The sequence below is a fragment of the Lysinibacillus sp. EB271-A1-10B genome, assembly GCF_058791335.1.
The window spans coordinates 1-44,306 of sequence record NZ_JBYTDL010000033.1 but is presented as its reverse complement, the minus strand read 5'-3'; the positions used below and the strand labels follow the sequence as shown (position 1 = coordinate 44,306).

General features: G+C 36.5%; 45 protein-coding genes. 35 read left to right on the top strand and 10 right to left on the bottom strand.

Annotated features, from left to right (window positions below; translation table 11 throughout):
• Positions 1 to 155 precede the first annotated feature (155 nt).
• The gene (locus AC3WSK_RS24605) at positions 156 to 635 is read left to right on the top strand and encodes a hypothetical protein (protein WP_079561960.1); all 480 of its coding nucleotides are present in this window, start codon (positions 156 to 158) and stop codon (positions 633 to 635) included.
• Between the two features lie 210 nt (positions 636 to 845).
• Here AC3WSK_RS24605 and AC3WSK_RS24600 read toward each other — a convergent pair whose 3' ends face one another.
• On the bottom strand, positions 846 to 1,289 hold the full coding sequence (locus tag AC3WSK_RS24600; RefSeq protein ID WP_492414855.1) for a hypothetical protein: 444 nt from the start codon (positions 1,287 to 1,289) through the stop codon (positions 846 to 848).
• 306 nt (positions 1,290 to 1,595) lie between these two features.
• Complete coding sequence (locus AC3WSK_RS24595; protein WP_079561959.1) at positions 1,596 to 2,198, bottom strand: LysE/ArgO family amino acid transporter; 603 nt, start codon at positions 2,196 to 2,198, stop codon at positions 1,596 to 1,598.
• 102 nt (positions 2,199 to 2,300) lie between these two features.
• Between AC3WSK_RS24595 and AC3WSK_RS24590 the strand changes: the two genes are divergently transcribed.
• The 7 genes from AC3WSK_RS24590 (at position 2,301) to AC3WSK_RS24560 (ending at position 7,724) form a co-directional block, all read left to right on the top strand.
• A complete protein-coding gene (locus AC3WSK_RS24590; protein ID WP_427483618.1) occupies positions 2,301 to 3,722 on the top strand; it encodes an aminotransferase-like domain-containing protein in 1,422 nt (473 codons plus the stop codon).
• Between the two features lie 465 nt (positions 3,723 to 4,187).
• Positions 4,188 to 4,934: a hypothetical protein gene (locus AC3WSK_RS24585; protein WP_492414854.1), complete on the top strand. Its 747-nt coding sequence runs from the start codon at positions 4,188 to 4,190 to the stop codon at positions 4,932 to 4,934.
• 92 nt (positions 4,935 to 5,026) lie between these two features.
• On the top strand, positions 5,027 to 5,242 hold the full coding sequence (locus AC3WSK_RS24580) for a hypothetical protein (RefSeq protein WP_492414853.1): 216 nt from the start codon (positions 5,027 to 5,029) through the stop codon (positions 5,240 to 5,242).
• 45 nt (positions 5,243 to 5,287) lie between these two features.
• A complete protein-coding gene (locus AC3WSK_RS24575) occupies positions 5,288 to 5,653 on the top strand; it encodes a DUF2089 domain-containing protein (RefSeq protein ID WP_492414852.1) in 366 nt (121 codons plus the stop codon).
• A gap of 13 nt (positions 5,654 to 5,666) precedes the next feature.
• Positions 5,667 to 6,047, top strand: a complete 381-nt coding sequence (locus AC3WSK_RS24570) for an SHOCT-like domain-containing protein (RefSeq protein WP_079561953.1) — start codon at positions 5,667 to 5,669, stop codon at positions 6,045 to 6,047.
• Positions 6,048 to 6,057: 10 nt separating this feature from the next.
• Positions 6,058 to 6,339 carry a hypothetical protein gene (locus AC3WSK_RS24565; RefSeq protein ID WP_492414851.1) on the top strand — a complete coding sequence of 94 codons (282 nt, stop codon included), beginning with the start codon at positions 6,058 to 6,060 and terminating at the stop codon, positions 6,337 to 6,339.
• Positions 6,340 to 6,539: 200 nt separating this feature from the next.
• Entirely contained in the window at positions 6,540 to 7,724 is a 1,185-nt protein-coding gene (locus AC3WSK_RS24560; RefSeq protein WP_492414850.1) for an oxalate decarboxylase family bicupin, read from the top strand.
• A gap of 42 nt (positions 7,725 to 7,766) precedes the next feature.
• Here the strand turns inward: AC3WSK_RS24560 and AC3WSK_RS24555 are convergent, their stop codons facing one another.
• Positions 7,767 to 8,918, bottom strand: a complete 1,152-nt coding sequence (locus AC3WSK_RS24555; protein ID WP_079561950.1) for an MFS transporter — start codon at positions 8,916 to 8,918, stop codon at positions 7,767 to 7,769.
• Positions 8,919 to 9,014: 96 nt separating this feature from the next.
• Here AC3WSK_RS24555 and yeiL point away from each other — a divergent pair, with 96 nt between their 5' ends.
• Positions 9,015 to 9,677, top strand: a complete 663-nt coding sequence (gene yeiL / locus AC3WSK_RS24550) for a transcriptional regulator YeiL (protein WP_079561949.1) — start codon at positions 9,015 to 9,017, stop codon at positions 9,675 to 9,677.
• 9 nt (positions 9,678 to 9,686) lie between these two features.
• On the opposite strand, the gene AC3WSK_RS24545 is transcribed toward yeiL, so the two are convergent.
• Positions 9,687 to 9,974 (bottom strand): hypothetical protein, encoded by a 288-nt coding sequence (locus AC3WSK_RS24545; protein WP_079561948.1) that lies wholly within the window; start codon positions 9,972 to 9,974, stop codon positions 9,687 to 9,689.
• Between the two features lie 409 nt (positions 9,975 to 10,383).
• Between AC3WSK_RS24545 and AC3WSK_RS24540 the strand changes: the two genes are divergently transcribed.
• From AC3WSK_RS24540 to AC3WSK_RS24520, 5 genes are all read left to right on the top strand, one after another.
• On the top strand, positions 10,384 to 11,364 hold the full coding sequence (locus AC3WSK_RS24540; protein WP_079561947.1) for a diaminopimelate dehydrogenase: 981 nt from the start codon (positions 10,384 to 10,386) through the stop codon (positions 11,362 to 11,364).
• Positions 11,365 to 11,678: 314 nt separating this feature from the next.
• A complete protein-coding gene (locus tag AC3WSK_RS24535) occupies positions 11,679 to 12,197 on the top strand; it encodes a GrpB family protein (RefSeq protein WP_240518297.1) in 519 nt (172 codons plus the stop codon).
• A gap of 267 nt (positions 12,198 to 12,464) precedes the next feature.
• Entirely contained in the window at positions 12,465 to 15,656 is a 3,192-nt protein-coding gene (locus AC3WSK_RS24530) for an AfsR/SARP family transcriptional regulator (RefSeq protein ID WP_492414849.1), read from the top strand.
• Between the two features lie 204 nt (positions 15,657 to 15,860).
• Complete coding sequence (locus AC3WSK_RS24525; protein WP_492414848.1) at positions 15,861 to 16,679, top strand: alpha/beta fold hydrolase; 819 nt, start codon at positions 15,861 to 15,863, stop codon at positions 16,677 to 16,679.
• A gap of 212 nt (positions 16,680 to 16,891) precedes the next feature.
• On the top strand, positions 16,892 to 17,791 hold the full coding sequence (locus tag AC3WSK_RS24520) for a LysR substrate-binding domain-containing protein (protein WP_427483624.1): 900 nt from the start codon (positions 16,892 to 16,894) through the stop codon (positions 17,789 to 17,791).
• Between the two features lie 36 nt (positions 17,792 to 17,827).
• On the opposite strand, the gene AC3WSK_RS24515 is transcribed toward AC3WSK_RS24520, so the two are convergent.
• Positions 17,828 to 18,817: an aldo/keto reductase family protein gene (locus AC3WSK_RS24515; protein ID WP_492414847.1), complete on the bottom strand. Its 990-nt coding sequence runs from the start codon at positions 18,815 to 18,817 to the stop codon at positions 17,828 to 17,830.
• Positions 18,818 to 19,186: 369 nt separating this feature from the next.
• On the opposite strand from AC3WSK_RS24515, the gene AC3WSK_RS24510 reads away from it, so the two are divergent.
• The 13 genes from AC3WSK_RS24510 to AC3WSK_RS24450 all read left to right on the top strand — a co-directional run bounded on the left by AC3WSK_RS24510 (position 19,187) and on the right by AC3WSK_RS24450 (position 31,035).
• The gene (locus tag AC3WSK_RS24510; protein ID WP_492414846.1) at positions 19,187 to 20,425 is read left to right on the top strand and encodes a substrate-binding domain-containing protein; all 1,239 of its coding nucleotides are present in this window, start codon (positions 19,187 to 19,189) and stop codon (positions 20,423 to 20,425) included.
• 99 nt (positions 20,426 to 20,524) lie between these two features.
• Entirely contained in the window at positions 20,525 to 21,301 is a 777-nt protein-coding gene (locus AC3WSK_RS24505; protein WP_492414845.1) for an ABC transporter ATP-binding protein, read from the top strand.
• Positions 21,276 to 21,983: an ABC transporter ATP-binding protein gene (locus tag AC3WSK_RS24500; protein WP_079561940.1), complete on the top strand. Its 708-nt coding sequence runs from the start codon at positions 21,276 to 21,278 to the stop codon at positions 21,981 to 21,983. The genes AC3WSK_RS24505 and AC3WSK_RS24500 overlap by 26 nt, the downstream gene beginning before the upstream one ends.
• 14 nt (positions 21,984 to 21,997) lie before the next feature.
• A complete protein-coding gene (locus AC3WSK_RS24495; protein ID WP_079561939.1) occupies positions 21,998 to 22,870 on the top strand; it encodes a branched-chain amino acid ABC transporter permease in 873 nt (290 codons plus the stop codon).
• Positions 22,867 to 23,880, top strand: coding sequence for a branched-chain amino acid ABC transporter permease (locus AC3WSK_RS24490; RefSeq protein ID WP_492414844.1), 1,014 nt, complete (start codon positions 22,867 to 22,869; stop codon positions 23,878 to 23,880). The genes AC3WSK_RS24495 and AC3WSK_RS24490 overlap by 4 nt, the downstream gene beginning before the upstream one ends.
• Positions 23,877 to 24,881 (top strand): 3-oxoacyl-ACP synthase, encoded by a 1,005-nt coding sequence (locus AC3WSK_RS24485; protein ID WP_492414843.1) that lies wholly within the window; start codon positions 23,877 to 23,879, stop codon positions 24,879 to 24,881. Before AC3WSK_RS24490 ends, AC3WSK_RS24485 begins: the two co-directional genes overlap by 4 nt.
• Positions 24,882 to 24,893: 12 nt before the next feature.
• Positions 24,894 to 25,805 carry an intracellular short-chain-length polyhydroxyalkanoate depolymerase gene (phaZ, locus tag AC3WSK_RS24480; RefSeq protein ID WP_492414842.1) on the top strand — a complete coding sequence of 304 codons (912 nt, stop codon included), beginning with the start codon at positions 24,894 to 24,896 and terminating at the stop codon, positions 25,803 to 25,805.
• A complete protein-coding gene (gene fabG, locus AC3WSK_RS24475) occupies positions 25,789 to 26,520 on the top strand; it encodes a 3-oxoacyl-ACP reductase FabG (protein ID WP_492414841.1) in 732 nt (243 codons plus the stop codon). The genes phaZ and fabG overlap by 17 nt, the downstream gene beginning before the upstream one ends.
• Positions 26,521 to 26,536: 16 nt before the next feature.
• On the top strand, positions 26,537 to 28,003 hold the full coding sequence (locus tag AC3WSK_RS24470; protein ID WP_492414840.1) for a class I adenylate-forming enzyme family protein: 1,467 nt from the start codon (positions 26,537 to 26,539) through the stop codon (positions 28,001 to 28,003).
• A gap of 212 nt (positions 28,004 to 28,215) precedes the next feature.
• A complete protein-coding gene (locus tag AC3WSK_RS24465; protein ID WP_492414839.1) occupies positions 28,216 to 28,581 on the top strand; it encodes a hypothetical protein in 366 nt (121 codons plus the stop codon).
• Between the two features lie 186 nt (positions 28,582 to 28,767).
• Positions 28,768 to 29,229, top strand: coding sequence for a DUF2975 domain-containing protein (locus AC3WSK_RS24460; RefSeq protein WP_492414838.1), 462 nt, complete (start codon positions 28,768 to 28,770; stop codon positions 29,227 to 29,229).
• Positions 29,230 to 29,723: 494 nt separating this feature from the next.
• Complete coding sequence (locus AC3WSK_RS24455) at positions 29,724 to 30,173, top strand: MarR family winged helix-turn-helix transcriptional regulator (protein WP_427483635.1); 450 nt, start codon at positions 29,724 to 29,726, stop codon at positions 30,171 to 30,173.
• A gap of 4 nt (positions 30,174 to 30,177) precedes the next feature.
• Positions 30,178 to 31,035 (top strand): MBL fold metallo-hydrolase, encoded by an 858-nt coding sequence (locus AC3WSK_RS24450; protein WP_170938980.1) that lies wholly within the window; start codon positions 30,178 to 30,180, stop codon positions 31,033 to 31,035.
• 74 nt (positions 31,036 to 31,109) lie between these two features.
• On the opposite strand, the gene AC3WSK_RS24445 is transcribed toward AC3WSK_RS24450, so the two are convergent.
• Positions 31,110 to 31,670: an AAA family ATPase gene (locus AC3WSK_RS24445; protein ID WP_079561929.1), complete on the bottom strand. Its 561-nt coding sequence runs from the start codon at positions 31,668 to 31,670 to the stop codon at positions 31,110 to 31,112.
• A 495-nt stretch (positions 31,671 to 32,165) separates the two neighbouring features.
• Between AC3WSK_RS24445 and AC3WSK_RS24440 the strand changes: the two genes are divergently transcribed.
• The 6 genes from AC3WSK_RS24440 to panF all read left to right on the top strand — a co-directional run bounded on the left by AC3WSK_RS24440 (position 32,166) and on the right by panF (position 37,517).
• Complete coding sequence (locus AC3WSK_RS24440) at positions 32,166 to 33,860, top strand: methyl-accepting chemotaxis protein (protein ID WP_079561928.1); 1,695 nt, start codon at positions 32,166 to 32,168, stop codon at positions 33,858 to 33,860.
• A gap of 383 nt (positions 33,861 to 34,243) precedes the next feature.
• Entirely contained in the window at positions 34,244 to 34,486 is a 243-nt protein-coding gene (locus tag AC3WSK_RS24435) for a hypothetical protein (protein WP_079561927.1), read from the top strand.
• 23 nt (positions 34,487 to 34,509) lie between these two features.
• A complete protein-coding gene (locus tag AC3WSK_RS24430; RefSeq protein ID WP_427483638.1) occupies positions 34,510 to 34,980 on the top strand; it encodes a GNAT family N-acetyltransferase in 471 nt (156 codons plus the stop codon).
• Between the two features lie 191 nt (positions 34,981 to 35,171).
• Entirely contained in the window at positions 35,172 to 35,537 is a 366-nt protein-coding gene (locus AC3WSK_RS24425) for a GyrI-like domain-containing protein (protein WP_492414836.1), read from the top strand.
• A gap of 271 nt (positions 35,538 to 35,808) precedes the next feature.
• Positions 35,809 to 36,072: a YhdT family protein gene (locus tag AC3WSK_RS24420; RefSeq protein ID WP_079561925.1), complete on the top strand. Its 264-nt coding sequence runs from the start codon at positions 35,809 to 35,811 to the stop codon at positions 36,070 to 36,072.
• Entirely contained in the window at positions 36,072 to 37,517 is a 1,446-nt protein-coding gene (gene panF, locus AC3WSK_RS24415; RefSeq protein WP_492414835.1) for a sodium/pantothenate symporter, read from the top strand. The genes AC3WSK_RS24420 and panF overlap by 1 nt, the downstream gene beginning before the upstream one ends.
• 316 nt (positions 37,518 to 37,833) lie before the next feature.
• Here the strand turns inward: panF and AC3WSK_RS24410 are convergent, their stop codons facing one another.
• Complete coding sequence (locus AC3WSK_RS24410) at positions 37,834 to 38,604, bottom strand: TSUP family transporter (protein ID WP_079561922.1); 771 nt, start codon at positions 38,602 to 38,604, stop codon at positions 37,834 to 37,836.
• A 125-nt stretch (positions 38,605 to 38,729) separates the two neighbouring features.
• Here AC3WSK_RS24410 and AC3WSK_RS24405 point away from each other — a divergent pair, with 125 nt between their 5' ends.
• Positions 38,730 to 39,515, top strand: a complete 786-nt coding sequence (locus AC3WSK_RS24405; RefSeq protein ID WP_492414834.1) for a TrmB family transcriptional regulator — start codon at positions 38,730 to 38,732, stop codon at positions 39,513 to 39,515.
• 71 nt (positions 39,516 to 39,586) lie between these two features.
• Here AC3WSK_RS24405 and AC3WSK_RS24400 read toward each other — a convergent pair whose 3' ends face one another.
• A complete protein-coding gene (locus tag AC3WSK_RS24400; RefSeq protein ID WP_079561920.1) occupies positions 39,587 to 39,958 on the bottom strand; it encodes a nucleotide excision repair endonuclease in 372 nt (123 codons plus the stop codon).
• 351 nt (positions 39,959 to 40,309) lie between these two features.
• Here AC3WSK_RS24400 and AC3WSK_RS24395 point away from each other — a divergent pair, with 351 nt between their 5' ends.
• Positions 40,310 to 41,221 (top strand): tyrosine-type recombinase/integrase, encoded by a 912-nt coding sequence (locus tag AC3WSK_RS24395; RefSeq protein ID WP_492414833.1) that lies wholly within the window; start codon positions 40,310 to 40,312, stop codon positions 41,219 to 41,221.
• Between the two features lie 854 nt (positions 41,222 to 42,075).
• On the opposite strand, the gene AC3WSK_RS24390 is transcribed toward AC3WSK_RS24395, so the two are convergent.
• Together AC3WSK_RS24390 and AC3WSK_RS24385 are read right to left on the bottom strand one after the other, a co-directional pair.
• Positions 42,076 to 42,585: a DUF3231 family protein gene (locus AC3WSK_RS24390; protein WP_492414832.1), complete on the bottom strand. Its 510-nt coding sequence runs from the start codon at positions 42,583 to 42,585 to the stop codon at positions 42,076 to 42,078.
• Positions 42,586 to 43,739: 1,154 nt separating this feature from the next.
• Positions 43,740 to 43,859 (bottom strand): YjcZ family sporulation protein, encoded by a 120-nt coding sequence (locus AC3WSK_RS24385; RefSeq protein ID WP_492414831.1) that lies wholly within the window; start codon positions 43,857 to 43,859, stop codon positions 43,740 to 43,742.
• Positions 43,860 to 44,306 lie beyond the last annotated feature (447 nt).

Here is a 44,306-nt window from a genome sequence, read left to right as displayed (position 1 = left end):
TCACCTCTACTATATAAAAAAATAGTAGTACGAACCAATGCCTTGGTCTGCACTACTAATCTTAGTATGTTTTTCTTATTGTACTACTGAAGTAGGTTGGTTAATCGTAGTAAAATTAATTGTAAGATTTAAATTTCGCTAAATTTGGAGGTTTTATGAAAAACAAGAATTTGATTTGTCGTACCTCAGGTGTATACTCTGATGAATTAACAAGAGGTAAATTATACAAAGTGATTGATATGAAACAGGATAAAGAAATGGTTCGTATTAAATGTGACAATGGACGACTAAGATGGTTTTCATTATTCCACTTTAATGTGAATAGTGAGGATCTCGTAGATTTAATAAGCTGGACGTTTGATGACGAAGTATCAAATGACCCTAATGAGACAAATTGGATAGAAGTAAGTTTGAAAATGAGTGACGGGAGTGAGAGATGGTGTATTCTTTATACTCCAGAACGGTTAAAAAACTGTTTACAACAATCAAACATTTATCCAAAAGGACTCCATATAAAGCATATGATAGTTGTCAAAAGTTATAATGTGGAGGATATACAGAGTGTTTTGGATTATCTTAATCAGGAAGACGAGTTGATTGGTGCAACATTACCACTTAATAGAAGTTCTTCTTGAACATAGAGCAGTCGCTGGAAAAGATATTGAAATAAGAAAAATATGTATGTGAAGGTGATATTAAGGACCAGATAAAAAGGCGGTTCCTAGGTGTGACTGTTGTACTAATTATTTTTGCTAGTGACAAGCTCCCACCTGAGATTATAGACCTTTTAATTCACTTGAATTTGACCCTCGTAAAGAGGGAGAGGTTTATGAATCCTACAAAATTTACGAGATGAAAAATCCAACTATATAATGACTAACAAAAATTGCAACATAAATTAAAGTAATATAAGGTTGATAATCAATATAAAATTCTTTATGTGTTAACCTAAATTTATGGGGAATTAAAACCCAACTAATATAGTCAATTATTATTGAAAGTGTTGTCCATTGGATAACGGTATAAAGCATAAATTCTTTTACATGATCCGTATCAATTCCTTTACTATATAACCAAAGGAAAATTGGAAATATTAAAACATTGTAAAGAACCTGATAGGGTCTAGACTTAACATAAACGGGTGATTTTAAAAAAGTTGTACCTGCCTGTTTCGCATTTTGAACACCAAAAAATTTATTGGTGATTAACATATGTATAAAAACTACTAAAGTTGCGACTGAATAAGCAAGTAACATCCATAAAAAAGACATACCTAAATTATTAAACAAATAACTTCACCTAACTTTCATAATATAACAATTTATACCAATTCATTGCATTATCCTATAAAATCAAGTGATTGTAAATAAAATATTTCGAAAAATATATCTATAACTTCGATGGCTTAATAGAGTGGTGCAAACTTTATTAAGTGTAAAACAAACAAAAGCTGAACTAATATCAAAAATTAGTTCAGCTTAAAAATTGCATATTATTATGTTGTACATTAAATATAGGATCCATAAAAATTAACTGCATTTCTTTAACTCTTGATCTTAATAATAACCAGTATCTTGAGTGTTTTTGTGCATAGGTTACAGTATTCCACTAAAAAGATAGAGAGCGGTTGCCCAAATAAAAATCGCTGAGCATTTATTGAAAATATTCATAAGCTTCCCAGAGCTATCAAGTCTTTTCAACGATGCTCCGGCAATGATAAGACCTAAAAACCATAACCAAGAAATCAAAACACAAGCTGCCGTGAACAATATTTGCTCTGTGCCGCTATATTTTAAAGCACTTGTACCAATAACACCTATTGTATCTAAAATGGCATGTGGATTTAAGAGCGAAACAGATAGTGCGAATAAAATTTGCTTTTTTATAGGTAGTGCTTCATTGTTATCGGCAGTTGCTGGATTCGAACGCCAAATTGTATAGCCCATATAAAGTAAAAAAAGTATACCAACAGTCATTAAGGCGATCCGTAACCATTCAAATTGCAATACGATTAATGATAAACCAAATACTGCAAGTAGGATTAGAAGTGTATCACAAATTGCGGCTGTTATACTGGCTGGTAAGGCCCGAACTAAACGAGGCTGTGTTGCACCTTGAGAAAAGACAAAGACATTTTGTACGCCTAAAGGCAAAATAAGTCCAAACGCTAAAATCATTCCATGAAGAAATGCTTCCAATAACATTCCCTCCTTTCACTAACTATTCTAGATGTGTTATAACTAAAAGAAAACGACCAATTGGATGGTTTTTTATCCACCCAATTTCGAGGGGTGATACGAATGAACTGGCAGCCAAATAGACGGAGTGAAATGACATTACAGCAACAAATTGTGACATGGGTTATTGAGCATATCGAACGGGGCGATTGGGTGGCAGGGACAAAGCTACCAACACAAAGACAGCTAGCGATACAGTTTGGGGTAAACCGGAGTACTGTTCAGCAGGCGTTAGAGGAATTAAAAGCAGCAGGAATATTGGAATCGAAAGTAGGCTCAGGTATATTTGTAGCTCATAATTCTTGGCATTCCTTAATTACACAATCACAGCCAAATTGGCAATCCTTTATTGACACAAGCTTACATAAGCCAAATTATCATACCATTCAATTAATCAATGAATACGAGCAGCGCGATGATGTCATTCGATTAGGTACTGGGGAGCTAGCACCAAGTTTATTACCGACAGCTGAAATTGAAGCGTCATTGAAAGAGCTCTCTTTGCAACCGAAAGCTTTAGGTTATTCATCACCACAAGGTAGCGATGAACTTCGAGAAGCGATTTGCGAATACGTGATAAAAAGGGGCATTCATGCAAACCCCAGAAATGTGTGCATTGTCTCCGGTGCACTACAGGCTTTACAGCTCATTGCAGTTGGACTACTAGAACAGGGGTCTATCGTATTTCAAGAACAAACATCTTATTTAAATTCAGTGCATCCATTCCAGTCTGTAGGTATGCAAATGTTGGCTATCCATCGAGATGAACAGCTTGTACAAACTTTAGCTCAACGAAAAAGAAAAAGGCAGGCTGTATTTTATGCTGTTCCTACATTAAACAATCCGACTGGAGGGGTGTGGACTACGCATGAAAAAAAGCAGCTTTATGAAGCATGTCAACAATCTCGAATTCCTATTATTGAGGATGACGTCTATCACGAATTGCTCTTTGAAGCGGCAACGCCCCCAATTAAATCAATGGATGATAACGGGCAAGTCCTTTACATTGGAAGTGTTTCGAAAACATTAAGCCCTGGACTTAGAATTGGTTGGTTAATTGGTCCAACAACTGTTATAGAGCGGTTAGCGGATATAAAAATGCAAACGGATTACGGTTCAAGCGCCATCTCGCAGGAAATTGTGCTGCATTGGCTACAGTCCGGAAAGTATGAAAAGCATATCGTCGACTTACGCCAAAAATTACAGCAAAGAGCAGATTATGTAGAGACTATTTTACAAGAAAAATTTTATGATATTGCAGAGTGGAATAAGCCAAAAGGTGGCTTTTATATTTGGCTAAAGTTTCATGAGCCCATTGTTGATAAAGAGTTGTTTACCAAGCTATTGCAGCGCGAAGTACTCATTAATCCCGGTTATATTTACGATCCGCAAGATGCTCAACATATTCGATTATCATATGCTTATGCGACAGAGGAAGAGTTGGAAAAAGGATTAAATATCCTATTTGAGATTACAAAAAAGTAGAGATGTATAAACTTAAAGAAAATCACCCATTGTATACATGATTACATACAATGGGTGATTTCTTTTAAGTATCGGTATGTTTGATTTGTTTCAGCAAATTATGTCGACGATATATAAAAATAAGAAAATATATGTATTTAATGTAGAATTTACCATACTTGTGTACTAAAATAGTCTTGCAAGACTAAATATAAAATAAGGAGAAACGCTTTGAGGAATCTAACTAAAATTATTTTTTTACTTATTTTTTTTCTAGTGGCTACTGTCACATTCAATAGTCTGTCCACCGATGCGACTAATGAAAAAGTCTCTAAAATACATAGAGTATCAAATCCAGAATTTTGTAAGAACAAAAATTTCCCATATGAACTGTCTAACGGATTGACAATTGGAGTGAAAAAAAACTTATGCGTTCCAGTAATCTTAAAAGGAAAGAATGAAGTATATTCTTTCGGTGGCCCATTTATGGAAGGAGAAATGCAGTTCACTGTCACTGGAAATAAAGATACATTTATGTATTATAAAGATTCTGGGCGTGGTGGTGACAGTCTTGAATTAGTGGGCGTTCGCCCAAATGGAGAAATTTTCTTAGAGAAAGAGATTGATAATGGTGTAGGTATCAACGCCGAATTCCTTTCGCCTAGTATTATTGAAATAGGTATTGAGAGGTATAATGAAGACTACGTAGCTATGGGCGATAGATTTACTGGCTTATTCGATACAAAATACTATCAACTTACTAAAGATGGAGAGATGATAGAGATAGATTATATCGATCAGGAATTTGCCAACCTAGCGAAGAAGGGGCAATTAAAATGGGTGCCAGGGAATATAGGCATGAACTATAAATCTTTAAAAGCCAATAATAAAGGTACGCTTGAGTATGGCGATATTCCTTTCTATATGACACTTAAGGCATCATACGCTTTCCCTCCTAAAAATAAGCTTGAAGGAACGGAAGCAGTTAATGCTATCGGCAAAAATACAATGATAACGGGCTCGAAAAAAGAGCTAACTGAAAAACTACAGAAATATTTCGGTAAGCCTGTAGCAGAAAAGATAAATGGTAATAGCTATGTATATGCTTACAAAGCTGGTCAATATTATGTAGTAATAGATGGAGACGGCATTAACAAAGAAGCTTATCTTTATATCGGTACAAAGAATGGTATAAATATTTTATTTTGGCCTTTTGATGGAGGCATTAAATAATCTGCATTTCATAATAAATAATGTACTTTAAGAACACATCTTATTGTGTTCTTTTTTTATTGTCGAAAAACATTATTGAGGTGAACAATCAAATGTTGGAATATTTGCTGGCGTCTAAACATCCGCCGCGGCCGCTTCTCTTTACACAAAAGCCATTTGTTGGCCTAATGCTGGACGGGGTTAAAATATATAGTCATAAGTTAATTCACATTAAAAGTGAAAATGAAGAATTAATGATTTTAAACAAAGAATTAATAATATTTATTTTTTTGATTAAAAAGTTTAATTTTAATCACTTGCATTTTTAATTCCTTGTTGTATAATCAAATCAACTAGAAGGAAGGGATTTCACTATGGCTTATCAAGTTATCACAAATTGTCCTGTTTGCAGTAAAACATTGAAAATTACTAAGTTGCAGTGCTCTCATTGTCACACAACGATTGAAAATGAGTTTGAATTATCTAAGTTGGCATCTTTATCAAAGGATCAGCTTCATTTTGTAGAAGTATTTTTAACTTGCAGAGGGAATATCAAAGAAGTGGAAAAGGAACTGGGGATTTCGTATCCAACGGTTCGAGGCAAGCTAACAGACATTATCTCATCTCTTGGATATGAGCAAAAGAAGAAAAATGAAGTAGACGAGAAAAAAGTTGTCACTATGCTGGAAAATGGCGAGATTACACCAGAAGAAGCTATTAAGCTTTTAAAAGAAGAATAGGGAGGAATTTATCATGAAAGAGGAAATTGCAAGAGTATTAACAATGGTTCAAGAAGGAAAGATTGATGCAGAACAAGGATCAGAACTGATTCAAGTATTAAAGGAAAAAGAAGAAACAAGTAATGATAAGCCGACTAAATATTTAGATAAAACTTTAAAAGTCCGTGTTGTATCAGCCGAAAATGATAACGTCATGGTTAATTTACCTATAAAACTTGTCAAGGTAGTATTACTGGCTGGACACAGTATCGCAGCGAGTGTTCCTCAAGCGGAAAAATACGTTAAAGATATTGATATAAACCTTATTATTGAAGCAATTGAAAACGAATTAGATGGCCAAATTGTTGATATTAAATCGGCAAACGGGGATACCGTTTCGGTCATCATTGAGTAGTGATTTGCTTATGATGCATGTAAAAGTGAAAACAAAAGGCTTTCGGCTTAATATCCCAATGCCATATGCTATGTTAAACATTGTTATTTCAATTTTGTCCTCGAAACTTTTGCAACGAAATTTAAACAAATGGACAAAAGAGCCTTTCGAAAGAAAAAAAATAGACTTTACTTTTCCATTAATAGATAAAAACACGCTAAAGCCGATCGTCAAGGAACTGAAAAATTATAAGGGAATCGTGATAGTGGATGTCAAAGCTAAGGACGGCACAGAGGTTAAAGTTAGACTATAATTGATGATTACTAGCATTTTTAAGAAAAAGCCTAATTTCTTGATTGAAAAAAACTATTATAGCTCAAGTACGTAACCCCGTTCTTTAATCTAGGACGGGGTTAAATATGTACTAGAATCGCAAAACCTTTTGATAAAAGAATAATTCTAGTTAAGAATCATACATATTTAAATAATGATTATTTATGAAGAGGTGAACCATTGGAGAACATACCAGAGGGCTATTCTTATGTTCCACAGCCTATTCGGAAAGATGGTGCAGGTGGGGTGGATAAAGGGCCGAGAGATGTTATGAGGGATTTGGAAAATCCTGATTTGCTTGTCCCTCCTAAAACAGACGCTGGGCTTGTACCAAATTTAAAATTCTCTTTTTCTGATACGCATATGGTTTTAAAGCATGGTGGTTGGTCTCGAGAAATTACTGTTCGTGATCTCCCAATTGCTACGACATTGGCAGGTGTTAATATGAGTCTGACACCTGGCGGGGTTCGTGAGTTGCATTGGCATCAACAGGCGGAATGGTCGTATATGCTTTTTGGTCATGCACGCATTACTGCGGTCGATCAAAATGGACGTAATTTTATTGCCGATGTAGGACCGGGGGACTTATGGTATTTCCCACCAGGTATTCCTCATTCCATACAGGGTCTTGAAGATGGCTGTGAATTTTTACTAGTATTTGACGATGGGCATTTCTCAGATCTTAGTACATTTTCAATTTCTGATTGGTTTGCTCATACGCCTAAAGATGTGCTGTCCTCTAATTTTGGTGTTCCAAAGAGCGCTTTTCAACATATCCCGAAAGAACAGGTCTATATTTATCAAGATAAAGTTCCAGGATCACTAGACACACAAAAAGTACAATCGCCATATGGTACAGTCCCTCAAACTTTCAAGCATCGTCTGCTTGCTCAAACGCCTATTAAAACTCCTGGAGGTAGTGTCAGAATTGTAGACTCCACTAATTTTCCTATTTCTAAAAATATCGCAGCAGCCCTTGTCGAGATTAAGCCCGGTGCAATGAGAGAGTTGCATTGGCACCCGAATAATGATGAATGGCAATATTATTTACAAGGAAAAGGGCGCATGACAGTGTTTGCAGCAAATGGTGTGGCTAGAACATTTGATTATCGTGCAGGTGATGTTGGATATGTGCCGTTTGCAAATGGTCACTACGTTGAGAATACCGGTACGGAGACGTTATGGTTCCTTGAAATGTTTAAAAGTGATAGATTTCAGGATGTTTCGTTAAATCAATGGATGGCTCTTACTCCATCTGAGCTAGTACAAAGTAATTTAAATATTGGTCCTGAACTTCTACATGTATTAAGGAAGGAAAAGTGGCCAGTCGTGAAATATCCTGGGTTTTCATATTATCCAAAGTAAGCATATAGAAAAGCAGGTGAGATTTTTTCTCACCTGCTTATTTTAATATTGATATTTATTTCTAGTAGTAAGCAGTATACCGATTGCTGGAACCGTACAAATAAGCATTGCTGCAAATGATAGTCCAGGAGAAATTTCGTATAAATATCCGCCTAAAAATGTAAGGATAGCTGTACTTAATCCCATTGCTAATGCAGAGTAGATGCCTTGTGCATTTGGAATTTGCTCCTTTGGCAATGTTTTTGTTAAATAGCTGATAAAAGCGTAATGCGCAAGAGCAAAAGATAATGCATGTAATGTTTGAGAAGCGATAAATACCCAAACATTCGGGAATAAGTAAATAAGTAACCAACGTAAAGATGACCCACTTGCTGCTAAAAGTAATAAAGAAGATGATCGCCATTTTTTAAATAGTGTATCAGCCTTCATAAAGTATAAGATTTCGCACATAACGGCGATGTTTATAATCATCCCCATGTAGAATGGGTCGACATGTAAATCCCCTAAATATATATAGCCGTAGCTGTAATAAGAAGCGTGTGCGCCTTGCAACAGAATAACGACTAATAAAACAATAGGGAAGCCTTTAATAGTCCATAATGTTTTCATCGACAACGATTTTGCACGTTGTTCTTTCGTCGGTACAATGAGTAGCTCTTGTGGTGTAGCCATTTGCTGCATCAACAGCATACCGATCAGGCCGACCACCATACTCCAAAAGATAATGTCATTGCCAAATGCACCTGTCAGCATGCTAATGATTAATACTGCAATGACAAAGCCAAGGGAACCATAGGAGCGGCTTTTACCATAGTGGACATTTCCATTCTGTACGAGTGTTGCCGCACTACTTTCAACGGCAGGAAGCAGTGCCGGATAGAAAACACTAAATATAAGGGTAACGATAAGAAGCGAGATAAAGCTCGTGCTTGGTATGTAAAGTAAAGTTGTGAGTAGGGCACCTATTGCCAGAATACTAGTGAGTCGTTTATTATTCACATATTTTGCAAGCATCGGGAAGAAAAATAAATTTGAGATTGCTCGTGCTAAAAGACCACAGCCCATTACGACGCTAGCCTGTGAAACTGTAAGATGTTTGGCATCAACAAGCCAACCAGTCCAGTAAGGTAAGAAAATACCCCATGTAAAGAAAAATGCAAAGAAATTTTGAGAAAGCCATCGTTGATTGTTCATAAAATTACGTACCTCCATTAACTATGTTGAATAATAGCACGTTCATCGATACAATAATGTGAGATATCTCACATTTTTTCGAAGGAGAGAGTAAAAATGCATATACTGACAGCTGAGGAACGTTCATACTATCTCGATAAATATCCAATAGATGATTTTTTTTCTTTTGAAATTGATCCATTTTTAGAAATATGTAAGTTTGATAAGGGTGAATGGATTTTTCAAGAAGGGTCATTTCCAAATACGCTATACTACATGATCGAGGGAAAGGCGAAGCTATACATGACACACAAAAATGGCAAAGTCTCGCTTATCGATTACTTGAAGGCACCACTTTTTATGGGGGAAATTGAGTTACTTAATGAGGCAAGATATACGAAGGGGATTCAGACAGTAACCGAGACGATTTGTTTTTCGATTAAACAGTCCTGTAAAGAAAAATTACTCACGGATGTACTATTTTTACGTAAACTTTGTGTGTTTTTAGGGGAAAAGGCGTTCAAAATGACGTCAAAATATACACAAAATCAAGCATTTCCACTTGAAAATCGACTTGCTGCATTTATTCAATTTTCGTCAGATCAAGGAGTCTATAAAGAAAAGCATACTGAAATCTGTGAATATTTAGGGGTTTCCTATCGACATTTATTATATGTACTTGCACAATTTTGCGAAGAAAAAATTTTAGAGAAGAAAAAGAATGGCTATTACATTATTAATGAAGAGCGTCTTTCCGAATTGGCTCAGGAAATACAGTGAGGAGTGCTATTACTTATTGTATTCACTTTTTTTAACTAACCAGCGTGCTATCTCCTTCCCGCTATGGTAAAAGTAAGCCTCATTGACTCTTTGGTTTTGTAGGGAGATATCTAGGGTTTCTTCCGTAACGCCAAAAGGTATAACCCCTAAACATTGGTGTGTGAGGTGTGGGATCTTTTTGTGCTTTACCTCAGTTTCAATGTGAGCTTTAGCAGATTTTTGTGCATTTCGGAATGGACGAGTAAGTAATTCTCCTTGTTCCAATGTTGTGCTTGGCGAATAACAATTACCTTTCATTCAACATGCCCCCTTTGTCGTTAGTTTTATTGTACAAGACATGCGGTGGAAAAAGTCTTCATTTACAAGGCTTTAACTAAAACTTAAAGGTTAGTTAATCAATTATGCCTCGGCATAATTGCGTCCGGAATCGGCTTTGTGCTTGCACAAAGAACTCCTTTCCGATTTCCGTGACATCCGCCGGAGGCATTAACTTCTTTCAGCGGATGTTTGTATATCCGCTGAAAGAAGTTAAATATGTAACCGTATTCATGCCATTTACGAATAGAAATCATAGAAAACTTGTATGATTTTAAGAGAAAAACTCGTACTCAAACTATTGTGAATTTTCCTAACACAACGTATTATTGTAAGTAGAGTTAACGTGAAGGACTTCACATAGTCACGTAATCGTGAGGAGGAATTTTTAATGAGTGCAATTCGAGTAGGTATTGTAGGTTATGGAAATTTAGGACGTGGTGTAGAGTATGCTATTTCACAAAATCCAGATATGGAGTTAGTAGCGGTATTCACACGTCGCGATCCATCAACTGTAAACATTGCGAGTAATGCTAACGTATATTTAGTAGATGATGCTGAAAAATTCCAAAATGACATTGATGTAATGATTTTATGTGGTGGCTCAGCAACAGATTTACCTGAGCAAGGACCACACTTTGCACAATGGTTTAATACAATTGATAGCTTTGATACTCATGCGAAAATTCCTGAGTTTTTCGAGGCTGTAGATGCAGCGGCACAAGAGTCTGGTAAAGTATCCGTCATTTCAGTTGGCTGGGATCCAGGTTTATTCTCATTAAATCGTATACTAGGGGAGACAGTTCTACCAGTAGGCACAACTTATACTTTTTGGGGAGACGGTTTAAGTCAAGGTCACTCAGATGCTGTGCGTCGTATTGAAGGTGTTAAAAATGCGGTACAATACACATTACCAATTCAAGAGGCAGTAGACCGTGTTCGTAACGGTGAAAATCCTGAGCTGACAACGCGTGAAAAGCATGCACGTGAATGTTGGGTAGTTCTTGAAGAAGGTGCAGATGGGGCGAAAGTTGAGCAAGAAATCGTGACGATGCCGAACTATTTTGATGAGTATGACACAATTGTAAACTTTATTTCTGAAGAGGAATTTAAAGCAAACCACACAGGCATGCCACACGGTGGATTCGTTATTCGTAGTGGAGAAAGCGGAGCTAACGAAAAACAAATTCTTGAATTCTCATTAAAACTTGAAAGTAATCCAAACTTCACATCTAGTGTTTTAGTAGCATTTGCTCGTGCAGCACATCGTCTAAACCAAGCTGGAGACAAAGGTGCTAAAACAGTATTCGATATCCCATTCGGTCTGTTATCACCAAAATCAGCTGCTGAATTACGTAAGGAACTTTTATAATTTTAACCTATTAAACTACCCGATTATCATTTAGTTGATAATCGGGTTTTTCGAATTTAGCAATTCATTTTGTTAAATCACTATATAGCTAAACTATAAATGAAAGCACCATCAAAAGCTGGGGATGACGAAATTAACGACTACACAAATGCTAACTTTCCGTAAAGGGAGCATATCGAAATAAAATCATTGGACTTTATTAATTGTATTTATTGTAAAATAAATACTTTTTGTGCTTATAATAAAATTAGGTTATTAAAATCTACTTAAGTAGTTTTACATTGTAACGTTGCTGCTTTGTAAAAAAGGATAGATTGGGGGAGTTTCAAATAGAAAAAGTGAATTTTTTTAATAGTGAACTATTTCATAAAAATGCTGAGAAATCATTTTTGATTCACGCAAATAAAATACAAGAATTGCTACCAGAGGCTGATATTCAACATGTTGGTAGTTCAGCAATTCCTAATAGCATTACTAAAGGTGATTTAGATATCCAAGTACGTGTTAATGCTGAACAATTTTCGAATGCCATAGAACTACTATCAAATTTATATGAAAGAAATGATGAAAGTGTTAAAACAGCTACATTTAGGGCATTTAAAGATGATACAACTAATCCTCCTTTAGGGGTTCAATTAACTGTAATTGATTCTGAGTTTGATTTCTTTTGGAAATTTAGAGACGTTTTATTGGCAAATAATGAATATCGCGATGCATATGATAAATTGAAGAAAGAGTACGAAGCTAAATCAATGGATGCCTATAGGGAAGCTAAAGATATCTTTTTCCAAAGATTAATGGAAACTCCTGAGTTTAAGAGATACGATAAATAATTTTGATTATTCATCGGATAGTAAGGAAACTTGAAAAAAGTTGGTAACGGTAAAATCAATTTGATAAACTTGAAGTACCAAGCGAAAACTCCACCCGTGGTTTGTCTCAGCAACAATTGCGATACGTGAGTTTTCGCTTTTATTTGATATATAAATGTAAAGATTTCATAAGATCAGCCCCGCGATATTATGATGAACTCATAAAAGATTTTAACTCTGAAGACTTGTAACCTTACATAACCAGTTGAATGGGGAGGTTATCACTAAATGACGACAGACATTATTATTCAATCAAAATGTATTTCACCGAGTCCGTCTAATCATTGTATTAGTAGAGCTACATTAATGAGAACATTAAATAAGAGTCTAGACCATAGTTGCACGCTTATTCATAGTGGTGCTGGGTATGGCAAAACAACAATCCTTACACAATTTCTACATGCACAATCAAGCAAATTTTCCTGGTATAGTGTGTCGGAGGAAGATGATAATATATTGCCGTTTTTAAGGCATTTATTTTTTAGTATCACACGAATTGTTCCGGGCTTCGGCCAAGAATTCGATGCTTGGAATCAATTATCCCGTTTTCCAAAAATTGAAGAACTTAATCGTTGGTTTAAGCTGTTTGTCAATAGTTTATGTGAAATCGAAGAAGCAATATTAATTGTCATCGATGACTACCATCTCGTTGACCATGAATTTCATATAAATTATGTGTTGGAAAAAATAATTGAGTTTTCACCACCGAATGTTCACTTTATCATTGCCTCTAGAACGATGCCGAATTGGGATATTACGAGGAGATTAAAACTACAAAAGAAATTACTTGTAATTGCAGAAAAAGAATTAGCATTTTCCTCAGAGGAGATCGCTGTTTTTTTCGAGGATTATGCAGAGGTACATTTAACAGAGGTTGAAATAGCGAAGGTTGTGGAAATTACAGAGGGCTGGGCAATTAGTATTTCTTTATTAGCCGAGCAATGGAACGATGAGACATTAGCTCATTGGCTAAATATTTCTACAAATGATCTTTTCACCTATTTATCGGAGGAAGTTTATCTTAAGATGTCTGCATTTGAGCAAGAGGTATTATTAAAGCTGGCGATTTTCCCCACTTTCTCAGAGGAGTTAATATCGCAATTTTATAGTACGGAAATTGCACAAGTGTTAAAACTGTTTGTCCAGCGACATTTATTTATTCAACCTATCACGAAGGATGGTTTGTATCGTTTTCATGCCTTGTTTAGTCGATTTTTAGAGGCAAAGTGGCCACAACAAAATGCTTCACAGTATATTACATTGCATAAACAAGCAGCATTGTATTATGTAATGCAAAACAATATTCAAGCCGTTCTTCATCACGCATTTAAAACGAATGATCAGGATTTTTGTGGAGAGCTATTACAAAATCATGCTGAAAGTCTAGTCCGTGCTGGGCAATTTGAGTGGTTATTAGAAAAGATAAACAGATTTACAGCTAATGAAAAGTCCGAATATTATAAATTGTATTATTTTGAAGGTGAGTGCCACCGCTATCGTGCTTACTATGAAAAAGCAAAGCAGTCGTATGAAAATTGTGCAAACATCGCAAAAAGTAAAAACGATTATCTGTTTATGACAAAAGCGCAGGCAGGTTTAGCACATATTTATCTCGATACAATTCAGCCAGCATTGGCAGAGCCACATTTAAAGAAGGCTTTAGAGTTAGCGAATCATACGCCGTTAAACAAAGAGGAACTTCTCGAATTACAACGTCAGTATGCAGAAAATCTTGTGAATCTAGGGAAGGCGAAAGGCGCACAAGTATTTACCGATGAGGTTGCTTTAACGGAGGACGTGCTACAAAGAGCAAATGTCGATGTTCGAATATTGTTAAGAACAGGACAGCTATTAGAAGCGAAGGAATTACTGACGAAGAGATTGGAATTACCACCACAGCTTGTCGCGACACATAGAGAGAGTGAGCTACTAGCATCATTTGTCTATGCGCTTTTAGGGCTGGGGAAGGATGCATGGTATGCCGCTCAACATGGAATTCGTAGGGGACTACGTGAAAAATCGATTTTTATAGAGGCTGTTGGCTATATTCGCAAAGCACATGCTTACCTATTAGTGGATTTTCCTGATTATCAAGGAGCCTGCCAAGCTTATGAGAAAGCTCTTACATTAATGAATACTATTAATATTTCTCGCGTAAAAGCCGAACCTTACATGGGACTAGCAATTGTCAAACATGCGCAAGGAGATATTATCTCAGCTAAAAAATATATAGCACTCGGCTTACAGGAAACAGAGCAAGTACAAGACGCGTGGATGACCGCTCTAATATTAATTGCTGAAGTGAAAATCATTCTTTCTCAACATGAATATGAACGAGCCGGACAATTATTAATGAAGGCACAGCGATTATTTCACAATTGTGGTGATCAAAATGGTGTAATGCATGTACTATTCTTTCAATCTGTCATTGCTTTCAAAGAAAATAAACCGCAACCATTCAATCATTATTTTCAGCAGTTTGCCCAGTTATGCATCGCAAATGGCTATGACTACTTTTTACAAAGAAAAACCATTCTCGGTCCAGCGAATGGGATGATCTTTTATGAGCTTTTACAATTTAGTAGAAAGTCCGAAGGGGAAAATGCCGCTATTTTAACGATGCGTAGCTATTTTCAGGTTGAGAACAATATCATCTATCCTGATGAGGAAATGCAGGTGAATTTTTTAGGAAGTTTAAATTTAACAAGAAATCATCGAAAGCTTGAGGATAAAGAATGGCAGCGCGATAAATCGAAGGAGCTTTTTGTCTATTTATATTGTCATCGCAATCGTTTTACGCCAAAGGAAGAGATTGCACAGGCGTTATGGCCAGAGCGAAATGTTGATTCACTCGATCGAGATTTTAAAGTTGTTTTGAATACGTTATTAAAGGTTCTTGAGCCTAATAGAAATGCGCGTCAAGATAGCTTTTTCATTCAGCGTAAAAATAATATGTATCAATTGCAGCATACTCAATTTCTACAAATTGATGTCGAGCGCTTTCTCTATTTTTATGAATTAGGGATGGAGGAGTTCGATCCACAATTGTCAAACGAATGGTTGTATCTAGCTGAAACAAGCTATACGGATACACTTTATGCTGAAAAAAAGCAGTTAGATTGGCTTATACAGGATCGAGAAAAACTTCAATCTTTGTATATTGAAGTACTGGAAAGGTTAGCACAAAATGCGACGAGGCAGCAAAACTATAAGCAAGCTATTTTTTATGCAGAAAGAATGATTCGTGAGGATGCATTATGGGAAGAAGGCTATCGCTTGTTAATGTATAGTTACTATCAATTACAAAACCGCTCCCTTGCATTAAAATGGTATGAAAAATGTGTGCAGCAATTAAAAAGGGAACTAAATACAACACCGATGGAATCGACGATGGTTGTTTATGATTTGATAATCGGCTAGTGTATATGATGTAATTGGTTATTTTTGGGGCATCTATGACATGGAGGTGATTTCCGTTTCGACTGGGCGCTTTGCTAGGGTGTCCGAGGAGTTTCCCAGTCGGAACGAAAATCAACTAGCTCCTACAAGGAAAAAACATAATAACTTTTGATGAACATTTATATGCATTAATCAATAATTTTTATAATAATTGGAGGTACTACTATGTCATTTTGTAAGGTAAGTAAAGCGAATATTTACTATGAAGTGATTGGAACCGGAACACCAATCGTAATGCTTCATGGCTATTCGCCAGATCATAGATTAATGAAAGGCTGTATGGAGCCTGTTTTTGCCGAAAGGGAAGGCTGGAAACGAATTTATATTGACCTTCCAGGAATGGGCAAGACGACAGACTATGAAAAGATCAATGACTCAGATGAAATGCTAGAGGCCGTTGTAGAACTAATACACGTATTACTACCAAACGAACGGTATTTATTGGTAGGAGAATCTTATGGTGGATATTTAGTGAGAGGAATAATGAGGGAGTATCAAGACCAAATTTTAGGGGCTGCTTTTATTTGTCCGTTGATTATTCCTGATAAAGAAGGTCGAACAGTCCCAGAACAAAGTATTGTCTCGGCAGATAAAGAATTTTTATCGACAATAACGAAAGAGGAACTAGAGGATTTTAGTTCACATCTTGTTGTTTTAAATGAATACAATTGTCATCGCTATACAAATGAAGTGTTAGCAGGCCAAAGAAACGCAGATGTGGAATTTTTAGAAAAAATCCAAAAAGGCTATCGTTTTTCATTTCCTGTAGATGAAATTTCATTTGATAAACCGTGCTTATTTTTGTTGGGCAAACAGGATTCCATGGTTGGCTATAAGGACGCTTTTACGATTTTAGATAAATTCCCAAGAGCAACTTTCACAATTTTAGATAAGGCTGGGCATAATTTGCAAATTGAACAAGCGGATTTGTTTAATAGCCTTATGCATGAATGGTTAGATAGGGTAGAGGATATTTACAATTGAAATACATTTTGTGAGAAAGAGACAGAATGAGATCTTTAGAATCTATTGATTAACTCACTTACTCAATATTTTCAAAGGGTTCTTTCTGTCCAATTTTTTCACTTCTTTTCCATATAGGTGAATTTCCCATCGAACGAATTATATTTGCGTAATGAATATAGAAGAAGCATTAGCATTAAAGTAATCGAATTTAGTAGAAGGGATAGTTGCAAATGGATATTAGGAAAATGCGATATTTCATAATGGTGGCAGAAGAATTGAATTTTAGTCGTGCGGCAGAACGTCTTAGGATGGCGCAACCTCCTTTAAGCCAAGAAATTCGTAAATTAGAAGAAGAATTGGGAGTTCAACTTTTTCATCGAACGAAAAGAATGGTAGAGCTTACGGATGCTGGGAAGATATTTTTAGAAGGATCTCAACAAACACTGCTTCAGTTAGAAAGAACTATAAAAGAAACACAACTCGCGGCTGAAGGGAAAATAGGGAGCTTAATTATTGGTTTTGTCGATTCCACAGAAATTGTTATAGAAGTTCTTAATAAATTTCGAGAACGCTTTCCTAAAATCCATCTTATATTACGTGAAATGACAACAGAGCAGCAATTAAAAGCACTTTATGAGAAACAAATTCATATTGGATTTATTCGTTCTAAACAGAACAACGGAATACTCTCTTCTGAAGTTTGTTCAGAAGAATCTTTAAGATTGGTTTTACATCAAGATCATCCTTTCGCCTCATTGCCCGAAATACCACTCCGATTGTTGATGGATGAACCATTTATTTTGTTTCCACGTCATATGGGTCCAAGTTTTTATGATTTAATTATTAGCTACTTTTGGGATCATGGTGTAAGCTTAAATGTTGTTCAAGAGGCAATTCAAATGCAAACGATTGTTAATTTAGTGGCAACCGGAATGGGAGTTTCTGTCGTTCCATCGTCGGTGGAAAGTTATAAACATCCTGGGGTTATCTATAAAAAAATCCAAGAGACTACACCAAAGGTAAATTTGTATGTTGGTTGGAGAGAAGATGAAAAATCTGCAGTAGTAAATCATTTCTTAACAGTTGTAAGAGAGATGTATTCGATTTTGCAATTTAATCACCAAAAATAAAAGCCCATCCTAAAGGGGATGGGTAATAAAATATTGTTAACCTGTTTTACTCGGATCGTACTCAACGAAACCTTCTAATACTTTGTCAATCTGATTCATAATTTCAATGTCTAGTTTGACACCAGAAGCGAGCGCGTTCTCTCTGACCTGTTCTGGGCTCGAGGCACCGATAATCGCTGAGGAAACGTTCTGGTTTTGTAGTACCCAAGCTACTGCAAGTTGAGCGAGGGTAAGATCAATCTCTTGTGCGATGGGTTTAAGCTTCTGAATAGCAGTGAGTACATTGTCGTTCATCCAACGTTGTGCAAGCTTATTAAAGAATGGTTTGCCAGCCGAAGAATTAGCACGCGCCTGGGCTGGTACTGGTTTTTGGGGTAGATATTTTCCAGTGAGAACACCTTGTGCTAAAGGCGACCATACTACTTGCCCAAGTCCTTCACGTTGACAGGTTGGTATAATATCGCTTTCGATAACTCTCCACAACATTGAATACTGGGGTTGGCTTGCAATGAACGGAATATTCAATTCCCGTGCAAGTGCTGCACCACGGGTGATTTGTTCTGATGTCCACTCACTTACACCGATATAAAGCACTTTACCTTGTCTTACAAGATCCGCGAAAGCTAACATCGTTTCTTCAAGAGGAGTAGTTGGATCAAATCTGTGTGCATAATAGACATCTATATAGTCAGTTTGTAATCGACGCAAAGATGCATTACAATTTTCTAGAATATGTTTTCGTGATAAACCTTTATCGTTTTGCCCATTCCCAGTCGGATGGCACACCTTTGTACATAGTTCAATGCTCTCCCGGCGTATACCTTGTAAAGACCTGCCGAGTACTTCTTCAGCTTTAGTTTCTGAATAAACATCAGCAGTATCGAATGTAGTTATACCGACATCTAGTGCTGCTTTAACACACTCTTTTGCAGTATCCTCATCTACTTTACCCCCATGATTTATCCAGTTTCCGTATGCTATCTTGCTTATTGTTAATCCGCTATTGCCAAGTTTACTAAACTCCATTCTAGTCCCTCCTTTTGAAAGTGCTATCTTCATTATAAAAACCAGATTTCAATATGGGTAATATATTATTACTTATGAATTAATATGAAATTTATATAATAAAACTGCTTTGCTGTTGTTGCAGAAAAAGTGGCACATCACACTTTTGAAGTTAGATATCGATATTTTTCAAAAGTTGGGTGATAAATTGATAAAGTTGGTCGATAAACAATCAAAAATTCTCGATAAATCTCAAAACTGTTTCGATAAACCCCTCATACCCGGAAAAACCACACTATCTTGTAACTAATTTGTAACTGGAGTTTTATATAGTGTTTACACAGCAACGAAAGCGCTTTCTTTTTAGTTCATTATGAAAGGGGATATGGGATGAAAAAGCATTGGTTATTTGTGCTTTTATTGATGTTGACGATGTTGATGGTGGCTTGTAATTCGGATGAGACGAAGGATAGTTCAACCGGCGACAAGGCTTCAGAGGATGACACAAAAGGAACTACGGAGGAAGGGGGCACTATTAAAATCGGCGTGCTTGCGTCATTAACGGGTGCTCTTGAATCGTATGGGAAACAAACAAAGAATGGCTTTGATTTAGGAATTGAATATGCGACTGGCGGCACGATGGAGGTTAATGGTAAGAAAATAGAAATTGTTTATGAAGATACAGAAACAAAGCCTGAGGTTGCAGTTCAAAAAGCGACGAAGCTATTAGAAGATGACAAGGTTGATTTTTTAGTAGGTTCTTCTAGCTCAGGTGATACGCTTGCCGTTTTACCACTCGCGGAAGAGTACGAAAAGATTATGGTGGTGGAGCCAGCGGTAGCGGATAGTATTACGGGCTCAGAATTTAATAAATATATTTTCCGTACAGGCCGAAATTCCTCTCAGGATGCTTATGCTGCAGCGGCAGCGATTGCGGGAAAAGGTGTTAAGATTGCAACGTTTGCGCCGGATTATTCTTTTGGCTTGGATGGGGTTAAAGCCTTTAAGACGGCTGCGGAAAAGCTAGGTGCAGAAATTGTTTTAGAGGAATATGCGGATCCGGCAGCTACTGATTTTACGTCCAATTTGCAAAAAGTAATTGATGCAAAACCAGATTATTTATTTGTTGTATGGGCTGGTGCAAACTCGCCGTGGAATCAAATTGCCGATTTAAAAATTCAAGAAAAAGGCATTAAAATTTCTACGGGTGCACCAGATATTATTGCATTGAAATTTATGAATCCATTAATTGGTATGGAAGGGTTCTCTGTTTATTATCACACGTTACCACAAAATGATGTAAATAAATGGTTAGTTGAGGAACATAAAAAACGCTTCAATGACGTTCCAGATTTATTTACGCCAGGAGGCATGTCTGCAGCCATCTCGATTGTAGATGCTTTGAAAAAATCAGAGGGTGATACAGATGCGGAAAAACTGATTGGCATTATGGAAGGGATGTCATTTGAAACACCAAAGGGTACGATGACTTTCCGGAAAGAAGATCATCAAGCATTACAGTCGATGTATTCGATCCGTTTAGAAAAGCAGGATGGTGTAGATTATCCGGTACCAGTGCTAGTTCGTGAGCTTAGCCCTGAAGAAACAGCCCCTCCGGTTATGAATTAATGAAATTGGAGACAGAAAGCGTTATTATTCTGTCTCTCTTCACCCACTTTCATATGAGAATGGGTGAAGAGAGTTAGAAGTACTAGAAAGGAGAATACGATGGAACCCATTTTGCGAACAGAAAACTTAACCATTCGTTTTGCCGGACACATAGCTGTCGACCATGTGAATTTTAATATGCCGGAAAAGCATTTGAAGTCAATTATTGGACCAAATGGAGCTGGAAAAACAACCTTCTTTAATTTAATAAGTGGAGAGTTAAAGCCGACTGCCGGGGATGTCTATTTTAAGGGGCAATCACTTGCGCAAAAATCAGCAATTGAAAGAACACGCATGGGCCTAGGGCGATCTTTTCAAATTACGAATGTTTTCCCGAACCTGACAGTATTAGAAAATGTCCGTCTGGCTGTGCAATCCAAGGAGAAAGTTCGTTTCCAACTATTTCGCCATTATAAAAGCTATAAGGCGATTACTGAAAAAGCGGAAGAGCTATTAGCACTTGTTTTACTTGACAATAAAAGAGATGCCCTCACGACAATGCTATCTCATGGGGAAAAGAGAAAGCTTGAGATTGCGATGCTGTTAGCACTTGATACAGAAATTCTTTTACTAGATGAACCAACGGCAGGCATGTCTTTAGAGGAGGTGCCGACGATTTTAGAAGTGATTCGCACGATTAAAAATCAAGGTGATAAAACCATTCTCCTCATTGAGCACAAGATGGATATGATTCTAGATTTGTCGGATTCGATTATGGTGCTATTTAATGGCCAGCTTCTTGCAGATGGAACACCAGAGGACATTATGAAAAACGAAACCGTACAAAACGCATATTTAGGAGGTCTGTACGATGAACACGTTACTGAAATTAAATGATGTCCACACATATATCGGGCAATATCATATTTTGCAGGGGGTCAATTTTGAGGCAATGGAAGGGCAAGTAAGTGTACTGCTCGGTAGAAATGGAGCAGGCAAAACGACCACTTTAAAAACGATTATGGGGTTAACACCTGCCTCAAAGGGAGAGGTAGAATTTAACTCAATTTCTATTAAGAAAAGCCCGACTTATAAAGTAGCGAAGTTAGGAATAGGCTATGTTCCTGAAAACCAAGGAATCTTTGCAGATTTAACCGTAGAGGAAAATATGAAAGTAGCCATGCGTAAAGAAGATACAGCTACTTTAGAGCGGCAAAATTATGTACTGGAGCTGTTTCCAGACTTAAAGAAATTTTGGAAGAAGGCTGGTGGGCATCTTTCAGGTGGTCAAAAACAAATGCTGTCTATGGCACGGGCATTTATCAATGATAGTAAGTTGATATTGATTGATGAGCCTTCGAAAGGATTAGCGCCCATTGTAGTAGAGAAAGTAATGGAGGCCATTGTTGAAATGAAAAAGCAAACGTCCATCGTACTTGTCGAGCAAAACTTTATGATGGCGAGCCGAATTGGCGATACGTATACATTGATTGATGATGGTAGAACCGTTCACTCAGGGAAAATGCAAGATCTTATCCATCATGAAGAATTAAAACGAAAATATCTTGGAATCGGATAAGGGGGTGTACTTTATTGGAGCTACTTGTCAATTTAGTCATTAATGGCCTTGCAACTGGCATGTTAATCTTTTTGCTGGCGGCTGGTCTGACGTTAATTTTTGGATTAATGGACGTTTTGAACTTTGCACATGGGGGTTTATTTGTTTGGGGGGCTTATGCGGGGATCTTTACGTATATGTTCACAGAGAGCTTTCTTATTGGAATTGTAGGTGCCATCGTAACGGGAGCTTTATTAGGACTCATTACTGAAAAATTAATAATAACACCTGTGTACGGCAATCATATTCAGCAAATTTTAATTACATTAGGGCTAATGCTCGTGCTGCAGGAGATGATTAAAGTTGTTTTTGGTCCAAATGGTGTGGCCGTGAAAACGCCGAGTTACTTAGCAGGCAGCTGGGAAATTGGAGACGTAATTATTATTAAATATCGATTATTTATTATTGTTGTCGGTTTTATCATTTTCGGTATTTTCCAATACATGCTAAAAAAGACGAAGGTCGGCCTCGTCGTTCGAGCTGGTGTACAGGATAAAGAGATGGCACAGGCGCTTGGTATTCATATTAAGCGAGTGTTTTTATATGTGTTTATGGTTGGTGCAGCACTTGCAGCTCTTAGTGGTATGTTAATGGCTCCGTATTCAGGCGTCATCTATGCAGAAATGGGCATGGAGTATGCGATATTAGGTTTTATCGTTGTCGTAATCGGAGGAATGGGCAGTTTTTCAGGCTCGCTATTAGCAGCTATATTAGTAGGTTTAGCAGGCAGCTTTATGGCTTATTATGTGCCAGTGTTATCGCTTGCGGTCAATATGATTTTAATGGCTATTGTATTAATTTTCCGTCCACAAGGCTTATTTGCTATGAGAAAGGAGAGATCAACATGAAGCTTCCATTGCAGCATCTATGTTTTTTCCTCATGTTAGCTATTTTAGTGCTTCTCCCTTTCGTCAATGACTCAAGGACGCTCATGATTTTATTAACGCAAATCTTTATTTTCGGTATTTTAGCGATGAGCTATGACATTCTCCTTGGCTATACAGGAATTGTGTCATTCGGGCATGCAATGTTTTTTGGTTTAGGTGCATACACAACCGCTGTCATGCTGAAACAGATGGAGCCAACACTCTCAACATTTTTCTTATCGATTGTAGTCGGCATGTTACTAGCAGGCTTCATTAGCTTTTTAGTAGGATTACTGACACTTCGATTAAAAAGTCATTTCTTTGCGATGCTGACATTAGCTTTTTCAGGACTATTTTTAGTTGTGGCAGAAAAATGGCGTTCTGTTACATACGGAAATGATGGCTTTACGTTTAGAGCACCTGAAATATTTAGAGATCGAATGACGTATTATTTCTTCGTGCTCGCATGCTTAGTCGTTATTTTTATTGCGCTATATCGCTTTGTGAACTCGCCAACTGGTCGAATTTTAATTGCTGTTCGGGAAAATGAACAACGAACAAAATCACTAGGCTACAACACTTTGTACTATAAAGTGATTGCTTCAATTGTCGCAGGTACTGTTGCGAGCTTAGCAGGCTCCTTATATGCTATCTCCCTCCGTTTTGTCAATACGAGTGTGATGACAATGGACATAACGTTAGATGCATTATTAATGACGATTATTGGCGGTGTTGGCACATTAGTTGGACCATTATTAGGATCGGCTATTATCGAATATGCACAGCATGCGCTTTCAGGGTTAGCTCGTGATTATCCAATATTTGAACGTTGGATTATCTTCTTTGGGATCCTTTATATTTTAGCAGTTATCTTTTTCCCAAAAGGAATTATTGGATCCTTGCGCATGATGTTTTGGAAATGGCGATTAAAGCGAAAAGGAATAAATCAATCATCGGTTGTCCTGTCGCAGGAAAAGGAGCGATTTGAATGACTGTAGGCATTGTAAGTACAGGAATCTATATTCCGCAGACGAAAATGACGTCAAAAGAAATTGCGACGCTTTCCAATATACCAGAGGATGTTATTCGACAAAAAATGGGTATTTATGAAAAGCCTATTCCTGGTGAGCACGATCATACGGTTCAAATGGGAATATGGGCCGCGCAGGACGCTATACGCAAGGCTAATATCGACCCGAAGGACATTGATGTTGTGATGTATATGGGAGAGGAGCATAAAGAGTATCCTTTGTGGACTGCCTCGATAAAGATGCAGGAGGAGCTAGGGGCCGTAAATGCTTGGGCATTTGATGTGCAATTAAGATGCGGCACAACTATTATGGCACTAAAGTTAGCGAAAAGCTTAATGGCGTCGGATGATTCCATTCATACCGTACTCCTAGCTGGTGGCTATCGAAACGTTGATTTTATCGACTACAGCAATCCTCGTACACGCTTTATGTACAATTTAGCAGCTGGTGGAGGCGCAATTCTTTTACAGAAAAACTATGACAAAAATCAATTATTAGAGGCGGATATTATGACGGACGGTTCTTTCTCAGAGGATGTAGTCGTGCCTGTCGGTGGTACAAAAAAGCCTTTGACGCCTTCTGATTTAGAAAATAAATTGTATCAGCTCGATGTGATTGACCCAATTGGAATGAAGGAACGTTTAGAGCAAAAATCTTTAAGCAATTTTTTGAAGGTAATTCGAACATCTTTAGCGAAAAGTGGATTCAATGAGGGCGATGTTGGTTATTTAGCGATGCTTCACATGAAAAGATCTGCTCATAATTATATTTTATGTGAACTCGGCTTAGAGCAAGAGCAATCCATCTACTTGCAAGAGTATGGTCATATCGGACAGATTGATCAAATATTATCATTGCAGCTAGCGTTAGAAGAAGGCCGTATTCATGATGGCGACATCGTCACACTTGTTAGTGCTGGGATTGGCTACGTATGGGGAGCGATTACGATTCGATGGGGATAAGGGGGAAATGCAATGTTAAAAACTATTGAGCTATCAAATGGAGAAACGATTGCGTATCGCAAACGTCAAGGGGGAGAACGTGTTTTATTATTGATTCACGGTAATATGACATCATCCAAACATTGGGACGTTCTAATTGACGCGTTGGATGAAAAATATACTATTTATGCGCTGGATTTACGGGGCTTTGGTAGTTCATCTTATCATAAACCAATTTCCGCGATTAAAGATTTTAGTGATGATGTGAAGCTTTTTGTGGATGCGATTCAATTGCAGCAGTTTGACATGATTGGTTGGTCAACGGGCGGAGCTGTTTGTATGCAGTTTGTCGCACAGTATCCAGGCTATTGTCAGCAGCTTATTTTACTAGCCTCGGCATCTACGAGAGGCTATCCATTTTACACAGATTTAGGTACTGGTAATCAAGCTGCATTAAAAAGAGCTTTTACCTATGAGGAAGTACTCGTCGACACATCTAAAACAAAATTAGTACAAGGCTTCTATGATTCGAAAAATGTGCATGGCTTACAGTCGGTCTGGAACGCACTTATTTACACACATAAACAGCCTAACCCAGAACACTATCAAACATATGTGGAGGATATGCTGACACAACGAAATTTAGCGGAAGTTTATCATGCCTTAAATGTCTTCAATATAAGTGCTGTTGATCATGATGTCTCAAAAGGCACACATGAAGTACAACAAATTACGATTCCAGTTTTAGTGTTAAGAGGGGATCGTGATTACGTAATAACAGAAGGAATGAATGATGAAATAATGCTCGATTTAGGTGGAAATGCACAATTCGTTAGTTTAAAAAACTGCGGTCATTCCCCATTAATAGATGATTTACCACAGCTGACATCTGAAATTGAAGCGTTTTTAGAAATAGGAGGAAAAAAGTATGCGTTTAAACAATAAAGTTGCCATAATTACGGGAGCCGCGAATGGAATTGGCTATGCTGCTGCTGAACGGTTTATTGAAGAGGGTGCATTCGTTGTCATTGCAGATTTTAATGAGGATGCAGGTGTTTCAGCAGCCAAACATTTTGGGGATCAAGTATTATTTGTGCAAGTAGACGTTGCGGATAGAGAAAGCGTCAAAAACTTAGTAGCAACAGTTATAGAGCAAACGGGCCGGGTCGATATTTTAGTGAACAACGCGGGTATTACACGTGATGCGATGCTAACAAAAATGACGGAAGATCAGTTTCATCAAGTGCTAGATGTGAATTTGACTGGAGTGTTCAATTGTACGCAAGAGGTCATTCCACATATGATTGCTGCCGGAGGGGGCAAAATTATTAATACATCCTCTGTTAGCGGTGTTTATGGCAATGTCGGTCAAACGAATTACGCTGCCACAAAGGCTGCTATTGTCGGCATGACGAAAACTTGGGCGAAGGAATTAGGGCGCAAGGGGATCAACGTTAATGCGGTGGCTCCTGGCTTTACAGAAACTGATATGGTGAAAAAAATGCCAGAAAATGTGCTAGCACAAATGCGTTCTGTCGTGCCATTGCAAAGATTAGGAACACCTAGAGATATTGCCAATGCCTATTTATTTTTTGCATCTGATGAGGCTTCCTATGTCCACGGTCACACACTTCATGTGGATGGAGCAATTATGATGTGATAAGGAGGCTTTCCAAATGTTTGTAGAGCAATCCTGGATTTTAAAACGTACATCGTTAACACCTAAACTTATCGCATTGGTAAACCTCGAAACACAGGAGCAGTGGACTTATCAGCAATTAACAGAGGAAATCACAAAATGGTGTCATTTTTTTGAGCGCCAAAACTTGCGGGCCGGAAGTCGTGTTGCCGTATTTGCGAAAAACCATATCCAGCTTTTTGCTGTCTTATTCGCCTGTGGATTAAGAGGCCTAATCTACGTACCATTGAATTGGCGATTGAGTGCAAAGGAATTACATGATATTTTGACGGATGCTACGCCTTCTTTACTACTTTACGATGAAGAAATGAATTGCCCAGTATCTTTAGAAAATATGCATTCTCTGCGTTTAGCGAGTGAAGCGGCTACTCTCAGCATTCGAGAGGTAGACCTGAATGACCCTTGGCTTATGATTTACACTGGGGGCACAACTGGCAAGGCAAAAGGTGTTGTCCTATCGTTTAATTCTGTGAATTGGAATGCAATTAATACAATTATTAGCTGGGGTTTAAATGATCGTGATTGTACGTTAAATTATATGCCGTTGTTTCATACAGGCGGTTTAAATGCCTTATGTATACCGCTTTTAATGGCTGGCGGTACAGTGGTGATTGGTGATAAATTTGAGGCAGAAAACGCTCTTCAGGCGATTAATCAGTATAAGACTACGATTTCACTTTTTGTGCCAACAATGTACCAAGCGATGATTGCAACGGACTACTTTAAGGAGAATTGCTTCCCGTCAATGAACGTATTTTTATCAGGAGGCGCACCATGTCCGTATCCAATCTATGATGCATTTATTAAAAAGGGGCTATTTTTTAAAGAGGGCTATGGCTTAACAGAAGCGGGGCCTAATAATTTTTATATTTCTCGAGAGGCAGCCTGTTTGAAAAAAGGGGCCGTCGGGAAGAGTATGCAATTCAATGAAGCAAAAATTATCAATAGTGCCGGAGAAAGCTGTGCGCCCAACGAAGTGGGAGAGCTATTCGTCAGAGGTAAGCATATGTTTCTTTTTTACTGGAATAATCAGCAGGAGACTGAAAAAATCATGCATGAAGGTTGGTTGAAAACTGGTGATTTAGCCATGATGGATGAGGATGGTGACTTTTATATTGTCGGTCGCAGTAAAGAGATGATAATTTCTGGCGGGGAAAATGTGTATCCACAAGAAGTCGAGCAATGTATTTTGCGCCATCAACTAGTGCAAGAGGTAGCGGTCATTGGAATAGCTGATGAGTATTGGGGAGAAATCGTAGTGGCCTTTATCGTTTGTCAGGATCAGGATGAAACTATATTAGAGAAAATCAAAGAAATTTGTAACAAGCATTTAGGTCGCTATAAAATCCCTAAAAAGATAATCGTCATTGATGAATTGCCAAAAACAAGTGTCGGAAAAATTGATAAAAAAGCATTACAAATGTATGCGAAGGCTGCGAAATAACGAAAAACGCTTGGAAATTCAGGCGTTTTTTTGCTTTTATTGTATCCTTAATTCTCAATTCGGAGTAGTCCATTAAAGATTGGGATAAACGGATAGAAGAGCGATTCAATTGGGCAAGATTGTGGAGAATCCCCTGTGTAATTATGATAAAATATTGCGAGTGAAATCAGATTTTTAACGATTTTCAGTAACGAAGCGAGGGCAGTCCTACTTTGGAAAATGTAACAAGTGTAGAAAAATTGGAATCAACAAAATCTTTACAATCGACAATCAGCAAACTCGAAAATGCCTTGTCTCAGATGACCGAGAAAGGTGCAAATACTACTTTAGTAAAGAAACGACTCAAAGCTGTTTGCATTGGATTAGCGATGCTAGAAAATGTTTGGAATCAAAGTCCCCATCATTATACCCAGGAAGATTTAGCCGTAGCGCGCACTGTTCTCGTTGGTTTATTACCATCAATTGAGAGTGTATATATGAAGTCAAAGGTTGGTAGTCCCCAAAGAACGCTTTTAGAAAGAAGGATTAAAGCGTTGGAACTAGCTGTTCAAGCGATTGATGCACTTTTAACAAACTAACAACTTTACTATTTTTAATATAAATGAGCTGTTAGTGAGCCGTGACTGTGAAAAAATAAGGCAATTTTCTTATAGATTGTTGCCATCCAAAAATTTTTTAACCAAAAGATATGTATAATAATTTTAGAAACTTTCTTAATTTTGTGACGTTATAATGATAACCATGAAAAATTAAGGGGGGACAATATGCTAAAAATTAATTCCGCTATTTTAAGTTCAGTCATTATTTTAATAGGTATTATCATTTTGTTATTATGTGTGTTGGTTTTACCGAGGGTAGCGCAGGAAACCGTACTAATACACCCAGAAGTTGCATATCTAAGATATCCGATTTTATTTGGAATGTATGCGACAGCGCTGCCGTTTTTTTATGCAATTTACGAAACAGTGAAAATGATTCAAGTCATTGAGTGTAAATCTATCTTTTCAATTCGCATTGTTAAAGGGTTAAATCATATAAAATATTGTGCATTTGTCATTATTGTTTTGTATGTCTTAGGTATCTTTGTACTTGGTAATGCAAATGCGTTACCACCAGTAATAGCGGTAATGGGATTTGGTATACTTATCGTGACAATAATGGTGGCGGCAGGAGCAGCCTTTATAAAAAATATACTTATAAAAAATCAAATGAAATTATCTAATTAATCCACTCCGAGAACTTAATGTAGTGGTCATTTTCTTGCCCTTTAGTTTTTCAAATAGCTATTATAAAAAATGCACTAGAAACGAGGGTGTAGAATTATATCGTAAGTAAATATGATTCTTTAGTAAAATTTTATTTTCTTCTTCATTTAACGGGGCGTTTATTAAAGATCAAAGAGTTGCATATGCAGCTCTTTTTGCTTTATTGAACTAACTGTACAGATTCCAGGTATATGTACCAGAGTTTACTGCTAAAGGTTCTGACGGACCGACTAAAAATAGTAATAGACAGTTTAAGTCTTTCTGTAGGCGTAAATGATTTCCCTTACATTAAAGAAGGTACTTACCAGTGTAATGTGTTATTAGTAACAATCTTTGAGAAAATAGCCAAAAATAAAGAAGGCTTGCCATCTTTAATAATTCCATACAATAATTGACAATCCGCTTTTAGTTAAGTAAACTAAACTTAACTAAAAGTAAATTGGGGCTGATAAATCTTGGACGATTATTTAATAATGATAGACCAAATCAATCAAAAGTTTGAGCAGTTCAAGTTGTTAGTTTTACAAGAATCCAAAGAGGTTGAGGAATTAGAGAACTTTCACTTAACTCCACAACAAGAAATTATTATGTTTTATATCATTCGCAATGAGCCTGTAATTGCGAATGATATTGCAAATCATTTTGGTATTTCAAAAAGTGCGGTTAGCCAAGTAATTTCAAAGCTCGAAGAAATGAAAATGATCTATCGTCAAGAGAATGCAATAAACCGTAGAGAGACCTTTATTTATCTTGGGGATAGAGGACAAGAGTTTCATCAACTTCTAAATAAAATTGACGCCATGCTTGTAGAAAAATATTATTCGAAAGTTAGCTTAACAGAGTTAAAAAATGTTCTTGATACATTAAATAAAATTGTCGGAACTAATGAAAACAAAGGGAGTTAAGATAATGGAGAAAAATTTGAAACAACTAACAAATCGTATACATTATTTACCGCATAATTCTGAAACTGATCGACCAATACTGTCTGCCATTTGTGGGGATCACCAAACCTTAATTGTTGATGCAGGAAATTCTGATAAACATACTAAGTTATTTCTTGATGAACTAAATCAAAGTCAAATTGCTAATTATCATTCTGTAGTATTAACGCATTGGCATTGGGATCATAGCTTTGGAACAAATCAGATGAATCTATTAACCATAGCACATGAAAACACAAAGATGCACCTTGAAAAAATGATGGAATATGATTGGTCAGATGAAGCTTTAGATAAACGTGTCGAAATAGGCCTAGAGAATCAGTTTTGTTCCGACATGATTAAAAAAGAATTTGGAGTAGACAGAAATATTACCATCAAATTACCTAATATTACTTTTAAAGATAATTATGAGATTGAATTAGGTGGTATTCGGTGTGTAGTCAAATATGTGGGTGGAGATCATTCCGATGACTCATCAATTATTTATGCAGAGGAAGAAAAGGTACTTTTCTTAGGGGACTGCTTGTATCCAAGTATTTACTCACAACAACCACAATATAAAATTGAAAATGTTAGACATCTCTTAGAAAACATTGAAATGTTTGATGCCGAAATTTATGTGCTTTCGCATGAGCCCCCATTATCTAAAGAGGATTTTATGGGGTATATAATGTTGTTGAAGTTAATTTGTGATTTAACAGAAAAACATCAAAGAAACCATTCGAATTTAGTTAATGAACTATCTACTCAACTAAATCGTAAATTAAGTCAGTTAGAAGAAGAAATAGTATATTGTTTTATTAACGGATTATCAGTTGATTAAAATAAAGTTGTAAGTGGTATGTAGTTCTATTTTTAGAACCGAAAAACGCTTGGAGATCCAGGCGTTTTTCAATTCTATAAATGAAATGTTTCCTTTATGCACATAGCAACTTCTTCAGCACTCAAGTTTGTGTTGTTGATCTTGAGATAATTTGGATATTTTAATTCGCCCTCTAAGGAATTTAGTCTGTATTTTTCCATCGAGCTTTTCAAATCTTTTTCGGACCATTCAATATCTCTCTTTGAAGGTTTATGCTCAAGTCGATTACCGCTTTTATTTCTTTCCAATCTTTCTACTACATCAGCTTCAAGCTCTACAAAATAAACAGTACCCCCTCTTGATTCAAAAAGCTTTGCAAGATCGTCGACATAATCCCAATCCTCCTGCATATCAAAAGCCCAGACATAAGTAAAAATTAAGCCATACAAATTACTTTTGGATACCTCTTCAAATATTTCCTGACGAAACAAATTAACCAATCTTTTTCCTTCTGTTGTACCATAACCAAAAAAATGACTAACCAAATCAATCGTCATATGGTTATGAAAAAGTTTCAAATCCGTTATTTTAGCTAATTCCTGTCCAACAGTCATTTTTCCTACTGCTTGAGGACCAAATATTAAAACAAGTTTCATAAACTCCCTCCCTTTTAAAAAATATATTAGCATAAATTTCAAATTACACCATAAAAACGAAGGATATTAGTTCACCAGCGAGAGATGGTGGTGACATTATGTTAAAGCATATGTTATGCGGATAAGTTTATCGGAGTGGAGACTGGCGACTCCTCGGACGCCCCCAGGAAGCTTTGCTCTGCGCGAAAGCGAAGCGTCAGCGGCAAAATGTTTTATCTGCGCGAAAGCGAAGCGTCAGCGGCAAAATGTTTTATCTGCGCGAAAGCGAAGCGTCAGCGGCAAAGTGGCAAAGTGCCCAGTCGGAACGGAAATTAACCACACGTTGTGAATTCATTGTATTTCCCTTAGCTACTGCTCACCAACAACTCATTTATATTAATATTGTTAATTTATTGATAATGTATTGAAACTATTGATAGAATCATGTTTAATAAAAATGGTTCACATTTTATACATAATATTCCTAATTAATATGAGAAAGGAGAGACGAATTATTTGCGCGCTTTTAAAATTAGTACGAAATTTAATTTGCTTTTAGTGGGCGTTATTCTGTTTTTAAGCATTATGATTGGATTTGTATCCCATATACAAGTGAAGGAAATTATGCTTAATAATTTTGAGCAGAGTGTAACCCATATTTCAAAGGTCGGCTATGCGCTTCTAGAAGAACGATTTAAGGGCGATTGGGCTATAAAAGATGGGGAACTTTACAAAGGGGATTCAAAAATAGTTGATCAGGAAGCCTTTGTTGATGAGGTTGGCGAAAGCATCGATGGTGGTGTAACCATTTTCCAGGGCTCCAAAGGACTTATTACTAATCTAAAGCTAAATGGCGAACGTTTAGTTGGCAAAGATGCTGATCCAAAAGTCGTTGAAAATGTTATGACTAAAGGGGAAACCTTTATTGGTGAGGCAGATGTAGTAGGAACGAAATATTTAACACTCTATGCACCTATTAAAGATGCAAATGGAGACATCATTGGGATGTGGTTTGTCGGTGAAACAATCGATGAAGTGAATGCTATTATTTTTGCATTTATCGGCAAGCTTCTCATTGTATTGTTCATCGGAGCTGTCATTGCTATATTAGGTAGCTTCCTGTTTACGAGAGCATTTGTGAAGCCGCTTCGTGAAATGAATGCTCAACTTCGAGATATTGCGGATGGAGAGGGAGATTTAACAAAACAGCTACAAATTAATTCCAAGGATGAAGCAGGTGAGCTTGCACAATCGTTTAATAAAATGCTGACAAGCTTAAAGGTAGTTATGCAACAAATAGCACAATCCTCTAAACAAGTTGATGTATCGTCTGATGGCTTAACATCTAAATCACAGCAAACCGCTGACATGACGAGACAACTAACTTCAACACTACAAGATTTAGCCGATGGTTCAAGAACTACATTACATAGCACAAGTGATAGCTTAACGGCCATGCAGGAAATGGCGATTGGCATCCAACAAGTTGCTGAAACTGCTTCAACGGTTTCAGATGCTGCTGATTTAATGAGTGACGAGGCTGCTCAAGGAAATGATTCTTTGAATCGTGTATTGAATCAAATGACAATTATTAACAAATCATCTGACCATGTAGAGGCGCAGGTCCGAATTTTAGGTGATCAGTCGCAACAAATTGGCAATATCGTTGATGTGATTACAAGCATCGCTGATCAAACGAATTTGCTTGCCTTAAACGCAGCCATCGAAGCGGCTCGTGCCGGGGAGCAAGGAAAAGGATTTGCTGTCGTTGCAGATGAAGTTCGTAAATTGGCAGAACAATCAAAGAAATCTGCTGATCAAATAGCATCGCTTATTCATTCAATTCAAAGTGATACGACCAATGTTATTACGGCTATTTCTAGTAACTCGAAGGAAGCTGCCGCAGGTATGGATGTTGTCGATGATACAAAACTGGCCTTCCACAAGATCATGCAGTCGATTAAAGGAGTAAGTACACAGTTGCATGACATCTCCGCTGTAACGGAACAAATGTCTGCAAGTGTTGAAGAAGTTACTGCCTCAACAGAAGCAATGGCACGCATTGCAACCAAGGCAACTGAAAGTACGGAACACGTTACGATAACAGCAGAGGAGCAACTAGCCTTCATAGATAATATGGCTTCTTCAGCAAAAGAAATGGCACAGCAGGCAGACGAGCTTCAAAGCTTAATAAAGAAATTCCAATATTAAAGAGTTGATAAACGCTAATCCTAGCAATTTGAAGTACACAAATGGGAACAGTTTTTCTCAATTCTATTAAAAGGATAGAAGAGCTTAAATAAATTGGCTCTATCTATCCTCTTTTTTATCACAGATGGCACTATATACTACAACAATTTGTTCGTTCATCAATCTAATATTGCGGTAATTCATATCAATTATTAAAAGTACATTCAAGCCTATTTCTTAAACGCCTATGTAAAAAAGATATAGCCTGTTTTCTAAAAGATTCTTGCTATTCAATTAACGATGAAGGATATAATAGTTGAAAAATTGTGAGTATTCAAAATTTAGTGGATGATATATGTTAAAATAGTTATTTGATACATAAATATTTCTATAGGAGTATGTATATGAAAATAGTAGAAAAGTATGGAAAAGTTATAATAGACAACTTTGAATTTTATGGTCAAATTGAAAAAGATAAATATTGTTCTAAATGCAAGTTTAATCTAGTATATTACGATGATTTTGATGCTTATTTTTGCCCTAAATGTAATAGTTGGACTGAATCAAAATGTAGTGATCCTAATTGCAAATATTGCCATAACCGACCAGAAAAACCTTTAACTTCTTTCAGCATTGATGAAAACTAAAACCATGAAAGGAGAGCTAGATAGTGGAAATAAGAATAGCCAAAATCGACGACTTATCGCAATTGTTGTATATATTAAATGAGGTTACATTAAATTTACAACAAAAACGAATACACCAATGGGAATACCCTTGGGATCATAATAAAATTATAAACCAATTAAAAAATAACTTTTTGTACGTTTTAATAGTAGAAGAAGAAATAATAGGAACGTTTTGTATATATGATATAGAAAATATAAATGAATTTTCCCTTGATGATAAAAGTAAGTATCTATCTCAAATTGCCATTTTACCCAAGTTCCAAGGAAAAAACATTGGTTCTGCAATAACAGAATTTGCTTGTTCTTTAGCAAAAGGATTAGATAAAACCTTGTATTTAGATTGTTGGGCTGGAAATGAAAAGTTAAAACAGTTTTATTCAAGAAATGGTTTAGAATATATAGGTGACTTTCCTGAAGAAGACTATTTCGTTAGTATCTTTCAATACAGCTAAGCATATTTGCTTTGCTTCAATTGGAAATCATACAAACACATGTATAGGAGTATGAATTAAAGTATTTTCCTTCACAATCTGGGGCTTATTAATAAAGAAATTCCAATAGTAAAGATGGTGAAAAACGCTTGGTTATCCAGGCGTTTTTCCAATTTTGAAAGGAGGATTATTTACTTTATAAGGAGGGGGAAATGACTGAAAACACATTGCAAAACAAAGCGATTAAAGAAGTTTGGGAGCTAATGCTAGTAGGTTTTCGAGTTTTATGTCCGGATGATCAATATATAATCGAAATACCTAAAATATCTTTGCCGTTAAATAAACGAATTAGCGAAATAAAACATGTCAAAAATCCTTTACAGCAAGTTGGGGCTTTTGTTGTGGAACATGAATTTGGTGAAGAAGATGGATACTGGGTTTGTGTTGAAATGAAAGAGTTCGAAGATATTCCACATGATATGGTCACTCTAACAATCACACCTCAAAGATATGCAACTTTAAGACATAAAGGGGTCAATCTTAAAATAATGGATGCCTATACGAATCTACATTTGTGAATTGAAGAAAATAAATATGAAAGACTTAAAAATAAATGGCACTTAGAAATATTTCACAGCATGAAAAATAGTGGGAATTTAGATATAGAGCTATTAGATACGATTGTGTAAAGTCTGTTAATGAGAGTCTAAACGTCAAACATAATATTAAGGGGGAATTTCTGTTTATCGTTTTTGAAACTAAATTGTAGTGCTGATATTTATTTTTCTCACAAAGGTTCCCATAATACGAACATATCAGTAAAATAGAGTAGGTTAGGGGGACAGTATTTTGAAAGATCAACGTTTTAAAATTGCGCATCGAGAGGCGCTTATCGGTATTGGACTTGTTATCGTTAACTTTGCGATATGGTTCGGCTTTGCCTATGGACTAGGCTCTGGTGATCCAACAAGCTATACGTATGTTTTCGGTTTCCCTGCATGGTTTTTCTATAGCTGTATAGCAGGGACAGGTTTTATGATTATTTTAATCTGGCTCGTCATGAAACTCTTTTTCAAAGAGGTACCATTTGACGATGAGGAGGTGGATCAATAATGCACTGGCAAGTTATTGTTCCACTGCTATTATTTTTAGTCATCATCTTTGGTATTGGTATCTGGTCAAATAAGCATATACGCTCATCCAATTCATTTTTACAGGAATACTTCCTCGGTGGTCGTGAAATGGGAGGCTTCATCCTTGCGATGACAATGATTGCTACGTACGGTAGTGCAAGTAGCTTTATTGGTGGTCCAGGTGTTGCTTATACGAAAGGGCTTGGTTGGGTATTATTGGCGATGGCTCAGCTTCCGGCGGGTTATTTTGTTTTAATGATTTTAGGGAAAAAATTTGCTATTATCGCAAGACGTTATCAAGCGATCACGTTAATCGACTTTTTACGAGAGCGCTATAAAAGTCATGTCATAGTTATTTTATCAGCTATTAGTATCATCATCTTTTTATTTTCTGCCATGATGGCACAATGGGTAGGTGGTGCTCGATTAATTGAATCATTAACGGGCTTAAACTACACAACGGCACTGTTTATTTTTGCGATTTCCGTGTTAGTTTATGTGATCATTGGGGGCTTCCGTGCTGTTGCGTTGACGGATACGGTGCAAGGCTCGATTATGGTGATCGGAACAGTTATTTTATTAATTGGGACAATTATCGCTGGCGGAGGAATTGATAATATTATGGCTTCGCTTGTCGCTGAGAATCCGAATCTCGTATCTCCATTTGGAGCTGAAGGTGAATTAACGCCATTATACGTTTCTACATTTTGGATTTTGATCGGTGTTGGAGTAGTGGGGCTTCCACAAATCGCTGTTCGTGCGATGAGCTATAAAGATTCAAGAAGTATGCATTTAGCCATTATCATTGGCACTATTGCCATTGGGACAATTATGTTTGGGATGCATCTAATTGGTGTTTTAGCACGACCAGTGATGCCAGGTATTGAGATTGGTGATAAAGTTATGCCACTGCTAACATTAAAGGTTTTACCGCCATTTTTAGCTGGTGTTGTCTTAGCAGCACCAATGGCAGCAACGATGTCTACAGTTAATGCGCTCCTAATGCTTGTTAGCTCAACAGTAGTGAAAGATATTTATTTAAATTATATAAAGCCAACTGCGAATGATACGGAAATTAAACGTGCAAGCTTTATTGTTACAGCAGTGATTGGTTTAGTCGTTATCGTTTTTGCACTAAATCCACCAGATCTATTAGTATGGCTTAATTTATTTGCTTTCGGCGGACTAGAGGCAGTCTTTATTTGGACAGTCGTTTTAGGACTATATTGGAAAAAGGCGAACAAATACGGTGCGATAGCGTCAATGATTTCAGGGATGACCTTATATATTATCATTGATCGTTTTTACCCTTCTGTCTTTGGCATGCATACTGTGACAATTCCAATCGTCGCTTCCTTATTCATTTTTGTTATTGTTAGCTTATTAACGAGTCATAAATTTAAAGACGAAAAGTTGTTTATCTGACTTATAAAACGCCGTAGAGATTGAATATCTACGGCGTTTTATATTGTATTCAAAGAGTGATAGATAATACGTCGAGAGTCGTGGATAGAAACCTTGAATTGATGGATAGAACTTGAATCGATGGAAAGGGTCACCGGAACGACGGATAGTACCTTTGAAACGACGGAAAGAGTCTCCGAATCGACGGAACGGATCACGGAAACGACGGAAAGAACCCCTGGTACAACGAAAAACCTCTCTCGAATTAAAAAATAGAACACCCAAAGTTCATAAACAAACAAAAACGCCGTAGAAATAGCGTATCTACGGCGTTTTTTTAATGAATTATGTAATCATAAGCATTTTTAGTGAGCAATGTAATCGTTACGATAATAAACAATACGCGAACAAAGCCGCTACCTTTTTTTATCGCCATACGGGAACCTACAAATGCACCGGCAATTTGAGCTACACCCATCAGTAAACCGTAGACATAATGAATTTGACCTAAGTAGGCGAACATTAAAAGGCCTGCAAAATTACTTGCTAAGTTTAAAAATTTGGCATTTCCTGCTGCCTTTAAAAAATCGAAGCCGATTAATAAAAAGCTAAAAATTAAAAATGAGCCGGTTCCTGGACCAAGGAATCCATCATAAAAACCAATGCAAAATAACAATAGCATGAATAAAACTAAGTGCGTAGACTTTAAATTTTTGACTGCAGCTACTGAACCCCAGTCTTTTTTGAAGATTGTATAGACTGCAACAGCTGCAAGCATTACTAGCATAAGTGGTTTTAGTAATTCGGGGTTTATTAAATGTACTGTCCATGCACCAAAGAGTGATCCAATAAAGGCTAGGGGAAAGTATTTGATAACCGAACGAATTTCTAGCTGACCGGAACGATAAAAGGAAATGGTTGATGTTAAAGACCCCATTGTACCAGCAAGCTTATTAGTTGCTACGGCTGCTGCTGGATTTAAACCGGCAAACATGAGGGCGGGTAATGCAATTAAGCCACCACCACCAACGACGGCATCCACAAAGGCGGCTAAAAATCCAAAAGATATTAATAATATGACTACATTTAAATCTACTTCAAATAGCATGTATACACCTCTTTAGATAGTTACTACTGAAATAGTAACTAAATTTTACGTGTCTGTAAAGACTAATTTTTTCGTTGGCTAATCTTCATAGCCTTCAACTATAATAGAGGAAATGGAGGGATTCGATGGAATTATTAATCGCCCAATTAAAAGAACTGGGATTCACAGAATATGAAGCAAAGGCCTATACGGCACTCGTACAAAATAGTCATGTTAGTGCCTATCAAGTAAGTAAGAACTCCGGTATCCCACGTGCAAGAATATATGACATACTTAATGTGCTTGTTGAAAAAGGGTTAGTACTGAAAGAAGAAACGGCAGATCAAACGACATACTCTTCCATTCCTGTTGCTGTGTTTTTACAACAAATTGAGCAACGCTGGCAATCGAATTTCACGTCGATTAGTGATCAATTAGAAAAATTAGAGGTAAAAGAGCAGGAAGCGGAGCATAAGGTTGTGACGCTAAAAGGAAAAGAGGCAATCGTCAATTATTGTCAGTCGTTATTACAAAAAGCGGAGAAAAAAGTACTATTATCAATGTGGGAAGATATGTATGAAAAATTGCGAGAAGATATACATGAGGTCGCTCAGCGTATTCCGGTTCATGGAATTACTTTGTATGTGGATGAAAATATTGCATCGATTGACCAGCACCGCATTACTCAATATACGAGGAATGCTTCCACGCCCCATTGGTTTATTCTGTCTATAGATGGTCAAGAGATGATTTATGGACACTCACCGTCCAATCAAGAAACGGCTTTTATAACAAATGACCCTGTGCATATTTATTTATTAGAGGATTATATTTGGCATGACGTGCTTGTCAATCGATTGTTAACGCGCGATGATGATATGGAGCTTGAGGAATGGATTACTAAAGAACGTAAAGCCTTTTTCGTAGAGTGAAGATAATAAAAGAATCTACAAGCACAGATGGCTTGTAGATTCTTATTTTTTGTAATATAAGATCTTTTATCTTAATAAAAAACTTTATCAACATTGTATTTAGCGCGGAATGTATTAACCGCGTATGTTTCGTAAATTTCACGTTCCATTGGATCATCTACTTCGTACACTTCAATTTTGAAAACTTCATCACGATGATTTTTCATCGGTGACACATTGTCTTCAAAATGCTTTTTAATACGTTGACGAATTTTACGTGCTTTACCGACAAATAATAGTTCATTCTGTTCATTGTAGAATAAGAAAATGCCGCCATTTTCACGAGTGATTTTATGGAAATCAATAAAACCGAAATACGGTGTGATTGGAACATCACCTGGTTTTAAATCTTGCTCTCGTTGGCGAATTACTAAATCTGGTTTTGGAAATTCAATTTTAATCAAACTATTCACGTTCCTCTCTGTTACTAAAGGTATATGTTAACATAATTACAGCTTGTTTACCATAAAATATATGGACTTAGCTTCAATATTAGTTTTAAACAAATTACATAATGACATGCATGGTTAATAACAAAATATTCTATGTATTGTTGATATTCTTAAATGTTCATGTTACAATTCTTTTTAATTAAATAATCTTATCAAGAGAAGGCTTGAAAAAACTTAGGAAAAGTCAGCAATACCAAGGGTTCAAGGCACTTGTTAAGATGTGGAGTAAAATACAGTTTGTTTGTTATCAATAGTACACTTCTTATTGTCTATTAATTTAGATGAAAAGGAGTGTATTTTTTTATGCTTTTAAAGTTTGCGTTTGATGATTTTATATCGGATAGACGATTCAATAACACAACTGAGTCAAATATCAGAAGCTATAAATACATGATTAAACCTTTCATTGACTATTGCATTGAAGAAGGAGCAGTTAATGTTGAGGATGTGAGACGAAGTCATCTTAAAAAATATTTAATGATGGCACAGCAAAAAAACAGGAAACCAAATACAATCAACACAATTATTTTACGTGCTAAAGCTTTTTTAAATTATTGCGTTGAAGAGGGGTATGTTGATGAAAACATTGGGAAGAAGATAAAAACTCAAAAAGTAGATGTGAAGATTGATACTTTTACAGACCAACAAATTAACCAAATGTTAGCGTTCTATCGGACACAGAGAAAGAGGCATCAATCATATAGCAGTTACCGTAACTATTTGGTAATTTTAGTACTGCTAGGTACAGGCATTCGTAGGAAGGAACTATTAATGTTGAAGTGGGATGATGTAGATTTTAAAAATCAAACGTTACAAGTACATGGTAAGAGCAGGAAATATGAAACGGTGTTTTTGACAGATAAATTAACGAGAGAGCTACTAGCATTCAAGACATTTTCGTCAAATATCTTAAAAAATGAAAGTGAGTATTTGTTTGTTACTAATAAAAATGAACCATTTACAATTAATACGATTGATTACGTTTTTCGTGAATTAAAAGAGAAAATGAATTTTAAAGATGTGCGAGTTAGCCCACATACATTTAGGCACACCTTTTGCAGGAATCTAGTCCAATCAAATGTAAACAGTTTTACGATAATGAAGTTAATGCGACATGAAAATATAACAACGACTCAACGCTATGTAAATTTATGGGGTAGTCACTTAAAACAGGAGAATGACAAGCACAATCCATTAAACAATTTCGATTTTTAAGCAATAAAAAAGAGGGTCAGTGCTGAGAACACTTTCCCTCGATACTCAAGATAGCAGTAGACGAATACAACTAAATATGAGCATTTATAGCCTTCATTTTACTTGAAAAAAAGATAAAATGCAAAGGTCTAGTTTCCTATTGTCTTTTTTAGATGATAGTAGCTCGTTGGTGGAAACCTAGTAACACCAATTGAAACTAAACTTGACAGGTTACGACGTTCCCATCGCACACAAACGTCTAGCACCCTCTATAAGCGTTCCTTGTTTCGCTTTGGGTGTAAATGGTGTTAGCGACCATTAACGGCTAGGAGTGGAAGGTCTGAATGATTAAGGTCATGCAGAATACATAGTACATTGTAATTGTTGTTGAGTTTCTCATAACAGTAGAATAAGCATTTACGATACACGCAGAAGGCATGTAGACGGATTACAAGACGTTTCGGGGGCAGAAGTAGAAACTATATGTATTGTTCGAAAGAACGCATTTAACAAGGGCATACATATACGGATACCTCAAATGACGGATTCATGTACATAGTGCAATGGCTGTCTATGTTTTAGATTCTATTAATTTAGTTTCTGAAATGTAGGCAGTCATTTTAGCACCAAGCCGTTTTCCTCAACTCAGGCTTCATGTTGGAAGGGAAGGAGCAGTATGTCAATAAATTAAACACAATTATACTTAGCTTTTTGGCTAATTAAAAAAGGCTTTTTTCTAAAAGAGTGTTGCTATACTACTAACGGGGCAGGTTAGTGAAATAAGCAAAATGTGCCTAGTGGGCTGGCATGAACTATTACCGAAAAAAAACCCCAGTATAAACTGGGGAGACGGTTAGTCAGGTTCAATAAATATTTTATTTTTCTGGGTAATCTACATGCATTGGCGGTGGAACTAACCAGCCTTTAGTTTTATTAAGACGTAGAAGTCTAGCTCCAATTTGAGCTTTTGCTGTATGGAATTGGCCATACATTAAGGCAATATCTTCACGAGTAGAAATGCCCATTGCTTGACTGCATGCAACTAATCCAGCAGCTAGGTCTGCACTAAGGGCAGCGCTAATTTCTGGATCGTTAAACTTAGCACCTGCAGGGATATCTTCCATTCTTGCTACTGGTCTTTCGGGTGAAGCAGGAGGTAAACCAATACCATTTGTTTTTAGGATTTTCTCTAATTGTTTTACTTCTTCCCTGCAAAGTTCAACTATATCTTCAATTATTTTTTTTAGATCTTCGTCACCAGCGTGATTATAAAAAGTTTGATACCCAGAAATCATACCATAATCTGCAATTAAATTTGACCAAACACTAAAAACTTCACCGTAATGTAATGGCTCGTTTTTTGGATTTCCACCAAGAATACCCATACTTTCACTTCCTTTTCTTATTTTAGCTAAAGCAAGGATAGTATGGGTTAAATAAGAAAAATAATTCATTTTTTAGAAATAAAAAAAGAGTCACCGAATTGTGACCCTAATGACAAATGAGGGAGGCTGTGACGGTCAACCAGCGCCACAGCAAGTGCGTGCGATACACTCGATATTAGAGTGTGCAAATTGAGGTTATCTATACATTGAAAAAGCAAAGTCGTCAATCGAATAAAATGTGTATGGAGGTTAAATTATGTATTGGCGGGATAGCGCAATGCAATAACAACTTGGGGCGATGCAATGCAACAGGTTGCTATCCCAAAACTAATATATGTAATGGTATTTAAAAACATATATAACACTATAAAAAAGTGAGAAAAGGATGGGAAAAGAGCCATATCTTTAAGAAGAAATTACTAAAGAGTAATTTAGAAAATAGGGAATTTGAGGGATCCATTATATTGTTATGAATTATCTATGAATATATCTAGGTTTCTGCAGACTTTTAAAATATAAGGGCCACTTGAGCAAGAGTGACCCAAATCCTCGAGTGCAGAGCTAAGCGCATTTGCTTAACACTACTATAATTATGTTGAGATTGCATGGTTTGAATAGTGGATAGCCTTAGAAATCGAAATAAAAATAAAAAAACCATAACGGCGAGGTCGTTACAGTTTTAAAGTAGTGTGTATTGGACAATATAAAAATGCTAAAGGGATAGCATGTGCGATAACAGTATGGGGTATTGCAAGAGGTTGCTATCCCGAAATAAATATATGCATTTTAAATTAAAAACATAACAACGAAATAAAAAGGGTCATTTCCTAAATCAGAAGTGACCAATAATAGCTTTATAATTTTTTTATGTTTTGAGGTGAAAAAAATTGCGAAGATGAAATTTAATGATGACATTACATTTTAAGCTTCACTCTTAGTCATTTTACATTTATAAATGCAATAAAAAAACTGCGGCGCTCGCCAACACCACAGTTTAGTTAGTGTGAGACACTAGAGAGCTTCTTTAATATGTACAGGTTTAAGAAAATTTATACATTGAAAATCTACAGTGTGTGATGATGCTTCTGCACAATACTTGGAAAGAACTATAAAAGGGTCACCAGGATGGGAGGGCGACCCTTTAATTAAAAATGTTAATATCCAGTCATGAATGTAGCGCCAATAATAATTAAAAGAATAAATAGAACAACAATTAAGGCAAATGATGAACCATTACCATAACCGCCACCAACATTTCCACCATAGTAACCCATAAAGAACACCTCCTTTTTACAATATATAATATGTTAGCTGCAGAGAAGGAGTATGGTTGATAAACCATTCAGCAGTGGGCATTAAAAAATATATTTTTGTAAGATAAGACTATAAAAAAAGGGCCACTTGGGATGGAGTGACCCTTAGTAGAAAGGTAAGGATGTGTAAGGCTAAATTAGCTTACCTTACTATTATTATGTTGTGATAGCTATGTTTGTATAATGAATTGCCTGTGTAATAGATTTAAAAATAAAAAAAGCCGTATCGTAGTCACATGCTACATTAAACTAATGAATAATATGAGGAAATTAATAAATAAGGCATTCCACTACTTTTTACGATTGTCTAAGAATTTGTGAAGAACCATACTTCAACTAACCAGCTAATAGTTTGTCAATATTTTTCTGTTAAAAGTTTAATATGCACGTGCTATACTAAAAAATGCA

Coding starts and splice junctions, on each gene's coding strand:
- AC3WSK_RS24605 (WP_079561960.1), top strand. CDS start 156: ATGAAAAACAAGAATTTGATTTGTCGTACCTCAGGTGTATACTCTGAT.
- AC3WSK_RS24590 (WP_427483618.1), top strand. CDS start 2,301: ATGAACTGGCAGCCAAATAGACGGAGTGAAATGACATTACAGCAACAA.
- AC3WSK_RS24585 (WP_492414854.1), top strand. CDS start 4,188: ATGGAAGGAGAAATGCAGTTCACTGTCACTGGAAATAAAGATACATTT.
- AC3WSK_RS24580 (WP_492414853.1), top strand. CDS start 5,027: ATGTTGGAATATTTGCTGGCGTCTAAACATCCGCCGCGGCCGCTTCTC.
- AC3WSK_RS24575 (WP_492414852.1), top strand. CDS start 5,288: ATGGCTTATCAAGTTATCACAAATTGTCCTGTTTGCAGTAAAACATTG.
- AC3WSK_RS24570 (WP_079561953.1), top strand. CDS start 5,667: ATGAAAGAGGAAATTGCAAGAGTATTAACAATGGTTCAAGAAGGAAAG.
- AC3WSK_RS24565 (WP_492414851.1), top strand. CDS start 6,058: ATGATGCATGTAAAAGTGAAAACAAAAGGCTTTCGGCTTAATATCCCA.
- AC3WSK_RS24555 (WP_079561950.1), bottom strand. CDS start 8,918: ATGAACAATCAACGATGGCTTTCTCAAAATTTCTTTGCATTTTTCTTT.
- yeiL (WP_079561949.1), top strand. CDS start 9,015: ATGCATATACTGACAGCTGAGGAACGTTCATACTATCTCGATAAATAT.
- AC3WSK_RS24545 (WP_079561948.1), bottom strand. CDS start 9,974: ATGAAAGGTAATTGTTATTCGCCAAGCACAACATTGGAACAAGGAGAA.
- AC3WSK_RS24540 (WP_079561947.1), top strand. CDS start 10,384: ATGAGTGCAATTCGAGTAGGTATTGTAGGTTATGGAAATTTAGGACGT.
- AC3WSK_RS24530 (WP_492414849.1), top strand. CDS start 12,465: ATGACGACAGACATTATTATTCAATCAAAATGTATTTCACCGAGTCCG.
- AC3WSK_RS24525 (WP_492414848.1), top strand. CDS start 15,861: ATGTCATTTTGTAAGGTAAGTAAAGCGAATATTTACTATGAAGTGATT.
- AC3WSK_RS24520 (WP_427483624.1), top strand. CDS start 16,892: ATGGATATTAGGAAAATGCGATATTTCATAATGGTGGCAGAAGAATTG.
- AC3WSK_RS24515 (WP_492414847.1), bottom strand. CDS start 18,817: ATGGAGTTTAGTAAACTTGGCAATAGCGGATTAACAATAAGCAAGATA.
- AC3WSK_RS24510 (WP_492414846.1), top strand. CDS start 19,187: ATGAAAAAGCATTGGTTATTTGTGCTTTTATTGATGTTGACGATGTTG.
- AC3WSK_RS24505 (WP_492414845.1), top strand. CDS start 20,525: ATGGAACCCATTTTGCGAACAGAAAACTTAACCATTCGTTTTGCCGGA.
- AC3WSK_RS24500 (WP_079561940.1), top strand. CDS start 21,276: ATGAACACGTTACTGAAATTAAATGATGTCCACACATATATCGGGCAA.
- AC3WSK_RS24490 (WP_492414844.1), top strand. CDS start 22,867: ATGAAGCTTCCATTGCAGCATCTATGTTTTTTCCTCATGTTAGCTATT.
- AC3WSK_RS24485 (WP_492414843.1), top strand. CDS start 23,877: ATGACTGTAGGCATTGTAAGTACAGGAATCTATATTCCGCAGACGAAA.
- phaZ (WP_492414842.1), top strand. CDS start 24,894: ATGTTAAAAACTATTGAGCTATCAAATGGAGAAACGATTGCGTATCGC.
- fabG (WP_492414841.1), top strand. CDS start 25,789: ATGCGTTTAAACAATAAAGTTGCCATAATTACGGGAGCCGCGAATGGA.
- AC3WSK_RS24470 (WP_492414840.1), top strand. CDS start 26,537: ATGTTTGTAGAGCAATCCTGGATTTTAAAACGTACATCGTTAACACCT.
- AC3WSK_RS24460 (WP_492414838.1), top strand. CDS start 28,768: ATGCTAAAAATTAATTCCGCTATTTTAAGTTCAGTCATTATTTTAATA.
- AC3WSK_RS24450 (WP_170938980.1), top strand. CDS start 30,178: ATGGAGAAAAATTTGAAACAACTAACAAATCGTATACATTATTTACCG.
- AC3WSK_RS24445 (WP_079561929.1), bottom strand. CDS start 31,670: ATGAAACTTGTTTTAATATTTGGTCCTCAAGCAGTAGGAAAAATGACT.
- AC3WSK_RS24435 (WP_079561927.1), top strand. CDS start 34,244: ATGAAAATAGTAGAAAAGTATGGAAAAGTTATAATAGACAACTTTGAA.
- AC3WSK_RS24425 (WP_492414836.1), top strand. CDS start 35,172: ATGACTGAAAACACATTGCAAAACAAAGCGATTAAAGAAGTTTGGGAG.
- panF (WP_492414835.1), top strand. CDS start 36,072: ATGCACTGGCAAGTTATTGTTCCACTGCTATTATTTTTAGTCATCATC.
- AC3WSK_RS24410 (WP_079561922.1), bottom strand. CDS start 38,604: ATGCTATTTGAAGTAGATTTAAATGTAGTCATATTATTAATATCTTTT.
- AC3WSK_RS24405 (WP_492414834.1), top strand. CDS start 38,730: ATGGAATTATTAATCGCCCAATTAAAAGAACTGGGATTCACAGAATAT.
- AC3WSK_RS24395 (WP_492414833.1), top strand. CDS start 40,310: ATGCTTTTAAAGTTTGCGTTTGATGATTTTATATCGGATAGACGATTC.
- AC3WSK_RS24390 (WP_492414832.1), bottom strand. CDS start 42,585: ATGGGTATTCTTGGTGGAAATCCAAAAAACGAGCCATTACATTACGGT.
- AC3WSK_RS24385 (WP_492414831.1), bottom strand. CDS start 43,859: ATGGGTTACTATGGTGGAAATGTTGGTGGCGGTTATGGTAATGGTTCA.